Genomic DNA, 57671 nt, shown 5'->3' on the forward strand with positions numbered 1-57671 from the left:
CAACGCGGAAACCACCACATCCTGTGGAAGTACGTCCTGTGGCCAACGTTGACACTAGCCCGTCCTGGGCGTCGGGAGCAAAAGCCTAGGTGAGACCTCGCAGTGCGTAGCACGAGGAGGCTCACCAGCTGCCCGCGATATAGAAGACACTGCGATTTATCGCAGATGTCGCCTTATGCCCTGTGGGTAAAAGTGAAGTATATTTCCGAAGCGAGTATTTCCACCGTACTGAATTAGAATGGTTCGTATCTGTGTCAACTTTAAAGATTTTGTCTCAGTCTCTTTTTTCATTTTTAAAATCATTTAAAAAATCTTTCTGAAAACTCGTTGATAAATTTGGACGAGTTCTCTCTTTTGGCTGAATGAACACATCGTCGCCGTATTTTTCTTTCATATCTTCAACCGTTTGATAAAGTTTTTCTTTTTCGGCTTCTTCTTGATATGTAAACAAATTTAATTGTTTGGACAGTTCATGCTTTGGTACAAGGTCTTGTGCAGTTATTCCTAGTAGTCTAATCGGCTCCCCATTCCAATGTTCATCAAATAACATCTTTGCATTTATGAAAACTTCATCTTTTTTTTCTACGAAGTCACGTAATTGTCTACTACGTGTGACCGTTTTGCGATCGTGATAACGAATCATAATTTGAATGTTCTCAGAAACTACATCTTTATAACGTAATCTGGCTGAAACTTTATCGGCCAATTGGTCTAATAACGAATCTATTTCTAGTTGGTCTGTTGTATCGTGTGGCAATGTTCGTGAATTCCCGATGCTCTTAAATTCATAAATGGCATCTGGATCGACAGGACGATTATCATGTCCATTCGCACGGACGTGAAGTCGCTCTCCATTAATTCCTAAAAGCTGCTTCAATGCTACAACATCATGGTTTGCTAAATCTCCAATTGTTTTAATTCCAAGCTTTTGTAGCTTCTCCTCTGTTCGTTCACCAACACCATACATTTCACCTATTGGCAATACCCATAACTTCTGCTCAATCTCTCGCTTGCGAAGGACAGTAATACCCATTGGTTTCTTCATATCAGATGCCATCTTGGCCAAAAACTTATTCGGTGCAATGCCAATACTACATGGCAAATTTAATTCATCATAAATCTTCTTTTGAAGCCATTCAGCAAGCTCGATTCCATTCATTCCGAAGTCATGGTCTGTCACATCGAGATATCCCTCATCAATTGATACTGGTTGGACAATCGGTGAAACCTCATAAAGAATTGAAAATATCTTACTTGAAGCCTCTCGATATTTCTCGAAATTAGGTTGTAATGCAATTAAATTCGGACATAACTCATAAGCTTTCCATAAAGGCATTGTCGTCTTGACACCTTTAGCCCTAGCTTCATAACTACTTGTTACAATAATTCCCTTTCGCTTTTCAGGAGCTCCAGCAATGGCAACCGGTTTCCCTTTCAGCTCTGGGCGATCTGCGATTTCAACGGAAGCATAGAAACTATTCATATCAACATGGAAAATTACGCGACCTTTACTCATTTTTCTCACCTACATAATGGAAGCCCCATTCAATCATTGAATGAGGCTAGTTTACAACGGAAATAACTATTGTTCAATCGATTAAGCTGAACCTTCTTCTGCAGCTTCAACCACAATCCCTGCAAGTAATGCAGAAATCTTCATCATTTCACTAATTGAAATTTCTTCTTCTGGAGTATGAATGTTCTTATAACCAACACATAAGTTTACCATTGGGAAACCATAGCTACTGATGACATTCGCATCACTACCACCGCCAGTTGCTTTCAGTTGTGGTTCCAATCCAACACGTCTGGCTGCTTGACTTGCCACTTTTACTACTTGTGTGTTCTCATCATGTTTATACCCTTTATACATAATGGTAACATCGACATCAATAGAGCCGCCAACTTCTTCCTCTGCTTGTCGGCAGGCATCCTTGATTTGTTCGATTTGGCGATCTAATTTTTCTGGAACAAGTGAGCGAGCCTCTGCAATAACAACGGCTTCATCGCTAACGATATTCGTTGCCTTTCCACCTTCAAATCGACCGATATTCGCAGTCGTGTCTTCATCAATCCGACCTAACTTCATTTTTGAGATGGCTTTTGAAGCTAGCGTAATCGCAGAGATCCCTTCTTCAGGTGCAACACCTGCATGAGCCGTTTTTCCATGGCAAGTAATTTCAAATTTTGCTTGAGTCGGAGAAGCGACGATTAAACCGCCTACATCCCCGTGACTATCCACGGCATACCCATATTTGGCATCGATGAGTGTGGCGTTCAGTGCTTTTGCACCAATTAAACCAGACTCTTCACCAACAGTAAGAACAACTTGAATTTGGCCGTGGTCAATATCGTAATCTTTTAACAGACGAACCATTTCAATAATCGCAGCAATCCCCGCTTTATCATCAGCACCTAAAATAGTCGTACCATCAGATCGAATGATTTCATCGTCTATTTGTGGCTTGATATTTTTCCCAGGGACGACTGTGTCCATATGTGAGTTAAAGAAGATTGGGTCGACACCTTCTTTGGTACCTTCCAAAGTACAAATTAAGTTATTTGCTCCGTGGCCTGTTTTTTCCTTGGCGTCATCCTCGACAACTGTAAAACCTAATGCTTCGAACTTTGCTCTGAGAACTACCGAAATTTTTTCTTCATTGCCTGTCTCTGAATCAATTTTGACCAGTTCAATGAATTCACTGACCAATCGATCTCGATCTGCTTGAATCAAATGATGACCTCCTTACAATGGAATGTTTCCGTGTTTCTTTTTCGGTCGTTCTTCCTGTTTATTTTGTAAAATATCTAATGCTTGGACCAGTTTTTCTCTTGTCTCCCGTGGATCGATGACATCATCGACCATTCCAAGACCGGCAGCAACATAAGGGTTAGCGAATTTTTCTCTATACTCATCAATCTTTTCTTTACGTGTCGTTTCAGGGTCGTCACTCTCGTTAATCTCACGAGCGAAGATAATATTCGCGGCTCCCTCTGGTCCCATTACTGCAATTTCCGCATTTGGCCACGCGTAAACCAAATCAGCGCCAATTGATTTACTATTCAAGGCAACATAAGCACCACCGTAAGCTTTACGTGTAATGACGGTAATCTTCGGTACAGTAGCTTCAGAGTAAGCATATAAAATCTTTGCTCCATGGCGAATAATTCCACCGTGCTCCTGTTTAACACCTGGGAAGAAACCAGTCACATCTTCAAATGTAATCAACGGTATATTAAAGGAGTCACAAAAACGAATAAATCTGGAAGCTTTGTCGCTTGAATCAATATCCAATCCACCCGCCATAAATTTTGGTTGATTACAAACTAAACCGACCGTCTTTCCTTTTACTTTTGCAAAACCTACAACAATATTTTTCGCAAATTCTTTATGAATTTCAAAGAAAGAATTTTCATCAACGACTTCTTCGATAATGACACGTACATCATAAGGTCGAATGGAATCAAAAGGAATAATATCTGTCATATTCGGGCGGTAATCATCCACTTCCTCCACTTCGGCTTCAGGAGGCTTTTCGTTATTGTTTTGTGGTAGATAACTAATTAAATCTTTTACTTGATCTAATGCCTCTTCCTCGGTAGCAGCTTTCAGATGCGCATTTCCGCTGATTGCATTATGTACATCCGCTCCACCTAAGTCTTCGGCAGAAATTTTTTCACCGGTAACCGTTTCAATGACTTTTGGTCCTGTAATAAACATTTGAGATGTTTTTTCAACCATAACAACAAAATCGGTAATTGCTGGTGAATAGACAGCTCCACCTGCACTTGGTCCCATAATAACCGAAATTTGCGGAATGACACCGGAATAGATGGAATTTCGGTAAAACACATGGCCATAGCCATCAAGCGAAGCGACACCTTCTTGAATTCGAGCGCCTCCCGAATCATTCAGTCCGATAAAAGGCGTTCCATTTTCCGCTGCTAAGTCCATGACTGCAGCGATCTTTTTACCGTGCATTTCACCAAGTGCTCCACCATAAACCGTAAAATCTTGAGCGAATAAGTATACGGGTCTTCCATTAATCTTACCGAATCCCGTGACAACACCTTCACCTGGTGCTTTTTTGCCGGCCATCCCAAAATCGGTGACACGGTGTTCCATAAAAGCGTTCAGTTCCACAAAAGAGCCGTCATCTAGCAAATAATCGATTCGTTCTCGTGCGGTCATCTTTCCTTTTGCTTTTTGTTTTTCAATTTTGTCATCTCCGCCGCCTAATTCAACCTCACGGCGCTTGTCGTAGAGTTCATTAATTTTATCGTAAATATCCATGATTAATCCTCCTGTTTCGGCTGACAAAGTTCTAATAGGACACCATTCGCTGCTTTTGGGTGTAAAAAGGCTACTTGCGTATCATGAGCTCCTTGCTTCGGCTGGTCATGGATCATACGTATGCCTTCGGATTTGAATTGTTCCAGTCTCGCATGGATGTCATCTACTTCTAGAGCGATGTGATGAATACCTTCGCCCCGCTTCTCGATAAATTTAGCAATTGGTGATTCTTCATGAAGAGGTTCCAACAACTCAAAATTACTTTCCCCAATTGATAAAAATGCTACTTTGACCCCTTCACTATCGACTTCATCAACGCCTCTAAATGTTAAACCGAGCGTTTCGGTGTAGAAGGGCAACGTTTCATCTATGTTTTTTACAGCTATACCGATATGGTTGATTTTCTTCATACGGAATCACCTTGTACTTTCTCCTCAATGAAGTCAGCAACAGCAGTCATTGGCGTACCTGGAGTAAAGATTCTTTGTATTCCATGATCCAATAAAAATTGTATATCTTCTTCCGGAATCACCCCGCCACCAATCACAGGAATGTCTTCCGCTTCCCTCTTTCTTAGCTCTTCCATTACTTTAGGAAATAATGACTTGTGAGCACCGGACAATGAGGATAGACCGATTACATCTACGTCTTCCTGAATAGCCGTCTGAGCAATCTGTGCGGCCGATTGCCTCAATCCCGTATAGATTACTTCCATTCCACGATCTCTCAATGTCTGTGCAATGACTAAAGCACCACGGTCATGCCCATCAAGACCAGGCTTAGCGACTAATACACGTATCTTTCTATTCATCTCTTCTTCACCTCTCTTAAAAACGATAAACTGTATTCATTAAGCACCTGTATATTCACCGAAGACGTCACGCATTGTATGACAAATTTCTCCGACTGTTGCATACGCTTTCACACAAGCTAAAATATGAGGCATTAAATTTTCATTTGGGTTTTCTGCCGCTTCTTTCAAATCTTTTAATCTTTCATCGACTAGTTGTTGATCTCGATTAGCCCGAATCTCTCCCAGTCGTTCGATTTGCTCTTGTTCTAACTTTTCATCGACTTTTAATAAATCTGCATGCGTTTCTTCATCCGTTGTAAATTCGTTCATCCCTACTATAATATCTTCTTTCGATTCAATTCGTTTTTGTGCTTCATAAGCTGCTTGGTGTATTTCTCGTTGCATATAACCCTCTTCAACAGCTTGTACAGCTCCCCCCATATCTTCAATTTTGTCTAAATACTCACGGATTTGCTTTTCTACTTCGTCTGTCATCTGTTCTACATAATAGGAACCAGCTAATGGGTCGACCGTATCAGCTACACCACTCTCGTGTGCGATGATTTGTTGTGTACGTAAAGCAATTCTTGCAGACTCCTCTGTAGGTAATGCTAGCGCTTCATCACGGGAGTTTGTATGCAAGCTCTGTGTGCCTCCCATAACAGCCGATAAAGCTTGTAAGGCGACACGCACGATGTTATTATCCGGTTGCTGAGCAGTAAGTGTAGAACCGCCAGTTTGTGTATGGAAACGTAGGCGCCAGCTCTTTTCATTTTGCGCTTTATATTTATTTTTCATCAAATCTGCCCAAACTCTTCTCGCAGCTCTAAATTTTGCTACTTCTTCAAAGAAGTTATTATGCGCATTGAAGAAGAATGCCAAACGTGGAGCGAATTCATCAATTTCTAAACCGCTTTCAAGTGCTGCATCAACATAAGCGAGTCCATCCGCAATGGTGAATGCTGCTTCTTGTACAGCGGTAGAGCCTGCTTCTCTAATGTGATAACCCGAAATACTAATTGTATTAAATTTTGGAACGTTGTCACGGCAATATTCGAAAATATTTGTAATTAGCCGCATGGATGGTTTCGGCGGATAGATATATGTTCCTCTTGCGATATATTCTTTTAATATATCATTTTGAATCGTACCAGTAATTTTTTCTTTTGGCACGCCTTGTTTTTCAGCAACAGCGATATACATGCATAGCAATACGGATGCTGGCGCATTAATCGTCATAGACGTACTTACTTTGTCTAGTGGAATTTGATCAAGCAATATCTCCATATCTTCTAATGAGTCAATTGCCACACCAACTTTCCCGACTTCACCTTCAGCCATCGAGTCGTCTGAATCATAACCGATTTGAGTCGGTAAATCGAATGCGACGGATAAACCTGTCTGTCCTTGATCTAATAAGTAACGGAAACGCTCATTCGTTTCTCTTGCGGAACCAAAACCAGCATATTGACGCATTGTCCAAAAACGGTTTCGATACATTGTCGGCTGGATTCCCCGCGTAAATGGATATTGTCCAGGAAAACCTAGTTTTTCTGCATAGTCATCAAAATTCGATTCATTTTCAGGTAGATATAAAGGTTCGATAGGAATTCCAGATAGATTTGTAAATGGATCTTTTCTTTCTGGAAAGCGTTCTTTAACTTTTTCACTCTGTTGTTCCCATGTCTTTTTTTGTTCTGTAAAATGTTCACTCATTCATAGAACTCTCCCTTCTAATAACCATTCTACTATAAATATAAGGAATTTTTAATCTTCTTCATATTTTAATGGAAAAAATACACTTGTCCAATAGCGAATTTTTCTATAAAATAAGAAGTAATGGATCAGAATGCAGGGAGGAATACACTTGGCTAATCAAAAAAAGAAAGCGAGAGCACCGTTTTCGTCAAATAGAAGAAAAAAAGCTAAATGGACGACTATTGTCATTTACGCAATGATTATCGCAATGCTTTTAAGCTCATTACTTGCTGGAGCAGCTATGTTCGTCTAATAAAAGAAAGCAACCACCATGTTCACTAGTTGTTCTGGTGGTTGCTTTTTATTTAAATTTCATGATTGTACCAATTATTTAAAGCTCTTAATCGATCGTTTCAATGTTAAATATTGTTCGATTTCATTTAAAAGAATATATAAATTAGCTTGTCTTTCAAACTCTTCTCGGCTGACAGGCAATTCCTCTTTGTTAAATCGCTGTCGAATATTACGTAATCGCTCCAAATATTGAATGGATGTATCCCCTGGATGTACATTTTTTGATAAATCTTCAAACAGCTTAGCAATATATTTATACTGGTTATCCGTTGCATTAAGGTGAGTAATAAAAGGCAGCATTCGTTCCAATATTTCAAATTGCTTCTCACGCATATGAAAATAATCAATATATGCATGTCGCGTGCGCAGAAGATGATTTTCAACATCTTTATTTGCTAAATCTTGTGCTTTCTCCAATAATTGCGCAGTTTCAGCTAATTCTTCGCCTGACCATGAATGGTCTCCTGTTTCAATAAAACGTGCCACTTCGTGTAATATTCGCGAAAAATTATTTTCAATTTCTTTTCGAATTTTGACTAAATCATCAGTTAAGCTAGGCATATATAAATTCAGTACAATTCCAATGGTAATACCAATGGAAAGCAAAATCACTTCATTAATAAACAAACCTACCGTTAACGCACCCGCATTATATATATGAAGGATAATCACCGTACTTGTTATGATTCCTTCTGTCGCTTTCAGTTTTACTGCTAAAGGGATAAATAATAGTAACGTCAAACTAAACGTTAGTGGTGAATAGCCGATAAATTCAAATACCAATCCACCTATTGTGACACCAATTAAAAATGAATAAAACCTGGACCACGCTTTTAAATAAGAGGCTCTGCGCGTTGTTTGAATACATAACATGGTTATGACTGCCGCAGAGATTGCATAATCCAGTTGAAGTAACTGCGCTATAAATATGGCTATGGGAGCGCCGATGGCTGTTTTGATCGTTCGGTAGCCTATTTTAAACATAATTTTTCCTCTCTTACTCAATTTAGTCTTAAACGATTACTGCATTAATGATTATATTAAAATAGGAATGATTTTAGTCGTTTACAGAAAAAACTGACGGGATAGAATGTCACCGTCAGTTATCCCTTTCTATTCATAGAAAGAATTAATATTCTTCACAATACTCATCAAACAATGATTGAAGTCGCTGAACAACTTCCATTGGTGTGGAACTTTCGATTTCTTCACGCGGAACCATTGTAAGAATTTTTCCATCCTTCAATAGTGCAAACGATGGTGAAGATGGTGGAAAGCCTTCAAAATAATCTCTTGCTCTTTCGGTTGCTTCACGATCTTGACCTGCAAAAACAGTCACTAAATGATCTGGTCTTTTATCAAAATGAATCGAATTTGTCGCAGCTGGACGTGCAACACCACCAGCACAGCCACACATTGAGTTAATAGCTACAAGTGTAGTTCCTTTTCGAGTAAGTGCCTGATCGACTTCTTCAGGTGTTTTCAATTCTTCATAGCCAGAATTCGTAAGCTCTTCACGTGCTTGCTTAGACATATCTTCCATATATAGGCTAAAATCCATCTATGTGTACCCCCTAATTTTCTAAGTGTCAATTTCATCCTATCAGCTTCGAACAAGCTTTTCAATTTATTTGCTATAGCTATTTAACTATAAGATCAAATGATTATATGCTTGTTTTACAAAAGAACCAGCAAAAGACGATAAGCTTTGCTGGTTCCTTTGCTGCGTTTTAATTAATAAATAGATGTGTTTTTCTCAGACATATTTTCTAAAATTTCTTTCACACGAGCTAAGAACTGACCACAAATCAAGCCATCAAGTACACGGTGATCTAATGATAGACAGAGGTTTACCATGTCACGTGCTCCGAACATTCCATTTTCCATGAAAACAGGTTTCTTCACAATGGATTCTACTTGAAGGATCGCTGCTTGTGGGTGATTAATGATACCCATTGATTGAACTGAACCGAATGAGCCTGTGTTATTTACGGTAAATGTTCCACCAGACATATCTGCGCTCGTTAACTTGCCAGATTTAGCTTTATTCGCAAGCTCTACAATCTCTTTAGCAATTCCCTTAATGCTCTTGTCGTCAGCATTTTTGATCACTGGCACAAATAAACGGTCTTCATGTGCTACGGCAATCGATAAATTGATGTCCTTTTTCTGGATAATCTTATCTCCCGCCCAAGAGCTGTTCAATTGTGGGTATTCTTTCAATGCTTGAGCGACTGCTTTTACGAAAAATGCAAAATAAGTTAATGAGAAGCCTTCATTTTGTTTGAACTCTACTTTTTTCGCATCTCTAAATGCAACAAGGTCTGTTACATCCACTTCGACTGTCATCCAAGCGTGAGGAATTTCAGTTTTAGACGTAACCATATTTTGTGCAATTGCTTTTCTAACACCCGTGACAGGAATCTCGATATCTCCATCTTGCGTTGGCACAGAAGGTGATTGAGATTGCGACTGCGTTTTAGCAGACATCGATTTCGTTTCATCTGCTACTTGTTGTGCAGGTGTTTCCTCTTGTGCAGATGGCTTTGGTATGTCACCAGAAGCAATAATTTTCTCAATATCCTTCCGTGTAATTCGTCCACCTTTTCCTGAACCATCTACTTGGTTCAGATCAATATCATTTTCTTGAGCCATGCGCATCACTGCTGGTGAATAACGTTTTTTCATTGATTGATCTTTGTTTTCTTCTTCGGTTGTTTCACTTTTTTCTTGTGTTGAGGTTTCTTTATTTTCTTCTGTTGATGAATCTTCACCTGCTGATTCGGTTTCCATATAACAAATGAGCTCACCGACTTCGATTGTTTCTCCTTCTTTAGCAACAATCTCTTTGATGGTACCTGTAAAAGAAGAAGGTACTTCCGCATTTACTTTATCTGTTTCGACTTCTGCAATTGGATCATATTTATTAACGTGATCCCCAGCTTTCACAAGCCAAGAACTGATTGTGCCTTCTGTTACACTTTCCCCTAACTGAGGCATCGTAACTTTTTCTACCGCCATGATTTTTACCTCCTTCGTTTAAAATTCAGCTAATTCACGCATTGCTTTTTCAACTTTATCTGGATTGATCATAAAGAATTTTTCCATCGTTGGTGCATAAGGCATGGATGGTACATCTGGTCCTGCCAAACGCTGTATTGGTGCATCTAGATCAAATAGACAGTTTTCAGCGATAATCGCTGCGACTTCACCGATGATACTACCTTCTTTGTTATCTTCTGTTACGAGTAAAACTTTTCCTGTCTTCTTAGCCGCTTCAATAATCGCTTCTTGGTCAAGTGGATAAACTGTTCGAAGATCTAGAATATGTGCTGATATTCCTTCTTCCGCCAATTTTTCAGCGGCTTGTAAAGCAAAGTGTACACTTAAGCCATATGTGATCACGGTGATGTCTTCACCTTCGCGTTTTACATCAGCCTTTCCAATTGGCAATGTATAATCATCTTCAGGTACTTCCCCTTTGATTAATCGATAAGCACGTTTATGTTCAAAGAATAGTACTGGATCTTCATCACGAATAGCTGCTTTCAACAATCCTTTAACATCATAAGGAGTCGATGGCATAACAATCTTTAAACCCGGTTGGTTAGCAAAAACAGCCTCAACAGATTGAGAATGATATAGAGCCCCGTGGACACCGCCACCATAAGGTGCACGAATGGTGATCGGTGCATTCCAATCATTGTTCGAACGATAACGAATTCGAGAAGCTTCGGAAATAATTTGGTTAACAGCCGGCATAATAAAATCAGCAAACTGCATCTCAGCAACTGGGCGCATGCCGTACATGGCCGCACCAATCCCTACACCAGCGATTGCCGATTCGGCTAACGGTGTGTCAATGACACGAGCTTCGCCAAACTGATCATATAGACCTTCAGTCGCTTTAAAAACACCGCCCTTTTTACCAACATCTTCCCCTAAAACAAATACTTTCTCGTCACGTTCCATTTCTTCTTTCATTGCGAGCGTAACTGCTTGAATATAAGACATTACAGCCATCTTATTCCCCTCCTTCTTCAGCATATACATATTTCAATGCATGCTCAGGCTCTGCATATGGTGCATTTTCAGCTTCGTCTGTTGCTTTATTCACTTCATCATCTAATTCTTTCATTAGCTTTTCTTCTGCTTCTTCTGTAAGAACGCCTACTTCTTTCAAATATCTACCAAACGCTAGTATGTTATCATTTTTCTTCATTTCTTCAATCTCTTCCGCATCACGATAAGCTTTATCGTTATCATCGCTTGAGTGTGCGGTCATCCGGTCGGTCATCGCTTCGATCAAAGTCGGACCTTCTCCGTTCGTTGCGCGCTCATGTGCTTCTTTAACGACCTTATAAACTTCCAGAGGGTCGTTACCGTTCACTTGATGTCCCGGCATTCCATAAGAGCTTCCTCGAATGGCTACAGACTCACTGGCAACTTGTTTTTCCAACGGTACCGAAATGGCATATTTATTGTTCTCAACCATTGTAATGACTGGCAATTTATGCACTCCTGCAAAGTTTAGGCCTTCATGGAAATCACCTTGGTTGGAAGAACCCTCTCCTAATGTAACAAAAGATACTGCTGGGTTCTTATCCATCCGTGCAGCTAGGGCTACCCCTACAGCATGCGGCAACTGAGTTGTAACAGGTGAAGATCCCGTTAAAATACGATTCTTTTTCTGCCCAAAGTGTCCTGGCATTTGACGGCCGCCTGAGTTTGGATCATCCGCTTTTGCGAATGCATGTAAAAACAATTCTTTTGTTGTCATGCCGAACGCAAGCACAACTCCTACATCACGATAATATGGAGCGACATAATCTACATCTCTGTTCAGCGCGAATGATGCCCCAACTTGTGCCGCTTCTTGTCCTTGACAAGAAATAACAAATGGGATTTTCCCAGCACGATTGAGTAACCACATTCTCTCGTCAACTTTTCTTGCAAGCAACATGGTACGATACATTTCAATGACTTGTTCGTCACTCAACCCTAACTCTTTATGACGATTCTTCTTTTGAGCCATACTATTTGCCTCCTTTAATTATCCATGAATTTGTTTTCCATCTACAGCTAAAGCTGCTTCACCTATTACTTCTGATAGTGTCGGATGAGGATGAATAGTCTCCCCGATTTCCCATGGTGTAGCATCAAGAACCATTGCAAGGCCTGCTTCGGAAATCATATCTGTCACGTGCGGGCCAATCATATGAACACCGAGTAAATCTTGATTTTCTTTATTTGATATCATTTTGACAAAACCGTCTGATTCCCCGTGAACTAATGCTTTTCCGACTGCTTTAAACGGAAACTTACCTACTTGCACATCATAGCCTTTCTCTTTTGCCTGCTTTTCTGTTAAGCCGACACTGGCAATCTCTGGGTTGGAATATACACAAGAAGCGACATGTTCATAGCGAATTGCTTCAGGTTCTTCATTTGTGATATGTTCCACGGCTAAAATTCCTTCGTGAGATGCGACGTGAGCCAATTGCATTCCACCGATCACATCACCGATTGCGTAGATATGACTTTCTTTTGTTTGGTTGAACTGGTTGACTTTAATAGCTCCCCGGTCAATTTCAATATCTGTATTGTTCAAGCCGATATTGTCCACGTTCGGTTTTCTGCCAACAGATACTAAGAGGCGATCCGCTTCAAACGTTTTCGTTTCATCATTGATTTTCGCTTGAATAGTTACGCCATTATCTACTTCCGCTGAATCACCAAGAACTTCTGCATCTGTGAAAAATTCGATCCCTTTCTTTTTCAATTGCTTTAAAGCTTCTTTCGAGATCTCTTCGTCTTCTGTTGGTAAAATTGTAGAAGCATATTCAAGTACTGTTACTTTCACTCCAAAGTCCGCAAGCATTGATGCCCATTCAATACCGATGACACCTCCGCCAACAATAATGATTGATTCAGGTAATTCATCCATTTCCAAGGCTTCCTCTGAAGTCATGATTGTTTGTCCATCAATTTCAAGTCCTGGAAGTGTGTTTGGAGAAGAACCTGTTGCGATAATGACATTCTTCGGTACGAGCATTTCATTCTCATCGCCGTTATTCATTTCAACTGAGATTGTTCCAGCTGTCGGTGAGAAAATACTTGGACCAAGGATTCTGCCATGTCCTACATAAACATCGATTTTTCCTTTTTTCATCAGTCCTTGAACACCTTTATGTAGTTGTTCAATGATGGATTCCTTCCGTTCCTGAACACGCGCAAAATTTACTGTTGGAGAGCCTGCTTCAACGCCAAATTCAGCGGCATTCTTTGTTTGCTTAAATATTTCTGCACTTCGCAGTAACGCTTTTGAAGGAATACATCCTCGGTGAAGACAAGTGCCACCTAGTTCTGTTTTTTCGACAATTGCTGTTTTTAATCCTAGTTGGCTAGCACGGATAGCAGCTACGTAACCACCAGTACCCCCGCCTAATATAACCAAATCATACTCTGTAGCCATCAGTTTCTCCCCTTTCTTCATTAAACCAATTTCGGCCTGCCAAATACATGAGTGAAGAGGAAACCAAATAAGTTCCCTCTTTCATGTTTATTTTAATCTAGACAATGGATTCATTTCATTCGTTAAGAAAGTACTTCTAGAACGCTGAACACTAGCAATTCTTTCTTCAGCCATATGATCCGCTGCAGCTTGTGTCGGTATATTTTTCTCTTTGGATATTTCAAAGATCTTCTCCAAGCTTAAACCAATGTTTTCAACTTGTTTATAAGCACGTTCTTTATTGTATCCATTCAATTCATCCGCAACATTTATGACGCCACCGGAATTAATGACAAAATCAGGGGCGAAAATGATACCTTTTTCATGGAGGATTTCACCATGTCGCTCTTCCTTCAATTGATTGTTTGCAGATCCTGCGATGACTTTCGCTTTTAACTTACCAATTGTTTCATCATTAATTGTTGCACCAAGAGCACACGGAGCAAAAATATCACAATCCACATCGTAAATTTCCTCAGTACCTACAGCTTTGGCACCAAAGTCTTCTACTGCACGATTGACAGCTTCTTCATTAATATCTGTGACAATTAGATTTGCGCCTTCCTCATGCAAATATTTACACATCGTATACGCAACACTTCCAACACCTTGAACGGCAATGGTTTTTCCATTGAGTGAATCAGAACCAAACGCTGCTTTCGCAGATGCTTTAATACCCAAATAGACACCATAAGCTGTTGCTGGTGATGGATTTCCAGCCGATCCGTGCTCTGGAGATTTACCGGTTACATAGTCTGTTTCCATATAAATAATGTCCATATCATCAGTGTTTGTGCCTACATCAACTGAAGTAATGTAACGACCTGCTAGTCCTTGAATATAACGACCGAATGCACGGAATAATTCAGGGCTTTTATCTTTTTTCGGATCACCGATAATAACTGTTTTACCGCCACCTAAATTTAAGCCGGCAGCTGCGTTTTTATAGGTCATTCCTCTTGCTAAGCGTAATGCATCTACTAATGCTTCTTCTTCAGATTCATATGTCCACATACGAGTACCGCCTAATGCTGGTCCTAATGTAGTATCGTGAATCGCAATGATTCCTTTCAAGCCTGAGTTTTTATCCTGGCAAAATACCACCTGTTCGTAATCATATTCCTCTAAGTATTTAAAAAGTTCCATAGTAATTCCTCCAATAATGTTTTTTTTATATTGAAAAACTTTCCATGAACCTAAGGATTGGGTCAACCATCCTCGGCTGAATTTAGCTGCTTTCCGATATTATATTTATCCATTTTGTAATACAGATTCCGAATAGATATGTTTAACTGTTTTGCGGTTTTCGATTTGATGTAATCATTTGCTTCCAAGATTTCCAAAATGAATTGTTTCTCGAAATCATCCATCGCTTCTTGCAAAGTCGCATATTCTTCATCTCGTTGATCATGAAGTAAATCCAACTGATCAAACGTGTGTTTACGAAGTCTAGGGATGTGCTGCTCTTGGATTACACGTTCATGTGGGTGCATCTTAATGATTGCCTGCGCAATAATGTTTTCCAATTCCCTAACATTTCCCGGAAAGCTGTACTTCTGAAGTTTGTCTAAAGCTTCTTCAGAAATATCATTAATATGCCGACCATAACTTTCATTTAAATAATTCATTAAATGTTTCGTTAAAGGTTTTAAATCATCCATTCTCTCTCGTAATGGAGGTAAATGAATCGGCAGTCGATTTAAACGGTAAAACAGCGATTCTTTAAAAGATCCGTTAATGATCGCACGTTCCAAGTTCACACTTGTTGCAGCTATGATTCGAACATCGACGGGTATACGTTCGTGTCCTCCAAATCGAACAACTTCTTGATCTTCGAGAACTTTTAATAATTTACCTTGCATTGAAAGTGACATTTCACCTATATCATCGAGAAATACACTTCCGTTTCTGGCCTCTTCGAATAATCCCTTTTGTCTTTCTGGAGGACCTAATTCATCACCGAAAAGTTCTTTCTGCAGCGTTTCATCATCCACCGTGCCGCAATTTACACGAATGAATTTATCAAACTTACGACGACTTTCATTGTGAATTGCATGAGCTAGCAATTCTTTTCCTGTGCCTGGTTCCCCTCTAAGCAGGATGGAAGTAGGCATTTTCGCACCGATTTTCGCTTGTTCAAGCGTTAAACGCATATCCTCTGAGTTGGCAATGATGTCATCAAACGTGTACTTTGCTTCAAGGTTACGAATAATTCGTTTCGCTTTTTTTAATTCTGCACTAAGGGATTCAATTTCTGACAAATCATGAATGACTCCTATGCTACCTTTTAATGCTCCATCGACGATGATCGGTGCTACATTGACAAGTACATCCTTGTTGAAAGGACCAACTTTCATCTTTCGCCCTCTCACAGGCTTTCTCGTTCGTAACACCTCATAGTGAACACTATCACCTTCAGATATATCGATGGTGGCTGGCTTCCCGATGATCTCCTTCTCATCAAGACCGGTTATCTTAGTATAAGCAGGATTAATCATTAAACCAACACCATTCTCATCGACTACAGAGATTGCTTCCTCACTAGATTGGATAATTGCTTCAAGCATCGTTTGTACTTCTTTTAAATCAGTAACTTCCTCAGCAAGCCCCACGACTTCCGTTATGTCTTTAAAAACTGCGAAAGCACCAATCAATTCGCCTGAGTCATCGATCATTGGAATTCTTGTCGTAATCACTTTCTTACCATTCTCAAGAGTTAATTGTTTATTAATTTCTTTCGTTCTCGTTTGGAGAATGTTTGGTAATGCTGAATCAGGAATAATTTCCCGAATGTTCTTTCCAAGCATCTCTGTTTCCTGCAGACTTAAAATATTTGCCGCAGACTGATTAACAAATGTGATTTGCTCATCTGTATCGACAACAATCATCCCATCGTGAATAGAAGATAGTAGGATTTCCCGCATATTCACTTCATTTTCGATTTGATTCATTAATCCTTCTTTTTCATACAATAGATCCGCAATGACATGTGCCACTGTTCCAGGAATTAATACGCAATTTGGGGGTTTCATTTGCCTTAATTCTTGAAAAACAGTCGCTTCACCAGTCGTTTCCACGATAATATCGACAGTGTCGTCAATTGCTTCATTGTAAGATAAGTATGTTGCAATACCATGCTCTCTTGCTTTAATCATACCAGGCGCATCTGGATCAATGTCTGCAACTTTTTGCACAGATAACAAATCAATATCTGAAAACAGATGTAAAATTGCAGTTCCGCCTTTTCCTGCTCCTACGATTAACACATTTTGCATCTTATTCACCTTTAACACTGCAATTTTTTGCATAGTTCTATCATATATGAAAACGCTTTAATTTTTCAAGTGTTTTCTCTGTGTTTTCGATATTTATTTGATATAATCATGAGGGGATATAGAGAAAAGAGGGTATGCAATGATTCGTTTAATTGCTTTAATTATTTTATTGATTCCCGGTATTTTAGCGGCTTACGGCATTAAATTACTTCGCGATTCTTTTTTTGGAGAAGTCGCTCCTCTATTTATTAATGTCATGATTCAATTTACAGCAGGTATACTGTTCATTATTATTGGTATTGGTTTTATTGGAGGGTTTATCTACCGGAGAGATCAGAAGAAAAATAAAACGAAAGACTCTAGGAATGATTGTGTGTTAGTCGACAATAAAAATAATGATTAAAAAGTAATGAAGAAAAAAATTAAATTTATTGGTTCATAATTTTCAATCTCTAATGAATGCAAAAACTGAGCAGTCGTTGACTGCTCAGCTTTTTTATTTATTTTCTTTTTCGTGCAAAATATTTCCCGCTAATGCGTACAGGATAATTGTTGATGCCAAATGTGAAGAAAAATCATTCGGATCTTGGATTGGATAAATCTCGACCAAATCCATGCCAATGATTCCCTTTTTAGCGAAAGCATGTACTAATTCAACTAACTCAAAAGAAGTTAGACCATTTCCATCAACTGGCCCGCCCGGATTGAAAGCGAAATCTAACACATCACTACAAATGGATAAATAAACAGCTTCAGTACCTTCGCTTGCAATTTGATATGCCTTATCTGCCATTGCTTGAATATCATTTGCATAACGAATTTCCCTCGACGTAATGGTTGTAGCACCTGCTTCAGCAGCAAACTTCCCTGTTTCTGGTTTATTTCTTGGTCCATGAATGCCCATATGGACGATACTTTCACTACGAACATTCTCATCTTCATACAAACGTTTGAATGGTGTTGACCGAGCATACATTTCACCTTGATAATCATTCATATTGTCATAATGCGCATCTAAGTGAATGATTCCCACTTTACCATCGATTTTTTTACCCAATGCACTGACGATCGGAAAAGTGATTCCATGATCTCCGCCAAATGCTACCGGAAACTTACCGGTGTCCCATACTTTGCCGGCAAAATTTTCGATTCGATTCATTGTGTCAGGAACGTCATGCGGAACGATATCAACATCACCTAAATCGCCTAGTTGATAATGAGCTAGTACATCAATCCCATCCAATTCAGGTAAATAACCGCTGTAACGAGCGGAATTTAAACGAATGGATTTTGGACCGAGCTCTGCTCCTGTATAGTCTCCCCAAGTCACAGCGCCCTCCCATGGCACTCCATAGATCAATACGTCTCGATCATTTACTTGGTCGGTTCCAATCTGAACTTTTTTACCCCCTAAAAAACATGGGGTGTTACCGTAAATTTTATCTGTCATCGAAATCACATCCTCTTCTGTATTCAAGAAAAGGCTTGGAGTGTACTCCAAACCTTTTCTGTCGTTCTATGTCTATTTTATATTTATTATAAGTTACTTACAACCTTATCATATTCTTCTGTAATCTCTTCTGAAGGGCCTTTGCCGATTACACTAACTAAGATAATCGTTAAACTACCGAACAGGAATCCTGGTACCATTTCATAAATTTCGAATCCGGTTAAGGACCATGTCATGACCGTTAACCCCCCGACAATCATACCAGCTAGAACACCGTTCCTTGTCGTTTTTCTCCAGAATAAAGAGAATAAAATTGGCGGTCCAAAAGTAGCACCAAAGCCAGCCCACGCATAAGAAACAAGATCTAGTACTGAGCTGCTTTCATTCCATGCCAGAATAACTGCAATCACTGCAATGAGTAATACAGAAATCCGACCGACCCATACCAATTCTTTCTCTGATGCGGACCTTCTGAAAAACCTACGGTAAAAGTCTTCTGTTAACGCACTAGATGAAACTAACAGCTGTGAGTCGACGGTACTCATGATGGCAGCCAATACAGCAGCTAATAAGAAGCCAGCAACCCATGGATTATAAGTCATTTGTACCAACACAATAAATACTTGTTCCGGGTCAGCCAACGGCTCTGAAATTGAAACAATTCCAATCATCCCTACTAGTAAAGAGGAATATAGCGGAATGACAACACCCATGATCATTGCAATAAGTCTGGATTTTCGGATTTCCTTGTGACTTCGAATAGCCATAAAGCGGACTAAAATATGCGGCTGGCCGAAGTAACCAAGTCCCCATGCTAACGCCGAAATAATACCCACTATACCGATTGCGCCTGCTGACTCCCACAATATGCCATTACCTTGGTCATATGCTGTACCGGCAAATGCGTCCGTTAAGCTTTCTCGGACACTGCCCATACTCTCAAATAAAGCACCAAATCCGCCAATTTCGTACACACCTACAATGGCTGTGATCGCTAAAGCAACGAACATTAAAAAGGCTTGAATGAAGTCCGTAAAACTGACTGCTAAAAATCCTCCAAGGAATGTATAAGCAACGATAACGACAGCACCAATTAACAGTGCATTATGGTAATTAAAATCAAATGTTCCTTCAAATAACTTAGCTCCTGCAACAAGTCCTGATGCCGTATAGAAAAGGAAGAAAGCTAAAATAAATAAGGCCGAGATGAGACGCAATAAATTTGAACGATCTCTAAAACGGTTTTCGAAGAACTCAGGTAAGGTGATTGAATCATTCGAAAACTGTGTATAAACGCGTAATCTTTTAGCAACGAATCTCCAGTTGAACATTGCACCAATCGCAAGACCGACAGCAAGCCATAAACTCCATTGTCCAAATCCTGCAGCATAAGCGGCACCTGGAAGTCCTAATAAAAGCCATCCGCTAAAGTCACTGGCAGATGCAGAAAAAGCCGTTACCCAACTTCCTAGACGACGCCCTCCTAAGATATAATCGGACATCGTGTTTGTCATTCGATATGTCGTAATACCAATCGCAAGGAGGACAATTAAATACAGGAGAAAAGTAATATAAGTCGGGTTCACTCTGAATCATCCTCCTTTGGTGCATCGGTAAAATAGGATATGACTGCCCAAATTGCCAATAATGGCATAGGCACAAGAAACCAGAACCAAGTCCAGTTTGTTAAGGTAAGTATTTCCATAGCCAAGTCTCCTCCCAATTATTTAGTCTTCTCTATTTTAGATTTATCAGATAATTAAGTCAACTTGATGTTGAATATTCAAAAAATTCACGATAAAGAGACTGAACGGTTTGCTGAAGTTTATCAGATTCTATTCCGAACATCATGGAAACTTCTGAAGACCCTTGATTGATCATTTCAATATTCGTTGTCGCTTCAGCAATCGCTTTTGTCGCTTTTGCTGCAACATTAATCCGTTGGCTCATCCCCTCGCCAACTAACATAATCATTGCTAAATCATGTTGAATGGATATTGTATCGACATTTAATTCAGCTTGAATTCGATTCAATACTTTCTCTTCTTTTTCTTTTGTCAGTTGGTGGGTTCGCACGATGACTGACATGTCGTCAATTCCAGATGGAGCATGCTCAAAAGATATGTTTTCATCCACTAAAATTTGTAATAATCGAAGTCCGAATCCTAACTCTCTGTTCATTAAGTATTTACGTACGTAAATGCTCGAGAACCCTTCATCACTTGCTATTCCCACTACTGGTTTTGAGAAATCCTCTTTTTCAGCTTTAATCATTGTTCCTGGTAGTTCAGGTTGATTGGTATTTTTAACGACGACAGGAATTTTCTTTTTAAAAGCAGGAATTAAAGCTTCGTCATGAAATACAGAAAACCCGGAATAAGACAACTCCCGCATTTCTTTATACGTGAGCATTGTAATTTCCTTCGGATGAGGTACAAGCTTCGGATTGACACAATAGACAGAGCTTACGTCCGTGAAATTTTCGTATAAATCAGCCTCAACACCTGCTGCAATAATAGAGCCCGTAATGTCTGAACCGCCGCGAGGGAAAGTTCTTAATTCGCCGTCTTTTGTATAACCAAAGAATCCTGGAATAACAATGACACCACGTTCATTTCGAAGTTGATGTATTTGCTCATAAGCTTCATCCAATATAGCGGCATTGCCATAATCATTGCTAACAATAATTCCCGCTTCTTTTGGGTTTTTATATGTAGATTCTATTCCTAACTTAGACAAATAATCACTTAGAATTCTGGCTAATGTATCCTCGCCGAAGGATTTCAATTCATCTACCAATTGTTCATGACTTTTTTTCATCGTAAATAATTTTTCAATCTTTTTCTTCAGCTCGTTTGGAATATCATCTGATAAAGACAATTCTTCTGTAATCATTCGGTAACGATCTGTTACTTGATTTAATGTGTCTTGATAGTCGACCCCGTCTTTGTATTGATTTAGGATTTGAATAAATAAGTCGGTTACTTTTTGGTCGCCTTCAAATCTTTTCCCAGGCGCTGAAACAACAATAAATTTACGGGTTTCATCCGTTTGAATAATATTTGCTACTTTTTTCAACATCTCTGCATTTGCTACTGAACTTCCGCCAAACTTTGCAACTTTCATGTAGACACCTTCTTTTCCTCACCTGAATTAAAGATGTTCTATTTTAACATGAAAGCAACATGATTAACATATCAGGATTTTCCAAACCAGGGTAAGACGTCATATCTGTGCGCTCCCTTTGATTAGAACACGCCTATTCAAGGGTAGCGCACGTTATTTGATCGCTACCTTTGATTAGAGCACTTCTATTCGAAGATAGCACACCATTTTTGTTCGCTACCTTTGATTAGAACACGCCTATTCAAGGATGGCGCACGTTATTTGATCGCTATCTTTGATTAGAGCACTTCTATTCGAGGGTAGCACATCATTTTGGATCGCTATCTTTGATTAGAACACTTCTACCCGGATAATTAAAATCAAAAAAGCGACCCGGAAGGCCGCTTTTGAATATTTTAGCTGACTTTATGTTCTAAACGAAGCTTATCCGCAATCATTGCAATAAACTCACTATTTGTTGGTTTCGCTTTGGAAACGCTTACTGTATAACCAAAAATCGATGACAGCGAATCAATATTTCCACGGTTCCATGCAACTTCAATAGCGTGGCGGATTGCACGTTCTACACGTGATGCCGTTGTATTGAATTTTTTCGCGATATCCGGATAAAGTACTTTAGTAATCGAACCGAGTAATTCAATATCATGATAAACCATCGAAATTGCTTCCCGCAAATACATATACCCTTTGATATGTGCTGGAACGCCTACTTCATGAATGATTGAAGTAATATTGGAGTCTAAATCAATTTTCTTTGGCTGTGCTACGCCTCCACTGTATGATTTAGCCCGTGTCATTGTTTGACCACCAGCCGCTTGAACAATTTGATCTCTCAAATGTTCCATGTCAAATGGCTTCATCATGTAGTATGTAGCTCCAAGATCAACAGCTTTTTTTGTAACCGACTCGTGTCCAAATGCAGTCAACATGATAACATTAGGTAATGTTTCAACATCTAATTGTTGCATATTTTCCAATACAGCTAAGCCATCGATATGTGGCATGATAATATCCAATACTAAAACATCAGGAATGGTCTCCTCCAGCATGCTTAAACATTCTTTTCCATTATAAGCTGTTCCAACAACTTCCATTCCTTCTTCTGTTAAATACTTCTCTAACATATGCACTAAATCTTTGTTGTCATCTGCGATTGCTACATTAATCTTTTCCATAATTACCCTCCAAATTTGTAATTTCCATTTCCTTCTACAGTATAACTTCTATAAATAACCTAAATCCCCTCTTTTTTCTTTAAATTTTTTTAAATTATCTATAAAAAGCGAGTTTTTCTTATGAATGCTCAAGAATTCGTTTAGTTTCAACAAATTATGATGTATTTTGTCGAAAATATTATGTAAATTAACCAGTCGGTACATCCCGACTGGTTAATCGTTAACTTGCTAATGCTGTTTGTTTATCAGCTATTTGTAGACCTGCTTCATTTAACATCCACTCAACATGTACACCATATCCGCTTTTTGAATCATTTAGAAACACATGGGTAATTGCTCCTACCAATTTTCCATCCTGTATGATTGGGCTTCCGCTCATACCTTGCACAATTCCACCGGTTTTCTTAAGCAATCGTTCATCGGTAACTTTAATAATCATTCCCTTTGTTGCTGCTTTCTGAGAAGGCTTAGAACTAATTATTTCTACATCAAATGTTTCAACTTCATCGCCTTCAATTACCGTATAGATTTTTGCTTTACCTTTTTTGACTTCATCGGATGAAGCTACAGGAATAGGCTTTTTTTGTGAAAATAATTCGGATCCTTTTGTAATTTTACCAAATATACCGAAATCGCTGTTCTTTTGTATTGTGCCTAAGCTTGAATCTTTCATGGAAAATCGCGCTTTTTTCTCACCGGGAACACCGTTTTCGCCCTTGTTTATAGATGTAACCTGCGATCGAACAATTTTACCATTATAAATATCCATCGGTTTTTTTGAATGTTGATCGGTTATCCTATGACCAAGTGCACCATATTTCTGAAATTTGGGATCGTAAAAGGTCATCGTTCCAATACCTGCTGTTGCATCTTTGATGAATAAACCTAATTTTAGTTCATCATCGATCTCGTATGGTTTTAAATTAATTGGAAAGATGTTTTCTTTTCTCTTGACCATTAATTCAACTGTATCGGATTTCTCGGTCATCCGTTCTAATAAGGAAGTGAATTCGCTCATGTTTTCAATTTTTGCTTGATTTACTCGGATAATGATGTCACCAACTTGAAGACCTGATTGCTTTGCCGGAGAAATTTCGCCATCTGACGTTTTAATTTCACTAAATCCTGCAACGACTACGCCAGAGGTGTGTAATTGTACACCGACTGATTGGCCACCAGGTATGACATGAGTTACTGTTGGTTGGTTTTCCGCTAAAATAATGGTGCCGGATGCGAATGGAGTGATGAACGAAACAAGGAGGATCATAAAAAAGGTTACGCGGGAACGGATCATATATTCAACTCCTCATTTCATGGTGTTTTCATCTTCTGATGTTTCACCATTAATTTGAGCTAAATCGATGTTTTTTAAACGACTTAATACCATGCAATGAAGTTTAACTTTTCCTTTTATGAGTGAAATTATGACGTATAGATCGTATTTTTGATGTATTTATGCTAAATCGAGAAATGATTGGACAATAAAAAAGCTATCCGTTTATTGGATAGCTTTTGAATTATGATTATGCTTTTTTTAACTGAATCGATTGGTCAATCAATTCTTTGGCATGTTGTTTTGTTGATTCTGTCATTGTTTCCCCAGATATCATTCGACCAATCTCCTCAACTGCTTGATCGTCTGTCAATAAATTGACAGTTGTACGTGTCGAGTCATCACTTTTTTGATGTTTTTCAATACGATAATGGTGATCAGCCATTGCTGCCACTTGCGGTAAGTGGGAAATACAAAGGACTTGCGATCCCTTTGAAATGTCGACAATTTTTTGAGCTATCGCTTGTGCAACTCGCCCACTGACACCTGTATCGACTTCATCAAAAATGACACTTGTAATTCCTTGATGTTTAGAGAAAATTCGTTTTAGCGCAAGCATGATTCTCGAAATTTCTCCACCAGAAGCCACTTTGTGGAGTGGTTTTAATGGCTCTCCAGGATTTGTACTTATTTTGAATTGAATCTGATCGAAACCTTCTTTAGTCAGTCTGATCGATTTATCTTTCCAATTCACATCACCCGAAGGCTGGGAAAAATCAACTTCAAAAACTGCTTTTTCTAAGTATAAGTCTTTCAATTCCTGTTGAATTTCTTTTGTGAGGTCAACACTAATTTTTTTTCGAAGTGTATGCAGCTGTTCTGCTTCAATCAGTGCATCCTTCGTAAGTTCGTCAATTTGCTTTTCATAAGACTGAAGATGGACTTCCCGATGTTGAAGCTGTTCAAGCTCTTCTTCCATCATTGCCATATGAGACATGAGGCCTTCTAGATCTTTATTGTACTTTCTTTTCAGTCGGTTTAATTCAAATAATCTCGATTCAATTTCATTTAAGCGATCTGGATGAAATTCCATCTGATCCAATTCGTGACGAATATCAAAGCTTAATTCTTCTAAAGCGAAATAATGCGACTTCATTTGTTCTGAAATCTTTTGTAATTGATCATCTACATCTTCAATTTGTTCGAGTGCGTTCATTGCATTAGATAAGAAATCAAGTCCTCTGTTTTCACCATATAGAGAACCATAAGCTGTTTGAAGTCCATCAAAGATTCGTTCATAATTTGCTAATTGATTCCGTTCTTTTTCCAATTGCGTGTCCTCTTCAGGTTCCAATTGCGCCTCTTGTAGCTCAGTCAGTTGGAAAGTAAGCAAATCTAAACGTTCTGTCGTCTTATGTTCGCTTTCGGAAAGCTCTTTCATTCGTTCTTTAGCTTTTTTCAATTCATTAAATATCATTAAATAATCATTTTTAGAAGAAGCAATTTTCTTTGCATCAAATTGATCCATTAACTCAATATGCTGATCTGGATTCATTAATGATTGGGTCTCATGTTGACTATGTATATCGATCAGTTTGCTACCGACTTCTTTCAATATCGCTAAAGTCACTAATTTGTGATTAACACGACATATGCTTTTTCCTTTAGCTGTTATAAACCGCTCTAAAATAATGTTTCCTTCTTCATCAATCGGTAAATTAAAATGTGAAAGAACATCATATACTTCATGCTTTTCATCATCAATAAAGAAAAGTCCTTCAATCCTTGCTTGGTCTTGGTTGTGACGCACGTAATCGACTGATGCTCTCGCACCAGCCAACAATTGAATGGCATCAATAATAATGGATTTACCGGCCCCAGTTTCTCCAGTAAGAACGGTTAATCCTTCTCTAAAATCCAATGTTATTTCATCAATAATTGCGAAATCTTTGATTGAAAGTTGACCAAGCATTGTGTCACCTCAATTAATAAATCATTTCCATAAACCGTTCATATACAGCCTCGCGACTTTCTTCCGAACGGCAAATGATTAAACAAGTATCGTCTCCACAAATCGTTCCCATCATATTTTCCCAATCCAATTGATCAATTAAAGCGCCAACAGATTGTGCATTCCCAGGCAATGTTTTTAAAACAATAAAACAGTTAGCGTGATCGATTGTCACTAGGTTATCCACTAACGACCGAGAAAGTTTTTCACGTGGATTTCCGGTTGGTTTAATCGGTAAACTGTATTTATAAGTTCCTTTTTCCGTTGGTACTTTGACGAGTTGTAATTCCTTAATATCACGTGAGATTGTTGCTTGTGTCACATTGTACCCTTGTTCATTAAACTGGCGAACGAGTTCATCTTGTGTCTCGATTTCATGCTTTGTAATAATTTCTCGCATTTTAATTAACCGTTGTGTCTTTTTCACTTGTCATTCCTCACTATTCCTAAAGGTTACGACATTTTAAAAAATAAAAGCACTTAAAAAGATTCATGAGCAGATGATATGACCTCATTAATTTTTTCGCTGACATGATCAATATTTCCTGTTGAAGACCACCTTGCGTGAATTAAATATTCAATATTTCCATCACCACCGGTAATTGGTGAGTAACTTAAATCAACGGCTTGAAAGCCTTCAGACACGATAAACTCAGTAAGCTCACGAATTACTTTTTCATGTGTTTTAGGATTGCGTACGATCCCCTTTTTTCCGACTTCTTCTTTTCCCGCTTCAAACTGTGGTTTAATTAATGCAATAATATCGGTATCGTCTTGAACAAGCTTTTTAATCGTTGGAAAAATCAATCGTAGGGAAATAAACGAAACATCGGTCACAACAAAATTTGGTTCACCGTATTTCAAATCTTCAGGTGTGACGTAGCGGAAATTCATTCGTTCCATGACATGAACTCGTTCATCACTTCTCATTTTCCAATCGAGCTGATTATAGCCTACATCGATGGCATATACTTCTTTTGCTCCGAAAGATAACGCACAATCGGTAAAGCCACCCGTAGATGAACCGATATCCATCACTAACTTATCCGCTATATTTACGTCAAATTCCTTTAATGCTTTCTCTAACTTCAAACCACCTCTACTTACATAAGGAACAGCTTTTCCTTTCACAGTAAGTTTGGTGCTCGGATCAATCTTCACACCTGGCTTGTCCAATATCTCACTTTCAGAGTGAACAAGACCGGCCATAATAGATCGTTTCGCTTTTTCTCTCGTTTCAAAGTAACCTTTCTCGACTAAAAGGACGTCTAATCGAACTTTTTTCATTCGTTAAGCTCTTTTCTTTTGTAATGGTACGATTTGTTTAATTTTCTTTTTAACATTTTCTACGGTTAAGCCAGTTTCTTCGAGTAATTCGCCGACACTTCCATGCTCAACAAAATAATCTGGAAGACCCATTCGATAAACATATGGATACAAATAGTCTTGTTGCTCAATAAATTCTAGAACAGCACTTCCAAATCCACCTTGTAACGCATGTTCTTCGATCGTTAAAATCGGGATATTTTCTTTGACGATATGATGGATCATTTTCTCATCTAACGGTTTAATAAATCGTGCGTTGACTACTCGGACAGATAATCCATCTTCCCTCAATTGTTCTGCAGCTTCCATTGCCAAGTCAAGCATGGTTCCAAAAGTTAAGATGACGCTATCTTGTCCTTTTCTAAGAACTTCCCAAGAACCAATTGGAACTAGTTCAAATGCCACATCCTTAGGAGCTTCTTTTGCATTACCGCGAGGGTATCGAATAGCCATCGGACCATCTTTTTGACTTAATGCTGTATAAACCATGTTCTGAGCCTCTGTCGCATCTTTAGGCATCATAATTCTCATATTAGGCAAATGTCTTAAGAAGGAAATATCGAACACACCTTGGTGTGTTTCTCCGTCTGCTCCAACAAGGCCAGCACGGTCAATACCGAACGTTACAGGTAAATTTTGTCTAGCTATATCATGAACGACTTGATCAAATCCACGTTGTAAAAACGTTGAATAAATCGACAAGAAAGGTTTCATTCCAACAGCTGCCAATCCACCAGAAACAGTTGTCGCATGTTGTTCAGCAATCCCAACATCAAACAAGCGGTCAGGAAATTCTTTTTTAAAATCCTCTAATTTTGAACCAACCGTCATAGCAGGTGTAATCGCAACCACTTCTTCATCGTCTTTTGCGATTTTCATTAAGGAGTCACTGATTACCTTACTCCACGCAGGGCCAGAACCACTTTTTTTCAACGATTCACCGGAATCAATTTTATAAGGTCCAACACCATGCCACGTACCGATCTTATCGGATTCAGCCGGTCGATAACCCTTCCCTTTTTTCGTAATGACGTGAAGAATAATTGGTCCTTCAGTATTTTTCGCATAACGAATTGAACGGAATAAATCTTCATAGCTATGCCCATCAATCGGACCATAGTACGTAAATCCAAGCTCTTCAAAGAACATTCCAGGAACGACTAAATATTTCATGCTGTCCTTCAATCGCTCGGCTGTTGATGCTAGTCGACCACCGATTGCTGGAACTTTCTTCAATAAGTATTCCATTTCGTCTTTTACATAATTGTATCTTTGACCGCTACGAAGTCGTCCTAAAACATTGTGCAAAGCGCCAACATTCGGTGCAATGGACATTTCGTTATCGTTTAAAATTACAATCATATTTTTTTGTTCATGACCGATATGATTCAATGCTTCAAGTGCCATTCCACCGGTTAATGCACCATCACCAATAATTGGTACGACAGCGTGGTCTTCACCACGGATATCTCTAGCAATCGCCATTCCCATTGCTGCAGATAAAGAAGTGGAACTGTGTCCTGTTTCCCATACGTCATGTTCACTTTCTGAACGTTTTGGAAAACCACACAAGCCTCTATATTGTCTTAACGTATTGAAACCTTCCATACGTCCTGTCAGCATTTTATGCACATATGCCTGGTGTCCGACATCCCAAATAAACTTATCTTTTGGACTGTCAAATGCATGATGCAAAGCAATCGTCAATTCAACTACACCTAAATTGGGACCAAGATGGCCACCAGTCTTAGAAAGTTCCTGAATAAGGAATTGACGAACTTCTTCACTCAGTTTTTTTAAATCATCGATCGAGCATTGCTTGATATCGGATGGAGTCTTAATATCTTTAAGATCCATATGCGGATCCCTCACCTTATAATTATATTTCTTTTCGCTTCTTTTTCTTCAAATCGGGTAAAATTTTAATATGCAACTTTTTATCGAAAAAAGCAAACATTTTCCCCACAACCAAAATGATATTTGTTGATCGGTGAATGGCATATGTTTTGGCAATTGCCTTACCACCGACCGTCAATGCGGCGACAAAACTTGTTAATATGATATTCAATATGAATTGTAGGTTCGTTACATCAGACTGTAACACCACAGCCAATTGAATGACGACCAAAGTGGACGCTGCACCACTAATGATTCCCGAAATATCTCCGATTACATCATTACAAAACGTAGCAAATCTGTCTGCATTTCTGACGATGACAATCGCTTCTCGTGCACCATTCACTTTTTCAGAAGCCATTGAGTGAAACGGTTTTTCATTAGCAGCAGCTGCAGCTACTCCCATCATATCAAAGAATACACCAATCAATACAATAAATAAAACAATAAGTAAGCCTAGATACCAGCTTGTACCTTCTAATGAAGCGTTTGATATAACTGAAAAAATGGCCGCTAACACAGCTGTGATAACGGCAATTCCAATACTAAATTTAATTGATCGTTTCAACAAACTTTTTTTCATAAATAACCTCATCTAAGCTCATACTAACAAAATAATAACTATGTATAGAGGGAATGGACACTTAAATGGTAAAAATTGTGGCTTAGGTCCAGTAGGTTTTCCCAAGCTGCTACCATGTGTTGCCACATTGGCGGTTTCCCTTTAAAGCAACCTTAGCCGCGTCACCGCCAGCTAGACTGGATTACCACTTAGTCCACACCATAATCCCATTTAAGTGCATGTTACGACAGTCTAGGAGATTTCCTCAACAACCTTTGACCATTTCCTAGCCTCTTTTGCAGTACTTATTTCATGCAATTGTGCTCACACACTGGTAACGACGGCCGATCGTTGTAGTATGTTAAATTGCAATCCCCTAACTACCACTCAAGGCAGGCTACGCTGCCGATAGAGTTTCCCCTATCCAGCAGGTTCATACCCCACTTCATATCTCGGTAAGCGCAATCACCGAAACACAATAGTGGGCCTCCGCGGAAGCAGGGTCTACGCCCACATGCCTTTGTGGATCGCCCTACGACCTTAACTCCCAGCATTGACCCCAGGCTGGGCGCCTCAAGCCAACACAAGGAACTTCATCGATGTGCCCTTTGGCGGATTTTTAGGCCCGCCTTCAGAAATGGAGGGTCGACTAGAATACTGTTCCACTCCCTATTTAATTATATATTATCACAGAACGAACGTTCATACAATTTATTGAACCTAATTTGATCGGTTGCCAAACACATTAATAAGCTCTAAAAGACGCGGTTGATCAACATTAGAGGATAAATAGGCTTCCTTGGCCTTATCCATATATTGGTTTTTCTGATCTTTGGCACCTTGTAAACCGAGTAACTTTGGATAGGTACTTTTATTCCTAGCTAGATCACTTCCGGTTAGTTTCCCTAACTCATTTGAATCCCCTTCAACGTCCAATAAATCATCTTGAACTTGAAACGTTAACCCTAAATAGTAACCGAAAGTTTGTAATGATTCAATTTGTGGTGGAGTAGCTCCTCCTAAATAGGCACCGATCTTTATTGCCGCTTGTATAAGCGCACCTGTTTTCTTGATATGGATAGTTGATAATTCATGTTCTTCAATCTCTTCGTTTTCTGCTTTTAAGTCTAAGTATTGGCCACCGACCATGCCATTAACACCGCTCGCTTGACTTAATTGTTGGATGACATACACTTTTTCCTCTGCTTCAAGGAATGGTGAGGAAGAAATTAATTGAAAAGCATACGTTAATAATCCATCACCAACTAATATCGCCGTAGCTTCATCGAACTGACGATGCAACGTCGGTTGACCTCGGCGTAAATCATCATCGTCCATAGCCGGTAAATCGTCGTGAATTAACGAATACGTATGGATAAGTTCCAAAGCAACTGCTGGGTGAGTTGCTTTTTTAAGCTCTGTTGAGAATCCTTCATATGTCGACATCAATAATATAGGGCGAAGTCGCTTCCCTCCAGCTTTTATTGCATATTCAATGGCTTCTTTTAAAAGGCTCGGTGCTTCGAGTTCTTCAACCAACTCAATTAGCTTCTTATCAATCAATTTTTGTTTATTTAAAATAAAACGATTAATTGTCACCTGGTTCTTCCTCCATTGTGAAGTCTTCAGTAGCACCGTTTTCTTTCATAATCTGAGTCATCTCTTTTTCGACAGACGTCAATTTATGATTACATATTTTTGAAAGCTCCATACCTTTTTTATACAGTTCGATTGCTTTCTCCAAAGGTACATCACCCTCTTCTAGTGCTCGGACAATCTCTTCCAATTGTTCCATTGCTTGTTCAAAGTTCAGTTCCTCGTTCTCCATCTTGGTCTCTTCAGTCATCTAAATCATCCCCTTCTATTAATTGTTCAACTTTACAATCCATCATTCCATCCGATAAAGATACACGAACTTGATCGCCGACTTTAACTTTCTCAGTTGATTTTATGAGTTTTCCAGAAGGTTCATAAACGATTCCGTATCCTCTTTTCATGGTTTCAAGCGGGCTTAAAATTGTTAATTTCTCCAGCTGATTAAAGAAGCTAGTCGCTTTATGATCAAAAAGATTTGAAGCTGATTTCACAATTGATTGCGATAAATAATGCAACTCACTTTTTTTCTCCGCTACAAGGTGACGGGGTGAATAGCTAATCATTTGCTCTTTACGACGTTCAAAATGTTGCTCCTTTCGCTCTAAAAGGATTCGCATATTTCGATCCAAACTAGCGACAAGCCGATCAAAATCTTGTTCTTTCTGTTGGGTTAGCTGAACTGGATACTTGAATGCGTACGTATTTTCCAATGATCTGAGTTGTTCTTTTTTTCGTCTAATCTCTGCGTTCAAGTGGTAACTTAATCGATTTTCCAGATGATTTAATTGATTATGTAATTCAAGCATAGATGGAACAGCTAGTTCTGCTGCGGCTGTCGGAGTAGGTGCGCGCAGGTCTGCAACAAAATCGCTTATTGTAAAATCTGTCTCATGACCTACTGCCGAGATAATTGGTATCGACGATTTCGCAATGGCACGAGCAACCTGTTCTTCATTGAAGGCCCAAAGTTCTTCAATTGAACCCCCACCTCTACCAATGATCAGCACATCAAATGACTCTTCATTCGCTTTTTCAATTGCTTTTACAATCGACGGTGCAGCATCTCGACCTTGCACGTTGACAGGAAGTAATGTTCGTTTAATAAATGGAAAACGTCGTTCAATCGTTGTTAAAATATCTCGAATAGCGGCCCCAGTCGGTGAAGTAATGATACCAATATGATTCGGAAATGATGGTATTTGTTTTTTTCGTTCATCCTGAAACAAACCTTCTTGTGTAAGCTTTTTCTTTAATTCTTCATAAGCTAAATAAAGGGAGCCGATTCCATCAGGTTCCATCGCCTGTACATAAAGCTGGTACTGTCCTTGTGGTTCGTATAAATTTACTTCTCCTTTAACGAGAACTTTCATTCCATTTTCAGGTCGAAATTTCAAAAATTTATTTTGAAACGAGAACATTACCGCAGAAATCCTTGAATTTTGATCTTTTAACGTAAAATACATATGACCCCGTGAGTGATGATTGAAATTTGAGATTTCCGCTTGTAACCATACACTTCGTAAATGTTTGTCTGTTTCAAGTTTTCTCTTTAGATATTTTGTTAAGGCAGTAACTGTTAGATATCGTTTATCCATTCTTCTCCACCTTTTGAAGCAAAAATTTACTTATCTGCACTGTTCCGAACTTTTGCAGAAAGAACTGTATTGTACAAAAGCATTGTGATCGTCATTGGCCCTACACCTTTCGGGACAGGTGTAATAAAACTCGCTTTTTCTTTTACTTCATCAAAAGCAACATCCCCGACGACCTTTCCTGATTCAAGATAAGTATTTCCTACATCAACAATGACTGCTCCTTCTTTAATCATATCATCAGTAATTGTATTTGCCTGACCAACGGCAACAATCAATAGGTCTGCTTGCTTCGTCATCTCTTTTAAGTTTTTTGTCTTTGAATGGCAATAAGTAACTGTCGCATCGTTGTTTAATAAAATTTGTCCAATAGGCTTCCCGACTATGTTACTTCTTCCAACTATGACTGCATGTTTACCGGCAACTTCTACTCCATAATAACCAAGCATTTTTTCAATACCTAATGGTGTACAAGGAATAAATCCAGGTTGATTATTGGATAATCGGCCGACATTGATTGGATGAAATCCATCAACATCTTTCTCTGGTTTAATGGTTTCTAACACTTTACGTTCGTCAATTTGCGGTGGAAGTGGAAGTTGAACCAGTATTCCATGTATGTTTTCATCTTCATTGAATTCATTAATTTTATCTAAAAGTGTCTCTTCTTTTAGATCTTCTGGGAATTCTACTACCTTAGAATAAATCCCAATTTTTTCAGCTGCGTTTCGTTTAATTCGCACATAAGTTTTAGATGCATAATCATCCCCTACAATAATGACTGCCAACCCCGGTTGAATATTCTTTCTTGATAAAGCTTCTACTTCATCTTTTAAGTCGGAACGCATTTTATTGGCTAATTCTGTTCCGTACATAACTGTTGTCATCGTGCGTTCCCCCTTATTTTGTAGTAAATTTCGATAAAATACCGTTAATGAATTTTCCCGATTGTTCTTCATTAAATCGCTTCGCTAGATCAACAGCTTCATTAATCGAGACTTTGACTGGTACATTATCTATATATAATATTTCATACACAGCAATTCTTAGCACTGTTTTTTCAACAGTACCGATACGATTAAAAGACCATTTTTCTAATTTTTCACTGATTGCTGTGTCAATTTTCTGTTGATGTGTAAAGACACCTTCAATAAGTTCATGAGCATATAAATCCACTTCCTCCTCAATTGCTCGGAACAAATCCTTATAATTCACTGTTTCATTAATATCTAGTTGGTACAATGCCTGAAATGCTTTTTCTCTTGCGTGTTTTCTTGAAATCATATATAAACTCCTTAACTAACCACTATTTCACTTTATTATATACATAATATCCTTCGTTAGTTTACCATGAAACATGAGAAATAAAAAAGAATATATTGAACAAGTTGGTCTGATGGCAGACGACAATAAAAAAGCCTAACAATAGAAAGTATCCTTTCCATTGTTAGACTTTTTACATTTATGCTTTTTCTTCAGCTTTATCCTCGATTTGTACGCCTACCACATGAACATTGACCTCAAGAATCTCTAATGCTGTCATATTTCGTAGTGTTGTCCGGATGCTATCTTGAATTTTTTGAGCGACCGTTGGCACAGAAACTCCATAATCAAGAACGGTAAAGATATCAATCTTAATACCATCATTTTTCAATTCCACTTTAACGCCTTTTCCATGTCTTTTCTTACCTAGCTTTTCAGAGACATTGGATGCAATGTTACCGCGCATGTTTGCAACACCACTTACGTCATTGGCAGCAATTCCCGCAATGACTTCAATAACTTCTGGTGCAATTTCAACACGACCTAATGATTCGTCATCACTGACATTCAACAGTTGTTTATCGTCCATTATTGCTCACCTCTTTCTACTCTCCATCTTCTTCCATAACTTTATAATTTTCAAGGAATTTAGTATTGAAATCACCTGAAACGAATACAGAATGATTCATCATACGTTGATGAAAAGGAATTGTTGAGTGAATACCTTCAATCATAAATTCATCTAAGGCACGTTTCATTTTATCAATCGCTTCTTGTCTTGTCGCGCCATGTGTTATTAGTTTTGCAATCATGGAATCATAGTAAGGCGGAATCATCCAACCGGAATAAGCGGCAGAATCAACGCGGACTCCGAAACCACCAGGAGGCAAATACATCTCAATTCTACCTGCAGATGGCATAAAGTTCTTAAAAGGATCCTCTGCGTTAATCCGACATTCAATCGACCAACCCTCAAATTGAATATCCTCTTGTTTAACAGATAGCACTTCTCCACTTGAAACTCGGATCATCTCCTTGATTAAGTCAATCCCCGTAACCATCTCTGTAACAGGGTGTTCAACCTGGATCCTTGTATTCATTTCCATGAAATAGTACGTATTATCTTCCAAGTCATAAATAAATTCGACTGTGCCTGCGCCAATATAGCCAACAGCCTGTGCTGCTCGAACGGCCGCTTGTCCCATGTCAGCTCTTGTTTTCTCATCAATGGCAGGTGAAGGGGTTTCTTCGATTAATTTCTGCAAACGTCTTTGCACTGAACAATCTCTTTCACCTAAGTGAACGGCATTCCCATGACCATCAGCCATTATTTGAATTTCAACATGACGGAAATTTTCAATGTATTTTTCTAAATATACACCTGGATTACCGAAAGCTGTTTCAGCTTCATTTTGAGTAATTCGAATCCCTTTGACCAACTCTTCTTCGTCTTTAGCGACTCGAATCCCTTTCCCACCGCCACCAGCTGTAGCTTTGATAATTACTGGATAACCGATTTCTTCAGCTACTTTTTTACCTTCCTCTACGTCAGCGATAATTCCGTCTGACCCAGGAACGATCGGAACCCCTGCATCTTTCATCGTTTCTCGAGCAACATCTTTTGTACCCATTTTGGAAATCGCTTCAGCACTTGGCCCGATGAAAATGACATTACATTCTTCACACATCTCTGCAAAATCAGCGTTTTCAGCTAAGAAACCATATCCTGGATGAATCGCATCGCAATTGGTCAACTTCGCGACACTCATAATATTCGTCTTATTTAAATAACTATCTTTACTAGAGGCTGGTCCGATACAGTATGCTTCATCAGCCAATTGAACATGTAGTGATTCTTTATCGGCTTCTGAATATACAGCGACACTTTCAATGCCCATTTCTTTACAAGCTCGAATAATTCGCACCGCAATTTCGCCACGGTTGGCAACTAATATTCGTTCGATCACGGACAATCCCTCCTTACGCTTTTTTAATTCTAAACAACGGTTGTCCGTATTCAACCAACTCGCCGTCTTCAACTAATATTTCTACAATTTCTCCGTTTACTTCGGCTTCGATTTCATTGAATAACTTCATTGCTTCTACGATACATACGATAGAGCTGCTTTCGACTCGATCTCCAATATTTACATACGGGCCTTCTTCTGGTGAAGGAGCAGCATAAAATGTTCCGACCATTGGTGAGGTAATCTCATGATCATAATCTGTACGAGTGGCTGTCTCTTCTTGCTTTTCTGATGATTCGTCAGTTGCTTTTTCTGTTTGATTAGCAGATTCAGACTTTTCAACCGTAGGAACTGAAGCTTGCTGCTCAGTTCGCTGTGCAACAGATGGCTGAACGACTGGAGCAGCTTGTACTTCTCCTGTTGCTTTCTTTAAATGAACCTCTGCATTTTCAGTTTCATACTTAAATTCTGTAATGGATGACTCATCAATTAGTTTTATTAGCTCCCGAATCTCTTGTACCTTTAGCATATTGATTGGCACTCCTTTTCGATTTTAATCATGCGTTAATGATTTAATTGTACGATAAATGATGTTCCATGTTCAACTTAATTTTCACAACAATTTGCCAACAGTAAATATAATCGAATTCAGTTTGCCCGCTGATCTCTCTCATTCCAACAACTATCACACCACATTTTTTGGAATAACACATAAAAAACACCAACCAAGATTCAATAATCCCGATTGGTGATTAGTAGGTTGTATCAATTCTATTTTAAGCTTGGTCTTCTTGATTTTGTTCCTGGTCTTGTTCATCTTCCTCTTCTTGTTCTTGCTGCTGGGCATCATCCGATTGTTCATCATCATATTCTTGCTCTTGATTTTGAGCATCATCCGATTGTTCATCATCATCGGACTCCTCTTGCTGACTTACCTCTCCTTGGTACTTGACTGTAACGTCCAACATACCAAATTCATCACGTGCCATTTGCATAATGTGGTTGGCATCAGTTTTAGATAATTCATTAGCCATAACCGTGACATTTACTTTATCATCGGCTTTTCGAACAAGGACATCTTCATAATTTTTCTCTTGAATAATCATCTTCTCAAGCAGAGATTCTTTTTGAGACATTGTTTCAATCGAATAGATTTGATCCATCGCATCATTTTTTTCTTCACTAGTTGCTGTAGTGGAAGATATGACTTCTGATAGCTTTTCTTTCATTTCACTTCTAGAGTCTTCCGTCTCAAGACGAATCGTTTGAAAGTAATCTCCCGTAGGCAATTCAGATACGACAAAGTTCTCACTTTCAGCCCCGTCCCCTTCTTCTTCATCTGAACGTTCTTCCTCTGTTTGCTCATCCTCTAAATCGGTCATTGCCGCCTGATCATCGCCCGGAAGCATATAATAAACACTTAACACAATCAATAAACTCAACATCGTAATTAACCAGACTGTCTGTTTTTTTAAAACCATTTTATTCCTCCTGACTTTTTGGCATTACTGCTATTCGGTGTGTAGATACATCTAGTAAACGTGAAACTGAATCGATTACCATTTGCTTAACTTGAATTTGATCAACCCCCTCTGCAATGACTAACACCCCTCTGATTTCTGGGTTTCTTGTTTGTATCAACAATGGTTCTTCATTATTGTTTTTTCGGATAAGTACTGTTTGGTCTTCGACTGTCTCGTCATCAACGGTCCTTGTACCGCCATTTTGATCATTTTCATCTGTTTTTTGATAGCTAGTCGTTTGATTCTTTTCGTAGATTTTTAAATCCGACGCATTTAATTGAACGACAACTTGTACATTCGATACGCCGGCCAAAGAGTTCAACGCTTCTGTCAGCATATTTTCTGTTTCTTCTTGAATTTGTGTAATATTTCGTTCATTCGTTTCTTTTGTGGCTTCTTTCTTCAGAAAAACTTCTTGTTCGTCTGTCATTGGTTGCTCATCCTCTTTCGAAGAATCCGAGAAGATATTTGAAACGAGTATGAACAAAATTCCAACTAGCCCAATTAATAAAATATATGATTTTTTAGTAGGTTTTTGACCTTTTTCCGAGTCAGTTTGAAACCATTGTTTAAGACCCATCGGATCATCCTCCTTCCCATTCAATTTCAATTGCCTGAAGAGGAAGATCTAATAATGAAGAAATCGACTTTGCGATTTCTATATCACGATCTCTCCGGTCTGTATGGTTATTAGCAGGGATTGATATCGTTTTAACTGGTTCGACCATATCTTGTTGCTGTTCTTCAAGCTTAAATGTTATTTCATCCATTTGCGGTTCTTCTTCGGATGTACTTTCTTGCATTTGGATAGAAATGTCTTGAATATTCACACCATATGTAGCCATCAACTCCTCACCTACCGTATTTTCTACTTGCTTTTCTAGCTGTTCTAATATATATGCATCAGTAGAGGCTTGTATTTCTATTTTTTTATCAGAAATCTCTTCTTTTATTGCATCTTCTCCTTGCATGAATTGCTCCAACTGAATTTGAGAGATGATTTGATCAGGATTTACTTGAAATATCATCTTTAAAGGATGAAGAAATAATAGAAATACAATTAACCCAAATACGAGCTTTATCACTTTTTCATGCGAATTTTTTGGAATCAATAAGGAGACGATTGTCGCCAAGAATATGAATAAAACAATTTGTGAAACCCAGTTCATCAAAAATGACATCGCCATTCCCCCTTATCGGATCATCAGTGTCATGTTACTGACGATTATCAACATGACAATCGCAAAGAAAAACATAAGTGACATTAGTAATAGAGCTACTAGAATATAAAGAATATATCTCCCCATCACATCGATTAAATCGACGACTGGACCATCAGCAATTGGCTGAAGGACTGCAGAGGTCACTTTAAAAATCAATCCAATAACAAGCACTTTAATGACTGGGAATAAAGTAATTAATAGGATGATGATGACACCTGCTATGCCAATTGAATTTTTTAGTAATATGGAAGCGGATAACACGGTATCCGTAGCATCCGTGAACATCCGACCGATGACTGGAATAAAATTACTCGTTACATACTTGGCAGCTCTAATGGCAACACCATCAGTTACAGCCGCATTTACACCTTGCAAAGACATGAGTGAGACAAATAGCGTTAAAAATGCACCCATTATGACGAATGCAACATATTTAAATAAATCAGCCAGCCGTGAAACGTTAAACTCTTCATTAATGAAACTAGCAATATGTAAAATGGCTGAAATGAATAGTAATGGCAATACCAATTTACTGATCAACACGCCCGAAACTTGTGTAAACAAAAGAATTAATGGTTGGAAAAAAGCAACCGTCGCTATATTTCCGAATGAAGCCATTAAACTTAGCATGAGCGGCAATAAGGCAAACATGAAATGACTTAAGGACTCAATTGTTTCCGTCGTGTAATTAACGGCTTTATAAAAGCTGGAAATTGCTATTGTCAATAAAACTCCAAAGATTACTAAGTAACTAATTTTACTGACTGAACTATTTTCAAATGAACCGACAAGAATTTTCAAAAAAACACTCAATAAAGAGAGTAAAAAAAGCATGCCGATCAACTTGCCATTCGTTCGCCATTCTTCTAAAAAAAATAATAGAAAACCGTTAACCCAATCTTTAATTGAAAAAATTGAACCATCCTTTACAGCATCTAACCAATGTTCCTCTGCTGAAAATGGTATGAATTCACGGTATTGTCTGAGTGCATCCTGCCAATAGACTTGCATCTCACCAGTATCAATCCATTGCTCATTCAGTTCCAAGTCCGTTTGCTGTCCCTCCGCAGTTGTATATACAGGAATAAAAACGAAGAGCATAAAGACAACGACAGAGAAAGCGACGAAAAACCGCATCGATCTAAACTCCTTCTTATTGCGGGATAAATGACATCAATGTTTCAAGAACTGAGATGAAAATGGGTAAAGCAAGCAACAATATGAAAAGTTTGCCAACAATTTCAACCTTGACGGCGACTGAATTCAACTGAGCATCTTTTAAAAGTTGTGAGATAAATTCGGTTAAATATGCCACGCCGATTACTTTGATCATCGTATCTAAATGAAGCAGTGATACATCGAATTTAGAGACAATGGACTGAAATAAATTGAAGAGTTGTTCGACTTGTTTTAGCACAAACAGAAAGACAAAAATGCCAAGGAGCAAAACGAGCAAAAAACTAATAGACTCATTTTGTTCGCGTACGATGATGACCAACATTGCTGCAACCATGATGATAACGAAAAGCTGTAAAATTGACCCCATGTATACCGTTCCTTTACAAGATCATTTGTAAGATAAAGACGGATTTAATTTGATTGAACAAACGGGATAAGTAATCGATGACGATAACTAAGACGATAATAAACCCAATTAACGTTGCCCAGTGAGCAATATCTTCCTTACCCATTTGTTTCAGAACGGTATGAATGATCGCGACAATAATGCCAACACCTGCCACTTGAAACAAAATATAAATATCTTGCATCGATTCATCCCTCCTCTCCTATATCAAAACCAATACAATCAAAACGCCAGTCAGCAAGCCCAATGTTCGACTCATATTCGCAAAGCGTTTCTCCTCTTCAACAGACTCATTCAACTGTTTGTGTAAATGAATCGATGCTAACTCAATTTGTTTCTTTTGTTGTACTAGATCATGCAAACCTAACGTATTCCCAAATTGCTTCAATACATGAAGATCTTTTTTTGTAAGCGCCAATCGGTGGGAATGACTTTGGAGTGACTCCTCCCAGACTTCTTGAAGTGACTCATCAACGTGTAAAAGTCGTTTATTTAGATCATCGAAAAACTTGCTGACCGGCTGACTCAGTTGTTCAGAAAGTAACTGAAACACTGATTGTATTGGCAACTTTCCAAAAGTCATTTCTGCCTCCATTAGTTGCAACGCTTGAATGAACTCTCGTAGTTGATTCGTTCTACCTTTATATTTATTTGATTTATCTAGCCCTACCCACGTGCACGTGAACAGGATGAGCAGCATGCCGATCCATTTCATGCTGTACACTCCTTATCCTCTTGTCTCTTTTGATTTCTTCAAATCGATGGTCATATACACTTTTGACTGTACCTGGAGTCGACAGTCGATCTAGAAAAACAAAGCGTTCGATCGCTCTTTCACGAATCAATGTTTGAATAGAAGGGCGTTTCTGTACGTCCTCTATTGAATCTCCGTGAACAGTGCAAATTAACTTAACTCCTGCATAGATTGCTTCAAGCAGACCGCGTGTGTCTTTTTCATGGCCGATTTCATCGACAACAATCACTTCTGGTGACATCGATCGAATCATCATTAAGATTCCTTCTGCCTTAGGACAATCAGACATAACATCCGTTCGATTCCCAACAGGATGTTGCGGAATGCCGTTTAGCGTCGCTGCAATTTCATTTCGTTCATCGATTAATCCGACTCGATGATGACGAAAACCATTCTCAGCATCGCTTATTTGTCTGATGATATCCCGTAAGATAGTCGTTTTACCTGTTTTTGGCGGACCGACGATTAACGTATTCAACACGTTCGATTGGTTGTCCATAATCAAGGGGCTGATCATTTGAGCTGAACCGATGACTGCTTTCGCCACCCGGATATTAAAAGATGAAACATGACTAATGGCCTTAACTGAACCATCCTGAACATTCACTGAACCACTCAGTCCAATCCGGTGACCACCTTGCAACGTAATGAATCCTTTTTTCAACTCTTCTTCTAAGCGGTATACAGAATGTTGACTGATTCGAGCTAAAAATCTTTTCGACTCCTCTTGTGTAAGCTGAATGGAACGAATAACAATCGATTTGGACGTTAAAACGACTTCAGTCGGCCGATGTACGCGAAGTCGAATTTCTTCTAATTCTTTCAAATCTTTTTCTGAAACAGATTCTTTAATTTTACTTGCAATATATGGTGGCAATACGTTAAATATCTCTTCCAAAAGACTTCCCCCTTGCTTGTCTTATCTCATTCTATGAGTCCTCTGTTTCAGTTATGCGTTTGAAATCTATTAAGCGAAGTATAATATTTGAGTATTTGGTAAGATAGTTTAAAGAGGATTGGAAAAAACTTTTGTGAGGAATGATCTTATAAATAAAGGGATCCTAGAATTGCTAATTGAATTGATATCATCATTTTGAATATAAAAAAACCTGCTATGAAAGTTAACATTCAACTTTCATAACAGGCATATGTTGAAATCAAATTTTAGTGAGCTCTCGATACATATTTACCTTCGCTCGTACTGATGATCAATCGGTCTCCTTTGTTCACAAAGAAAGGTACTTGTACGGAATATCCTGTTTCCAATTTGGCAGGCTTTGTTCCGCCACTGGCTGTATCTCCTTTAATTCCTGGTTCAGTTTCAATAACTTCAAGCTCTACGTTTTTCGGTAATTCGATACCTAATGTTTTTCCGTCATAAATCATAACGGTAACTTGGCTATTTTCCTTCATGAAATTTAGTTCTTCTTCGATTATATCTCCTGGAATATCCAGTTGCTCATACGTTTCTGTATCCATAAATGTATGGTTGTTATCTGATGCATATAAATATTGCATTGGACGACGGTCCAGATGTGCTGTATTCACCTTTTCTCCTGCTCGAAATGTTTTTTCTTGTGTATTTCCGTTTTCAAGATTTTTTAATTTTGAGCGAACGAACGCTGCACCTTTACCTGGCTTTACGTGTTGAAATTCAAGAACTTGCCAAATGGAGCCATCTAATTCTATCGTTTGTCCTGTTTTAAAGTCGTTTACTGAGATCATTTATATTCCTCCTCTACTCTGATTTACAGAGTAATTAATTCTTTTGTTGAAAAGTTCAATGGTTCATTGCCATTTTCGGTAATAACAAGGTCATCCTCAATACGGCAACCGCCGACATTAGGAACGTAAATACCTGGCTCGATTGTTACTACCATGCCCGGCTTCAACTCGGTATCTGACTTCAATGATAAGCTTGGAGATTCGTGTACATCCATACCTAAACCGTGACCTGTTGAATGGCCGAAATAAGAACCATATCCTTTTTCTTCGATGTAATCACGAGTAAGTGCGTCTGCTTCTCTACCAGTAATACCCGCTTTAGTTCCTTCCATTCCTTTGAGTTGCGCTTGCAAAACCGTGTCATAAATCTCTTTTAATTGATCACTAACCTCACCAACAGCTACCGTACGTGTAATATCTGAGCAATAACCTTTATACAACGCACCAAAATCAAGCGTTACTAACTCTCCTGTTTGAATCTCTTTATCCGAAGCAACTCCATGCGGTAAAGCTCCTCGGTAACCCGAAGCAACAATGATGTCAAAAGATGAGGATGTCGCTCCTTGCTTTCTCATAAAGAATTCCAATTCATTCGACACATCAATTTCTTTGACGCCTGGTTTAATAAAACCTTGAATATGTTCAAAAGCAGCATCTGCAATTTTTCCAGCTTCTTTCATAATGGCAAGCTCTTCTTCAGATTTAATAATACGTAATCTCTCTACTAGACCATTAACCGGAACAAATTCACACGTTAATTCTTTTTGATACTGTTCAAAAATTGCGTAAGTCAGATTTTGTTTTTCAAATCCTAATTGTTTGATTCCAAGTTGATCAACTTGTGAAGCTACTTCAAGGTGAACTGGACCTTTATGTTCTACAATCGTAAAGCCCTTTACTTGATCCTTCGCTTGCACTGTATAACGAAAATCAGTAATGAAAACAGCATCATTTTCAGTTACTAGTACGACACCGGCAGTTCCTGTAAATCCGGTCATATAACGTCTGTTCTGTCCATTTGTAATCAACATACCATCAACATTTTCTTCTTTCATGATTTGTCTGAGCTTATGTAGTTTCTCCATGATTTTCTCCCCTTTATGATTGTTTGTTCAAGAATGAATAAGCAGCCATTAAGTATCCATCAATACCGAAACCAGTAATTTGTCCGGAGACGACAGGAGATAGATACGAATGTTGTCGAAAAGATTCTCTCGCATAAATATTCGAAATATGCACTTCCACGACAGGTGTCGCAATGGCCTCCACAGCATCTCTAATTGCAATGCTTGTGTGTGCATAAGCACCAGGATTAAAGATGATCCCTCCATATTGACCATTCGCCTCATGAAGCGCGTCAATGAGTTCACCTTCATGATTTGATTGAAAACTCACCAACGAAACATTGTGCTCAGCTAACAACTCACGCACATGTTTTTCAATCGAATCCAAATCAACCGTGCCATACACTTGAGGATTTCTTTTTCCAAGCATATTTAAGTTCGGTCCATTGAGAAGTAGAATCTTTTCCATGCCTATTCCCCTTTTTTTCTACAATAAATTTAGTTTATCATAAAATGTGCAGGCATGTTATTCATCCGATTATTGGCACCTTATTCTTGAAAAGTAATTCGTTCACCATTGGCGTCAAAGGCAATTGTATAGGCGACAAAAACACCGTACATAACAAATTGGCAAACTGTTGCCGTTATCGTATCCATCTCTAATTCATTAAAATTTGGAACATAAGAAAAATAAGGATTAAGAACAATGAAAAAGATTGCCCATAATATCAATCCATAGATTACACCATGAATGACTCGTGCAAACTTTTTAAAGAAATAATAATAAATAATTGCCGGTATTGTACCTAATAAGCCAAGAATAAAGAGGCTGATCAGTTCGCCGGTCATCCCTTCTGTCCAACTACCTGAGAAAAATGAACGTAGAATAAAACTCGCATGTGATACGGTTGAAAATGACATAAAATAACCAACCGAACTCATTGCTCCCCATAGTAATGCGCCCACAAAACCCGTTACCAAGCTTTTAACCAGTAAATTTTGGTTTTTTCTTGGATAATTCTCCTCAGTCATCAAATCACCTCGGTTTTAATTTGGACAAATTAGGGAAAATCATACTATGGAAATAAGTATATAGATATCTAAAAGTGGTATAATGATGATAAATAAAGTTCGGACCGAAAGGAGTGCCTAGTCATGAAGTGGGGTAAATGGATAGCTTATGGGATTGCCATTCTAGCTGTAATTGGATTAGTAGGTCAATTGATTATGAATCCTGGTGGCTTTATGCGCAACATGTTGATGATGGTCGGCGCTGCAGTTGTGATTGGATTTCTACTCTATTTCTTCTTAATTCGCAGAAGAAGCAATGTGAGTAGTGGTTATAAAAAGGCACTGAAACAATCAAAGCAAATGTACGGAAAGTCAGGCTCTAAAGTTAAGCCAAATATGAATGCGAAGACGAGTGGCCAACCGAAACTACAACGCATGCCACGAATAAGAAAGAAATCGGGTAATCAACCAAATTTACGTGTAATCGAAGGCAATAAAAAATAAAATTCGTTTCACGACAAACATCTATGATTAAATATAACCCCCCAGATTTGGATTATTGAAATCAAAATCTGGGGGTTTATTTGGATATCTAGCTACCTAAATAAGATGAAAAACTTAAAAAAGATGATCCCGCCTGAATAACGAGATCATCTTTTTGTTATTTCTTACAATCCACACTTCAACTGTGCACCACAGTTTGTACAAGTATTACATCCGCCGACGTCTTCTATACTTCCTTTACGACAAACCGGACAAGTATCACCGATTTCAGAACCGATGTTCATATTCGTCTTTTCCAATTCCTTAACAGTGTCGACAAGAACAACTTTCTTTTCTTCTTCCTCGAACAATTCTGTCTGCTCAGAGAAATCATTTTCTTCGGCTTTCAAGGTTAATACTTGGCTATCTCGACTACCGTCTACATAAACCGTACCACCTTTTGCACCGCCCTTATAAAGTCGTCTGTATACTTGTTCTACTTGATCAACACGGTATCCTTTAGGCGCATTGACCGTTTTTGAAATAGAGCTGTCTACCCACCGTTGAATAACACATTGTGTATCAGCATGTGCTTCTGGCGATAGACTCATTGCTGTAACAAACCATCTCGGAAGGTTATCTGGATCTTGCTCTGGGTGAAGTTCTAAATATTCATTCACGATATCCGCTTTAACTTCGATAAATTTACCGAGTCGTCCACTTCGATAGTAAGTGAAGGAGAAATATGGCTCCAATCCTGTTGACACACCGACCATCGTTCCTGTGGATCCGGTTGGCGCAACTGTTAATAAGTGCGAATTTCTAATTCCATATTGTAAGACACCTTCGCGAATATCTTTAGGCATCTTCTGCATATATCCTGTATTAATAAATCGCTGTCTAAGTTCTTTCGTTTCTTCTTCAGTTTCTCCGACTAAGAATGGGAAGCTTCCTTTTTCTTTAGCCAGTTCAATTGATTCACGGTAGGCAGTCGTAGCAATCGTTTCAAAAATCTCATCGACTAATTGATTGCCTTCCTCGGAACCATATTCAGTTTCACAGTAAATCAAGAGATCGTGTAGCCCCATGACGCCTAAGCCAATTCTTCTTTCCCCTAAAGCTTGTACTCTATTGTCTTCAAGAAAATACGGCGTTGAGTCAATGACATTATCTTGCATACGGACACCGACTTTTACAGTTTCTTTCAACTTTTCAAAGTCAGGTTTCGCTTGTTGCTTGTCAGCAATTGCTGCAAGATTGACTGCTGCCAAGTTACAGACGGAATAAGGTGCTAGTGGTTGCTCTCCACAATTGTGAACAACAACCCCATTCGCAATTAATGAATGAGTCTCTGGTTCTGTAATATCGTAGACAGTAACTAACTCGCCATCCTCAATTCGATTAACTGTTGTAATGAATTTTTCGTTTTTACGAGAGGATTTAGGGACAACTGCTAACAAATCTTCTTTTCGTTGAATGTGTTTGAAACCAATTTCTTTTTTAAACAATGACAAGTTGTTTCCTGAAATTATTAGTTCATAGAATGGTTTGCTCTCATAAACTTTTTCTTCATTATTTTTTGTTACATAACGGAATTGTGTTTGATTATTCTTTTTACGGAAATAGATTTTACTATGGATTCCATAATTTAATAAAAGTAATTGCGCGTCTTGTAATAATTCCTTAGACGAAGAAGTCAAACGAACCGTGCGATGGTTTTTATCCTTTGTATAAACTGTACCATCCGCACAGAATAGTCCGCGTAAGTAATTCGTTACCGTTGATTTGGAAGCGGTGAAAATCGCTTCTGGAACTCTTTTTTCGTGAGCCCGGCATGCTTTCATTCCTAGCGCTTTCATTTTCTCTGTGAAAGCCTTTCGGTTATAGCTTACTTGGAAAGTACCGTTTTGCCTCTCCATCACTTTTGGTGTGAAACCACTTAATTCACGTCCGATATCAAGTATTTCAGGAATGATTTCTTGATCGTCTTTACCAAAAACAAGTCCAACACGGTTATCCTTTGAAAGCCATCCATCGCCAGTTAACCACCCAAGGAATAATCCAGTTCTTTCACCAATCTCATCTGTTTCAGCGAATCCCCCTTCGCCGGATTGAATATAGACAAGATCTTCTTTCGTTAATTCCTGTGCTTCTTTCCATCCTTGGTCGGTATATATTCGATGGTCAGGCGTGACGTTCAACTCCATGCCATTTTTTAAGAGAACTTTTAATGTTTGTTTTTCTCCGGTTGGAAACACAATAGCTTTACGGTGTGCAATGCCTGATGCTTCGTATTCCCGTCCATTGACAACCTTTGCCTGTTCTATCAAACGATTGTCTGTCGCTGTCAGAAATGATTGCCCGCCTACTTTTTTATATAAATCTTCAATCGTTATTAATCCGAATTCTGTAGAGATTCGTGTAGATGGATGGAAACACGGATTCGTGGCGACTACTTTTTGACCATAAGCAGTAGCATTTGTTTCCTTATTCGCATTATCGATAAAGAAGATTCCTGGTTCTGCAGAATAAGTCGCACAAATATTAATTAGATTCCATAAATCGTTAGCTTTTATCGTTTTGTACGTACGTACCCCGAAACCTTGCTTTTCCCATTCACGAACATCTCCAACTTCATGCCAATTGTCATTGTAATAATCCATTTCTGAGTCTGTATAATTTTCAACATCTGGAAATCTTAATTCATACACATCATCCTGCTCGACAGCTTCCATAAATTCATCCGTTATACAAACTGAAATATTGGCTCCGGTCAAAAATTCCGGGTGGTGTACACTGTAAGTTCCTCCGTCACGAAGCTTTTCTTCGGCATCTTTTATGTTTTGGTCAGAAAAACCTCCCTGACCGGGAATGTGCTTATAATTGACAACACCTTGATACATTTGTGCTTCTGTTTCATTCAGCGGTGTGAATTTAAGCTTGTCTTTGGCCATTTGCTGGATGGTTTCATCTTCAATATTCTCAATAAGATATCTTAGAATTCTCGGATTTTGCATTTTAGAGATAATGAATTCAATAATGTCTGGATGCCAATCATTTAACATAATCATTTGCGCACCGCGTCTAGAACCACCTTGCTCGACCAAATGTGTTAGTTTAGCAATATCATCCAGCCAAGATACGGAACCTGAAGATTTTCCATTTACACCTCTTGCTAGTGCGTTACGAGGTCGAAGAGTCGATCCATTTGTTCCGACACCACCTCCACGTGACATAATTTCCATCACTTGTTTACGGTGGTCGCTAATCCCTTCACGTGAGTCTTTTACGAATGGCATGACGTAGCAATTGAAGTACGTTACATCTGTATTTGAACCTGCACCGTATAAAACACGACCAGCAGGAATAAAGTTCAAATTAGAAAGCTCATGATAAAATTTCTTAAACCATTCTTGCTTTTTATTAGGGTTGGTCTCTACTTCAGCAAGTCCCGTCGCGTTTCTCAAAGCAATTTGTTCATAAAAAACTTCAAGTGGTTTATCAATCGTACTTAATGGACGAACAATTTTGCCGCTTTCTCGCTCTTCTTCTTTTTCGAGAACGTGTAAAAATTCTTTCTCAACCTGTACAGTAGCCTGATTGTTATTTTTATTAATCTCTGTAATGAATCCAGTTCCTCTGGCAGGGAATTTCGGATCTTCTTTAATGGTTAGGACGACAAAATCGCCCACTTTCAATGTTTTTTTCTCCGTGTCTTTAAAAGCATATCGATCTAACATGACTAGACGGGATACACCTTGATGTGTCGTTTTCATATCCGATGTAATTGGATGTACCTGTGTGAATTGTTTAATATCTTCATTTAATTGTTCAATATCCAATGTAGCGGTTTTTTCTTTTAAACTTTGCATCCGTTACACTCCTTCATCCAAGAATTCGACAAAGATCATCGATTTCTGCTATTATTATATTGTTTTCACCATACCAAACCAGTTACAAAAAAGCAATACATTTTTCCATATATAGTTCTTTAATATCAATATTACCACTATATATGGTGTTCGAAACATTTTGATTCGATATAATAAAAAAATGTTTACCCATTGGGTTTAAGCCATTTAAAAAAATTCATGATATACCTTTGAATCTTATATAAAATCTATTTATAATATACAGTAGAGAAAAGAAAAGAGGGGAATTCAATTGGATATTTTATTTACAATCTTAGTCATCGCAGCGATATTGATTGTATTCGTTGTCATTCAAAATATACGACGTCAACGTTATTTGAAAACATTAACGGAAGATCAATTTATCGAGGGATATCGTAAAGCACAATTAATTGATGTCCGAGAACCACAAGAATTTGAAAGAGGACATATTCTTGGCGCTCGCAATATTCCTATGACACAAATGAAACAACGGTTGAATGAGATTCGTAAAGATAAACCCGTCTATTTATATTGCCAAAGAAGTTCACGTTCAAATCGTGCAGCAAGCCTTTTGCACAAAAGAGGTTATGAAGATCTGAATCAACTAAAAGGCGGATTCAGTAAGTGGACAGGTAAAGTAAAAACGAAGAAAAAAGGATATTAAATAAAAAGATGTCAGCCGAGGACAAAAACCCTGGCTGACACTTTTTTGTTTAGAGTTCAGCTTCCCATCTCTCTTGTTGCATTTCTTTCATTTTGTCTTCGGTTTCTTGTGGGAAAGCAGTTCGATATTTATGATGATCTTGGGGAATCACTTCAATCATTTTATCAATCATTTCTTTCGGATCGAATTGGTTATTTAAACCTTCTTCTTTCTCCTTCATATCTTCTGCATCACTAAAGTTAGTTTCTGGATCGAACCATTTCCATTGTTCTTCTGCAGCCCGATCATTAAAGCCGGTATTAAATGGACCTGGATTAATCGTGCCTACTTGCACGTTAAAAGGCTTTAACTCTTTTGATAAGCTAGACGCCATTGCTTCAATCGCATGCTTTGTTGCAGCATAAGGTCCGCCATACGGAGCTCCAAGAATCCCGGCAATCGAACTCATAAATAAAATTTTTCCTCTTTTCTTACCAACAAATTGTTTTGCTGCGAATTGGACTGATTTTAAAGTTGCGAATACGTTGATTTCAAAAATTTGACGGAAACGTTCCATAGGGACTTCAGCCAATGGACCACGTTCATTAATCGCTGCATTAGCAACAAATACATCAAAATCATATCGATTAATCTGATTTAAATCGATTTCATTCGTAATATCTAATTTAAAAACTTCGATTGATAATTTGTTATCATTTGCCTCACGGAGTAGGTCCGTTTTTTGTGAAGTTGTTTCTGTCGTTGCAATCACTTGGTGACCTTTTTTTGCTAAGCCAATTGCGGTTCCTCTACCTAAGCCGCTTCCTGCACCTGTAATGAATATCGTCTTGCTCATAAACGAAACCTCCTTCTTTTATTGCTCTACAATCATTTTCTTCCCTTTTCACATAGACATAAACGATTACTTGTTCGACACAATTCGGATTGCCATCAAAGATAAAAGAAAACCCGAACGTGCAATGATTATTGCTTCGTTCGGGTTACGTTCATTCATTATTCTTTTTCGTACTTCAAAACAGGTTTTCTTGCTGCCAATGTCTCATCCATTCGACTAACTACCGTCGTATGAGGTGCATCTTGGACGATTTCAGGTTCTTCTTTTGCTTCGTTGGAAATTGAGATCAATGCATCGATAAACTCATCCAAGGTTTCTTTTGATTCCGTTTCTGTCGGTTCAATCATCATAGCTTCCTCCACATTAAGTGGGAAGTAAATGGTTGGTGGGTGAAACCCAAAATCAAGTAGACGTTTCGCTATGTCCAGTGTACGAACACCCATTTTTTTCTGTTTCTTACCAGATATAACGAATTCGTGCTTACAATGTTGTTCGAATGGTAATTCAAATTCTCCCTGTAAGCGGCGCATCATATAGTTTGCGTTCAATACGGCATTTTCACTAACTTGCTTCAAACCATCAGGTCCCATCGAACGGATATACGTATATGCACGTACGTTAATACCAAAGTTTCCATAATAAGGTTTAATGCGTCCAATGGAGTCTGGACGGTTGTAATCAAAAGTGTATTGATTGTCTTTCTTCGTCAATACAGGTTTTGGCAAAAATTTTGCCATCTCTTCGGTAACACCTACTGGCCCTGAACCAGGACCCCCACCGCCGTGAGGACCAGTGAACGTTTTGTGTAAGTTTAAATGCACAACGTCAAAGCCCATATCACCTGGTCTTGCATATCCCATAATGGCATTTAAATTCGCTCCATCATAATATAAGCGTCCGCCAGCTCCGTGTACGACTTCAGCCATTTCAATAATTTCTTCTTCAAATAAGCCGAGCGTATTTGGATTCGTCAACATTAGTGCTGCTGTTTTCTCGCTGACGACCCGCTTTAAATCGTCTAAATCAACAAGACCGCGCTCATTTGTTTTTACAGTGACCGCTTTAAAACCAGCTACCGCTGCGGATGCTGGGTTTGTACCGTGTGCAGAGTCAGGAACGATGACTTCCGTACGCTCTGTGTCCCCGTTGGACTCATGATAAGCACGAATCATCATCAATCCAGCCCATTCCCCTTGAGCACCTGCTGCTGATTGTAGGGTAAATTGGTGCATACCTGTAATGTTTTCCAATGAAGTTTGCAAGTCGTACATCAATTCCATTGCTCCTTGAGCAGTCTCTTCGGCTTGATACGGATGTACAAAACTGAAACCAGGCAAGCGAACGATCTCTTCGTTGACTTTCGGGTTATATTTCATCGTACAAGAGCCCAATGGATAAAACCCTGAATCAATTCCGTGGTTTCTTTTTGATAGTGCTGTATAGTGACGAACGATTTGTAGTTCACTCACTTCAGGTAATTCTGGAGCTTCTTTACGGATATACTCATCCTCAAAATCTGCATCCAAATCTACATCCGGAACATCTAGTTCAGGTAATTGATATCCTTTTCGTCCTTCTTTACTCATTTCAAAAATCAACGGAAAGTCTTTTTCTTTAGCCATGGATATCACCCAATTCTTTAACAAATTGATCGATCTCTTCTTTCGTTCGTATTTCTGTGACAGCAATTAACATATGGTTCTTTAACGATTCATCTACTTTACCTAGGTCAAAGCCTCCGATGAAGCCTTTATCAATTAATTGATTATTCACATGGTTTACGTCTTGGTCCAGTTTTACGACAAACTCATTGAAGAAACGGTTACTGTATAACACTTCAAACCCTGCATCTTCCAATGCTTTTTTAGCATAACGGGCTTTTTTCATATTTTTTGTCGCCATTTCCTGAATTCCACGCTTACCAATCACACTGAGAAATACGGATGTTGCCAGTGCGTTTAACGCTTGGTTCGAACAAATATTGGATGTGGCTTTATCACGGCGAATATGTTGCTCACGTGCTTGTAACGTTAAAACAAAGCCCCGGCGTCCATCATCATCAACAGTTTGACCAACTAGACGACCTGGTACTTTACGCATTAGTTTTTTGTTCGTCGCAAAGTATCCACAGTGCGGTCCGCCAAACTGTGCTGGAATACCAAACACTTGTGTATCACCAACAACAATATCAACTCCAAATTCTCCTGGTGGAGTTAGATAGCCTAGAGCAAGTGGGTTGCTCGATACAATCGTCATCGTCTTTTTCTGTTCGCCAACCAATTCCTGGACCTCTTTTAACGGCTCCATTTGTCCATAAAAGTTTGGATATTGAACGACAACACTTGCCGTGTTATCATCCAACTCAGCTTTTAAATGATCTAAATCAGTCAACCCATCTTTGACGTCAATTTCTACAACTTCTACATTCGGTCCGGCTGTGTATGTTTTAATGACATCCATGGACTCAGGATGAATCGCTTTAGAGACTAATACTTTGCTTCTTTTCGTTTGACCTGCACTCAAATTCACCGCCTCAGCAAGCGCAGTTCCTCCGTCATACATGGATGAATTTGCAACGTCCATGCCAGTCAATTCACAAATCATCGTTTGAAATTCAAAAATAGCTTGAAGCTCACCTTGTGAGATTTCTGGTTGATAAGGCGTATAAGCTGTATAAAACTCAGAACGGGATATCATGTGATCGACAACGGACGGCATGTAGTGATCATACACACCCGCTCCCAAGAACGATACATGCGATTTTGTATTTACGTTTTTAGCTGCAAGTTGTGTCAGTTCTTTCGTTAACTCATGTTCGTCTTTGGCTGGTTTCACATTCAATTCGCCACGAAAGCGAACTTTTTCAGGTATGTCAGCGAATAGCTCATCGGTTGATGTAACGCCAACTGTATCTAGCATTTCCTTTTTATCTGTTTCTGTCATAGGAATATAACGATGTTGCATAGATCAATCACCTCTTACTTTCGTTTATAAAATGGAGTAGGTATAATTTTTGCTTTTAACGTTTTTTTGCGGACTTGAATGTCGATTTCTTCTCCTTCATTCGCAAGATCACTTGGAATGAGCGCCGTACCTAAATTTTTGCCGAGTGTCGGTGACTGTGTACCTGAAGTCACATGACCAATGACATTCTCGTTTTTTAAAACTTCATACCCATGTCTAGGAATCCCTTTATCAAGCATCTCAAATCCGACAAGTTTTCGAGAAGAGCCGTTCGTTTTTTGCTCGGTTAAGGCTTCTTTTCCGATAAAATCGGCTTCTTTGTCAATCTTTACTGCAAAACCTAAACCTGCTTCAATAGGCGTAATTTCTTCAGAGAGATCCTGACCGTATAGTGCAAGTCCTGCTTCAAAGCGAAGTGTATCACGAGCTCCCAAACCAACAGGTTGAATTCCTTCTTCCTCACCAGCTTCGAGAATCGCTTTCCAAAGAGCGGCAACAGAAGATGATTGCAAATAAATTTCGAAACCATCTTCACCTGTGTAGCCCGTTCTAGAAACAATCGCTTTACCTTCAATTCCGTGAAATTCCACGGAAGCATCAAATCGGAAAAACTTAATTTCTTTCAAATTAGAATCTGTTAGCTTTTGTAAGATTTGTTCAGCTTTCGGGCCTTGAAGTGCAAGTTGTGCATATTGTGGAGATACATCTTCAACGTCGACCCCATTCGTTTGGTGTCGCTTTAACCAATTAAAATCTTTTTCGGTATTTGCAGCATTCACTACGAGTAAGTAATCATTTTCATCCAGTTTGTATATAAGGAAATCATCAATGACACCACCATGCTCATTGCACATAAACGTATACTGTGCTTGACCGATTTTGATCTTAGACACATTGTTGGTGACCATCTTTTGTAAAAAGCTTTCGCTGTTTTCTCCTTTTACAGCGATTTCACCCATGTGAGAAACATCAAATAAACCAGCTTTCTCTCGAGTTGTGTGATGTTCTTCTTTAATTCCCGCAAATTGGACAGGTAATGCCCATCCCCCAAAATCAATTGTTTTTCCTCCATATTCCTTATAGACCGAATATAAAGGTGTTTGCTTTAACTCACTCATAAGTCCCCTCCTCCATTAAACATAAAAAAAGAGAATACCAAATAAAAGCATTCGGAATTCTCTCTGTCCTGTCACCTGAAAGTTTCACAGAAATCAATCACTGCTTACATCTTTGGTGGTCTATCGATTTAGACTCTCTCCAGAGGTGCGTCATACAAGGGTCTTTTTGCCTGAGAGATTCGTATTCCTACTTGCTCCGTCGGCGCTGGCTATCCCAGTCTCTCCCCTTATAATCATTCGCGTGTTGATATTCTATTTTTTGCACATACTACTCTTAGGATTCTTTATTTATATTATACCATAATAATCATTTGACTGTAAGCGATTTTAAGAACTCGTCAGAAAAGGAGGAATTGTTTGGCATGAAAGTTCAAATCAATCAACATCTCGTGTCAGAGTGTCAAGAACTAAAGGAACAGACAAGTTGTGATTGGCGGACATTCAAGCAAGCCTGTCAAATTACAAAGATGAAAAGCACCCAGGGTGAACGACTTGCATCCCTTTCTTTCTTGCCTGAACTACAACCGATGCCACACCAAAAAGAAGCTGCTGAGAAAGTCCTTCATGAAATGCACGGGCGTGCTATATTAGCTGATGAAGTTGGACTTGGTAAAACAATAGAAGCTGGCTTGATCCTAAAAGAATTAATGATTAAAGGTCTTGTAAAGAAAGTATTGATCCTGACGCCTTCTTCGTTAATTCGTCAATGGGAACAAGAAATGAATCAAAAGTTTTATATTCCCGCAAGGGCCAAGCACCGTTCCTACGATTGGACGTTATATGAAGTTGTAGTGACTTCTATTGATTTGGCGAAAAAATCACCTCATCAGGAAGAGATTCTCCAACAAGATTATGACATGTTAATTGTTGACGAGGCCCATCGTTTAAAAAATAGTCAAACGAAAAATTATCAATTCGTCAAAAAGATTAAAGCAACTTATTGTTTATTACTGACAGCGACACCTATACAAAATAAGTTGGACGAAATCTATAACTTAGTTCAAATTGTAAGACCCGGTCTATTGGGTGAGAAAAAGGCGTTTAAACAGCAATTAAAAAAAGATCCCGAAACACAAGAAGCAATGAAGCAATTAATACAAACATCAATGGTGAGAAACTTACGTAAAGAAACCCAAAACCAGTGGACTGAACGAAACATTGAAACAATATACGCTCAATTTTCTGATGAAGAACAAGCATTTTACAACTCGATTGATAATGAACAATCCAATCATGCATTGACACAATTAACGATGAAGAGAGGATTTTGTTCGAGTAGGGAAGCTTGCTTTCAAATGTTAGCAAAAAATCAAACGCAGCATGCGATTGATCGTATTAATGAATTAAAAGAGCTTCCTCAACATGCAAAAGCGATTCAAATGATGAACTTTGTAAAAGAGCTCGGTGAGAAATGCATTATTTTCACTGAATATAAAGCTACGCAAATATATTTACAATGGTTACTTCATCAACACGGTTTATTAGCTGTTACTTATAACGGTGATTTTCGGAAAAGCAAAAAACAATGGATGCTGCATTTGTTTGAGACGAAAGCCGATGTATTAATTACAACAGATGCAGGAGCAGAAGGTCTTAATCTACAACATTGTCGAAACATGATTCACTATGACCTTCCTTGGAATCCGATGAAATTAGAACAACGGATCGGAAGAATTCATCGATACGGTCAAACGAGAAACGTCCAAATATTTTATATGATTCTTAAAAACACAGTGGATGAAAAAATACTCAATCTTCTTTATGATAAGCTCGATTTATTCGAAGGTGTCGTTGGAGAGCTCGATCAAATTTTAAGCGATATCGGGGTAGGTAATTTTGAAGATGAAATGAAAGAAATTCTATCTGAGTCTGCAAGTGATCAAGAAGCATCCATCAAACTAGATAATTTAATTGAAGTGGCTAAATCGCATCAATCTGAAAGGAAGGCTATTAATGAAACAAGCTGATATTCAACCATTTTTAATAGAGTTCTTTACATCAAGACAAGCATCCATTGTAGAAAAATCGGACGGTATTTTAACGGTTAAATTAACGGAACAACTAGATGAGCAATTGATGAATCGACCTTTTTATTGGCAGTATGTAAAGAAACTCGGTAAAGTCGGCGAAACAATGAGTGTCACTTTCATTACAGATGAAGAAAAAAGAGATCAACAAAAAGGTGAATGGATTCATTTTGGTTCTCCTCGGCTGGACCAAATCTTCCACATTATTCAAAGAGAAGGTGCATATACCGTTCTTTATGAAGGTTGCCAGTCCAACAGTACAACGAAAACGCCACTGCACCCATGGTTAATATGCAATATACGTGTAAAATACCGTGGTTTTCTTTCCAAAGATGAGCTGGTGAGTGTGGGCATTCGGTTAATCGATGGAACAATGCGCTTTCAAATGATGGATGAGATTGAACACAAAAACTTTGTTTCATCTGTTCCAAATTTTTGTTTCACTTTACCGACGATTATTTCTACCGAACGAGCTGTTGAGCGAGTGACCGAAGAGCTTCAACAACGCATCAAACAAAAATCAACGCACTTTGTGAATAAATCCCATCGACTTTATGAACGTGAAATGGATATGCTGAAAAAATTGATCATAGATGACGAAAAAGACGATGCGGAACATCAACACGCAAAGGATCAA

General features: G+C 38.6%; 54 protein-coding genes, 1 pseudogene and 1 riboswitch (1 of these 56 running past the window's edge). Of the genes and pseudogenes, 6 read left to right on the top strand and 49 right to left on the bottom strand.

From position 1 onward, the window contains the following. Window positions 1-274: 274 nt before the first annotated feature. The 5 genes and pseudogenes from KC820_RS08320 to KC820_RS08345 all read right to left on the bottom strand — a co-directional run bounded on the left by KC820_RS08320 (window position 275) and on the right by KC820_RS08345 (window position 6803). Entirely contained in the window at window positions 275-1516 is a 1242-nt protein-coding gene (locus KC820_RS08320; RefSeq protein ID WP_212370189.1) for a DNA polymerase IV, read from the bottom strand. A gap of 81 nt (window positions 1517-1597) precedes the next feature. After that, on the bottom strand, window positions 1598-2734 hold the full coding sequence (locus KC820_RS08325) for a M20/M25/M40 family metallo-hydrolase (RefSeq protein WP_212370190.1): 1137 nt from the start codon (window positions 2732-2734) through the stop codon (window positions 1598-1600). A gap of 12 nt (window positions 2735-2746) precedes the next feature. Then, window positions 2747-4294 (bottom strand): acyl-CoA carboxylase subunit beta, encoded by a 1548-nt coding sequence (locus KC820_RS08330; RefSeq protein ID WP_212370191.1) that lies wholly within the window; start codon window positions 4292-4294, stop codon window positions 2747-2749. 2 nt (window positions 4295-4296) lie between these two features. Further along, a pseudogene (gene mce / locus KC820_RS13675) lies at window positions 4297-5105 on the bottom strand (methylmalonyl-CoA epimerase). A 39-nt stretch (window positions 5106-5144) separates the two neighbouring features. Further along, on the bottom strand, window positions 5145-6803 hold the full coding sequence (locus tag KC820_RS08345; RefSeq protein ID WP_212370193.1) for an acyl-CoA mutase large subunit family protein: 1659 nt from the start codon (window positions 6801-6803) through the stop codon (window positions 5145-5147). Window positions 6804-6954: 151 nt separating this feature from the next. On the opposite strand from KC820_RS08345, the gene prli42 reads away from it, so the two are divergent. Further along, entirely contained in the window at window positions 6955-7098 is a 144-nt protein-coding gene (gene prli42 / locus KC820_RS08350; RefSeq protein ID WP_236782586.1) for a stressosome-associated protein Prli42, read from the top strand. A 74-nt stretch (window positions 7099-7172) separates the two neighbouring features. Here the strand turns inward: prli42 and KC820_RS08355 are convergent, their stop codons facing one another. The 8 genes from KC820_RS08355 to KC820_RS08390 form a co-directional block, all read right to left on the bottom strand. Next, window positions 7173-8123: an aromatic acid exporter family protein gene (locus KC820_RS08355; protein WP_212370196.1), complete on the bottom strand. Its 951-nt coding sequence runs from the start codon at window positions 8121-8123 to the stop codon at window positions 7173-7175. Window positions 8124-8268: 145 nt separating this feature from the next. Further along, window positions 8269-8700, bottom strand: coding sequence for a BrxA/BrxB family bacilliredoxin (locus KC820_RS08360; protein ID WP_212370198.1), 432 nt, complete (start codon window positions 8698-8700; stop codon window positions 8269-8271). A 173-nt stretch (window positions 8701-8873) separates the two neighbouring features. After that, window positions 8874-10160, bottom strand: coding sequence for a dihydrolipoamide acetyltransferase family protein (locus tag KC820_RS08365; protein WP_212370199.1), 1287 nt, complete (start codon window positions 10158-10160; stop codon window positions 8874-8876). Window positions 10161-10178: 18 nt separating this feature from the next. Next, entirely contained in the window at window positions 10179-11162 is a 984-nt protein-coding gene (locus tag KC820_RS08370) for an alpha-ketoacid dehydrogenase subunit beta (RefSeq protein ID WP_212370201.1), read from the bottom strand. A 1-nt stretch (window position 11163) separates the two neighbouring features. Next, a complete protein-coding gene (locus KC820_RS08375; protein ID WP_212370203.1) occupies window positions 11164-12174 on the bottom strand; it encodes a thiamine pyrophosphate-dependent dehydrogenase E1 component subunit alpha in 1011 nt (336 codons plus the stop codon). Window positions 12175-12192: 18 nt separating this feature from the next. After that, the gene (gene lpdA / locus KC820_RS08380; protein WP_212370204.1) at window positions 12193-13614 is read right to left on the bottom strand and encodes a dihydrolipoyl dehydrogenase; all 1422 of its coding nucleotides are present in this window, start codon (window positions 13612-13614) and stop codon (window positions 12193-12195) included. A gap of 87 nt (window positions 13615-13701) precedes the next feature. Then, a complete protein-coding gene (locus KC820_RS08385; RefSeq protein WP_212370206.1) occupies window positions 13702-14799 on the bottom strand; it encodes a Glu/Leu/Phe/Val family dehydrogenase in 1098 nt (365 codons plus the stop codon). A gap of 62 nt (window positions 14800-14861) precedes the next feature. After that, window positions 14862-16928, bottom strand: a complete 2067-nt coding sequence (locus tag KC820_RS08390) for a sigma 54-interacting transcriptional regulator (RefSeq protein ID WP_212370267.1) — start codon at window positions 16926-16928, stop codon at window positions 14862-14864. Between the two features lie 139 nt (window positions 16929-17067). On the opposite strand from KC820_RS08390, the gene KC820_RS08395 reads away from it, so the two are divergent. Next, the gene (locus KC820_RS08395) at window positions 17068-17331 is read left to right on the top strand and encodes a DUF2627 family protein (protein WP_212370208.1); all 264 of its coding nucleotides are present in this window, start codon (window positions 17068-17070) and stop codon (window positions 17329-17331) included. 93 nt (window positions 17332-17424) lie between these two features. On the opposite strand, the gene KC820_RS08400 is transcribed toward KC820_RS08395, so the two are convergent. The 31 genes from KC820_RS08400 to KC820_RS08545 form a co-directional block, all read right to left on the bottom strand. After that, window positions 17425-18378: an agmatinase family protein gene (locus KC820_RS08400; RefSeq protein WP_212370210.1), complete on the bottom strand. Its 954-nt coding sequence runs from the start codon at window positions 18376-18378 to the stop codon at window positions 17425-17427. A gap of 86 nt (window positions 18379-18464) precedes the next feature. Further along, window positions 18465-19964, bottom strand: coding sequence for a sodium/proline symporter PutP (gene putP / locus KC820_RS08405; protein ID WP_212370211.1), 1500 nt, complete (start codon window positions 19962-19964; stop codon window positions 18465-18467). Next, window positions 19961-20083, bottom strand: a complete 123-nt coding sequence (locus KC820_RS13385) for a hypothetical protein (protein WP_272874474.1) — start codon at window positions 20081-20083, stop codon at window positions 19961-19963. Before KC820_RS13385 ends, putP begins: the two co-directional genes overlap by 4 nt. Before the next feature lie 59 nt (window positions 20084-20142). Further along, window positions 20143-21504, bottom strand: coding sequence for an aspartate kinase (locus KC820_RS08410; RefSeq protein WP_212370213.1), 1362 nt, complete (start codon window positions 21502-21504; stop codon window positions 20143-20145). A gap of 395 nt (window positions 21505-21899) precedes the next feature. Beyond that, a complete protein-coding gene (gene spo0A, locus KC820_RS08415) occupies window positions 21900-22679 on the bottom strand; it encodes a sporulation transcription factor Spo0A (protein ID WP_212370215.1) in 780 nt (259 codons plus the stop codon). A gap of 220 nt (window positions 22680-22899) precedes the next feature. Further along, complete coding sequence (gene spoIVB / locus KC820_RS08420) at window positions 22900-23973, bottom strand: SpoIVB peptidase (RefSeq protein ID WP_212370217.1); 1074 nt, start codon at window positions 23971-23973, stop codon at window positions 22900-22902. A 229-nt stretch (window positions 23974-24202) separates the two neighbouring features. Further along, complete coding sequence (recN, locus tag KC820_RS08425) at window positions 24203-25924, bottom strand: DNA repair protein RecN (protein WP_212370219.1); 1722 nt, start codon at window positions 25922-25924, stop codon at window positions 24203-24205. A 13-nt stretch (window positions 25925-25937) separates the two neighbouring features. Continuing rightward, window positions 25938-26390, bottom strand: a complete 453-nt coding sequence (gene ahrC / locus KC820_RS08430; RefSeq protein WP_144087413.1) for a transcriptional regulator AhrC/ArgR — start codon at window positions 26388-26390, stop codon at window positions 25938-25940. A gap of 53 nt (window positions 26391-26443) precedes the next feature. Continuing rightward, complete coding sequence (locus KC820_RS08435; RefSeq protein ID WP_212370221.1) at window positions 26444-27250, bottom strand: TlyA family RNA methyltransferase; 807 nt, start codon at window positions 27248-27250, stop codon at window positions 26444-26446. 3 nt (window positions 27251-27253) lie between these two features. Continuing rightward, on the bottom strand, window positions 27254-29146 hold the full coding sequence (gene dxs, locus KC820_RS08440; RefSeq protein WP_212370223.1) for a 1-deoxy-D-xylulose-5-phosphate synthase: 1893 nt from the start codon (window positions 29144-29146) through the stop codon (window positions 27254-27256). A 22-nt stretch (window positions 29147-29168) separates the two neighbouring features. Continuing rightward, the gene (locus tag KC820_RS08445) at window positions 29169-29768 is read right to left on the bottom strand and encodes a CNNM metal transporter family protein (RefSeq protein WP_144087416.1); all 600 of its coding nucleotides are present in this window, start codon (window positions 29766-29768) and stop codon (window positions 29169-29171) included. A gap of 699 nt (window positions 29769-30467) precedes the next feature. Then, window positions 30468-31346: a polyprenyl synthetase family protein gene (locus KC820_RS08450; RefSeq protein WP_212370225.1), complete on the bottom strand. Its 879-nt coding sequence runs from the start codon at window positions 31344-31346 to the stop codon at window positions 30468-30470. Continuing rightward, complete coding sequence (gene xseB, locus KC820_RS08455) at window positions 31336-31593, bottom strand: exodeoxyribonuclease VII small subunit (protein ID WP_272874475.1); 258 nt, start codon at window positions 31591-31593, stop codon at window positions 31336-31338. The genes KC820_RS08450 and xseB overlap by 11 nt, the downstream gene beginning before the upstream one ends. Beyond that, window positions 31586-32938 carry an exodeoxyribonuclease VII large subunit gene (gene xseA, locus KC820_RS08460; protein WP_212370227.1) on the bottom strand — a complete coding sequence of 451 codons (1353 nt, stop codon included), beginning with the start codon at window positions 32936-32938 and terminating at the stop codon, window positions 31586-31588. Before xseA ends, xseB begins: the two co-directional genes overlap by 8 nt. 26 nt (window positions 32939-32964) lie before the next feature. After that, window positions 32965-33822: a bifunctional methylenetetrahydrofolate dehydrogenase/methenyltetrahydrofolate cyclohydrolase FolD gene (gene folD, locus KC820_RS08465; RefSeq protein WP_212370228.1), complete on the bottom strand. Its 858-nt coding sequence runs from the start codon at window positions 33820-33822 to the stop codon at window positions 32965-32967. Window positions 33823-33835: 13 nt separating this feature from the next. Further along, window positions 33836-34216 (bottom strand): transcription antitermination factor NusB, encoded by a 381-nt coding sequence (gene nusB / locus KC820_RS08470; protein WP_212370271.1) that lies wholly within the window; start codon window positions 34214-34216, stop codon window positions 33836-33838. 181 nt (window positions 34217-34397) lie between these two features. After that, complete coding sequence (locus tag KC820_RS08475; RefSeq protein ID WP_212370229.1) at window positions 34398-34787, bottom strand: Asp23/Gls24 family envelope stress response protein; 390 nt, start codon at window positions 34785-34787, stop codon at window positions 34398-34400. Window positions 34788-34803: 16 nt separating this feature from the next. Then, window positions 34804-36165, bottom strand: coding sequence for an acetyl-CoA carboxylase biotin carboxylase subunit (gene accC, locus KC820_RS08480; RefSeq protein ID WP_212370230.1), 1362 nt, complete (start codon window positions 36163-36165; stop codon window positions 34804-34806). A 13-nt stretch (window positions 36166-36178) separates the two neighbouring features. Then, window positions 36179-36694, bottom strand: a complete 516-nt coding sequence (gene accB, locus KC820_RS08485) for an acetyl-CoA carboxylase biotin carboxyl carrier protein (protein WP_212370231.1) — start codon at window positions 36692-36694, stop codon at window positions 36179-36181. A 247-nt stretch (window positions 36695-36941) separates the two neighbouring features. Continuing rightward, window positions 36942-37646 carry a SpoIIIAH-like family protein gene (locus tag KC820_RS08490; protein ID WP_212370232.1) on the bottom strand — a complete coding sequence of 235 codons (705 nt, stop codon included), beginning with the start codon at window positions 37644-37646 and terminating at the stop codon, window positions 36942-36944. Window position 37647: 1 nt separating this feature from the next. After that, window positions 37648-38268 carry a stage III sporulation protein AG gene (gene spoIIIAG, locus KC820_RS08495; RefSeq protein ID WP_212370233.1) on the bottom strand — a complete coding sequence of 207 codons (621 nt, stop codon included), beginning with the start codon at window positions 38266-38268 and terminating at the stop codon, window positions 37648-37650. Window positions 38269-38272: 4 nt separating this feature from the next. Next, complete coding sequence (spoIIIAF, locus tag KC820_RS08500) at window positions 38273-38869, bottom strand: stage III sporulation protein AF (protein ID WP_186279499.1); 597 nt, start codon at window positions 38867-38869, stop codon at window positions 38273-38275. 12 nt (window positions 38870-38881) lie between these two features. After that, window positions 38882-40048 carry a stage III sporulation protein AE gene (gene spoIIIAE / locus KC820_RS08505; RefSeq protein ID WP_212370234.1) on the bottom strand — a complete coding sequence of 389 codons (1167 nt, stop codon included), beginning with the start codon at window positions 40046-40048 and terminating at the stop codon, window positions 38882-38884. A 16-nt stretch (window positions 40049-40064) separates the two neighbouring features. Further along, entirely contained in the window at window positions 40065-40457 is a 393-nt protein-coding gene (gene spoIIIAD / locus KC820_RS08510) for a stage III sporulation protein AD (protein WP_212370235.1), read from the bottom strand. A 13-nt stretch (window positions 40458-40470) separates the two neighbouring features. Continuing rightward, entirely contained in the window at window positions 40471-40680 is a 210-nt protein-coding gene (gene spoIIIAC, locus KC820_RS08515) for a stage III sporulation protein AC (RefSeq protein WP_144087428.1), read from the bottom strand. Window positions 40681-40698: 18 nt separating this feature from the next. Further along, window positions 40699-41211: a stage III sporulation protein SpoIIIAB gene (gene spoIIIAB / locus KC820_RS08520; RefSeq protein ID WP_212370236.1), complete on the bottom strand. Its 513-nt coding sequence runs from the start codon at window positions 41209-41211 to the stop codon at window positions 40699-40701. Next, window positions 41153-42148 carry a stage III sporulation protein AA gene (gene spoIIIAA / locus KC820_RS08525; protein ID WP_212370237.1) on the bottom strand — a complete coding sequence of 332 codons (996 nt, stop codon included), beginning with the start codon at window positions 42146-42148 and terminating at the stop codon, window positions 41153-41155. Before spoIIIAA ends, spoIIIAB begins: the two co-directional genes overlap by 59 nt. Window positions 42149-42414: 266 nt before the next feature. Continuing rightward, window positions 42415-42975 carry an elongation factor P gene (gene efp, locus KC820_RS08530; RefSeq protein ID WP_144087431.1) on the bottom strand — a complete coding sequence of 187 codons (561 nt, stop codon included), beginning with the start codon at window positions 42973-42975 and terminating at the stop codon, window positions 42415-42417. A 23-nt stretch (window positions 42976-42998) separates the two neighbouring features. Next, entirely contained in the window at window positions 42999-44060 is a 1062-nt protein-coding gene (locus tag KC820_RS08535) for a M24 family metallopeptidase (RefSeq protein ID WP_144087432.1), read from the bottom strand. 13 nt (window positions 44061-44073) lie between these two features. Next, window positions 44074-44508 (bottom strand): type II 3-dehydroquinate dehydratase, encoded by a 435-nt coding sequence (gene aroQ, locus KC820_RS08540; RefSeq protein ID WP_212370238.1) that lies wholly within the window; start codon window positions 44506-44508, stop codon window positions 44074-44076. Between the two features lie 80 nt (window positions 44509-44588). Next, entirely contained in the window at window positions 44589-45071 is a 483-nt protein-coding gene (locus KC820_RS08545) for a YqhR family membrane protein (protein ID WP_212370239.1), read from the bottom strand. Window positions 45072-45194: 123 nt separating this feature from the next. Here KC820_RS08545 and KC820_RS08550 point away from each other — a divergent pair, with 123 nt between their 5' ends. Further along, window positions 45195-45554 (top strand): SA1362 family protein, encoded by a 360-nt coding sequence (locus KC820_RS08550; protein ID WP_212370240.1) that lies wholly within the window; start codon window positions 45195-45197, stop codon window positions 45552-45554. A 164-nt stretch (window positions 45555-45718) separates the two neighbouring features. Here the strand turns inward: KC820_RS08550 and KC820_RS08555 are convergent, their stop codons facing one another. Further along, window positions 45719-49405, bottom strand: coding sequence for a vitamin B12-dependent ribonucleotide reductase (locus KC820_RS08555; protein ID WP_212370242.1), 3687 nt, complete (start codon window positions 49403-49405; stop codon window positions 45719-45721). 319 nt (window positions 49406-49724) lie between these two features. Between KC820_RS08555 and KC820_RS08560 the strand changes: the two genes are divergently transcribed. Next, window positions 49725-50090, top strand: coding sequence for a rhodanese-like domain-containing protein (locus tag KC820_RS08560; protein WP_377862721.1), 366 nt, complete (start codon window positions 49725-49727; stop codon window positions 50088-50090). Window positions 50091-50139: 49 nt separating this feature from the next. Here the strand turns inward: KC820_RS08560 and KC820_RS08565 are convergent, their stop codons facing one another. The 4 genes from KC820_RS08565 to gcvT all read right to left on the bottom strand — a co-directional run bounded on the left by KC820_RS08565 (window position 50140) and on the right by gcvT (window position 55007). After that, window positions 50140-50925, bottom strand: a complete 786-nt coding sequence (locus tag KC820_RS08565) for an SDR family oxidoreductase (RefSeq protein WP_212370246.1) — start codon at window positions 50923-50925, stop codon at window positions 50140-50142. Window positions 50926-51083: 158 nt separating this feature from the next. Next, window positions 51084-52547: an aminomethyl-transferring glycine dehydrogenase subunit GcvPB gene (gcvPB, locus tag KC820_RS08570; RefSeq protein WP_212370247.1), complete on the bottom strand. Its 1464-nt coding sequence runs from the start codon at window positions 52545-52547 to the stop codon at window positions 51084-51086. Beyond that, window positions 52540-53889, bottom strand: coding sequence for an aminomethyl-transferring glycine dehydrogenase subunit GcvPA (gene gcvPA, locus KC820_RS08575; protein WP_212370249.1), 1350 nt, complete (start codon window positions 53887-53889; stop codon window positions 52540-52542). The genes gcvPB and gcvPA overlap by 8 nt, the downstream gene beginning before the upstream one ends. 14 nt (window positions 53890-53903) lie before the next feature. Continuing rightward, complete coding sequence (gcvT, locus tag KC820_RS08580) at window positions 53904-55007, bottom strand: glycine cleavage system aminomethyltransferase GcvT (protein WP_212370251.1); 1104 nt, start codon at window positions 55005-55007, stop codon at window positions 53904-53906. Window positions 55008-55155: 148 nt separating this feature from the next. Then, a riboswitch (glycine riboswitch) is annotated at window positions 55156-55244 on the bottom strand. 125 nt (window positions 55245-55369) lie between these two features. Between gcvT and KC820_RS08585 the strand changes: the two genes are divergently transcribed. Both KC820_RS08585 and KC820_RS08590 read left to right on the top strand, forming a co-directional pair. Continuing rightward, a complete protein-coding gene (locus tag KC820_RS08585) occupies window positions 55370-56974 on the top strand; it encodes a DEAD/DEAH box helicase (RefSeq protein WP_212370253.1) in 1605 nt (534 codons plus the stop codon). Then, window positions 56961-57671, top strand: partial view of a YqhG family protein gene (locus tag KC820_RS08590; protein ID WP_212370255.1) — the 5' portion only. It continues 96 nt past the right edge of the window; 711 of the gene's 807 nt are visible here — the first part of the coding sequence; its start codon is at window positions 56961-56963; the stop codon falls past the right edge of the window. The genes KC820_RS08585 and KC820_RS08590 overlap by 14 nt, the downstream gene beginning before the upstream one ends.

Origin of the sequence: Allobacillus saliphilus, from assembly GCF_018138385.1 — a bacterium.
Taxonomy (GTDB): Bacteria; Bacillota; Bacilli; order Bacillales; family Alkalibacillaceae; genus Allobacillus; species Allobacillus saliphilus.

Coding starts and splice junctions, on each gene's coding strand:
- xseA (WP_212370227.1), bottom strand. CDS start 32,938: ATGGATAAACGATATCTAACAGTTACTGCCTTAACAAAATATCTAAAG.
- KC820_RS08365 (WP_212370199.1), bottom strand. CDS start 10,160: ATGGCGGTAGAAAAAGTTACGATGCCTCAGTTAGGGGAAAGTGTAACA.
- xseB (WP_272874475.1), bottom strand. CDS start 31,593: ATGACTGAAGAGACCAAGATGGAGAACGAGGAACTGAACTTTGAACAA.
- dxs (WP_212370223.1), bottom strand. CDS start 29,146: ATGGATCTTAAAGATATTAAGACTCCATCCGATATCAAGCAATGCTCG.
- KC820_RS08475 (WP_212370229.1), bottom strand. CDS start 34,787: ATGGACGATAAACAACTGTTGAATGTCAGTGATGACGAATCATTAGGT.
- lpdA (WP_212370204.1), bottom strand. CDS start 13,614: ATGGCTACAGAGTATGATTTGGTTATATTAGGCGGGGGTACTGGTGGT.
- KC820_RS08490 (WP_212370232.1), bottom strand. CDS start 37,646: ATGGTTTTAAAAAAACAGACAGTCTGGTTAATTACGATGTTGAGTTTA.
- spoIIIAB (WP_212370236.1), bottom strand. CDS start 41,211: ATGAAATGGATCGGCATGCTGCTCATCCTGTTCACGTGCACGTGGGTA.
- KC820_RS08370 (WP_212370201.1), bottom strand. CDS start 11,162: ATGGCTGTAATGTCTTATATTCAAGCAGTTACGCTCGCAATGAAAGAA.
- KC820_RS08345 (WP_212370193.1), bottom strand. CDS start 6,803: ATGAGTGAACATTTTACAGAACAAAAAAAGACATGGGAACAACAGAGT.
- KC820_RS08445 (WP_144087416.1), bottom strand. CDS start 29,768: ATGAAAAAAAGTTTGTTGAAACGATCAATTAAATTTAGTATTGGAATT.
- folD (WP_212370228.1), bottom strand. CDS start 33,822: ATGACAACAGTTATGTACGGAACAGAATTAGCCAATAAAATGCGTTCC.
- spoIIIAE (WP_212370234.1), bottom strand. CDS start 40,048: ATGCGGTTTTTCGTCGCTTTCTCTGTCGTTGTCTTTATGCTCTTCGTT.
- spo0A (WP_212370215.1), bottom strand. CDS start 22,679: ATGGAAAAGATTAATGTAGCAATCGCAGATGACAACAAAGATTTAGTG.
- spoIIIAG (WP_212370233.1), bottom strand. CDS start 38,268: ATGGGTCTTAAACAATGGTTTCAAACTGACTCGGAAAAAGGTCAAAAA.
- KC820_RS08400 (WP_212370210.1), bottom strand. CDS start 18,378: ATGACAGATAAAATTTACGGTAACACCCCATGTTTTTTAGGGGGTAAA.
- KC820_RS08330 (WP_212370191.1), bottom strand. CDS start 4,294: ATGGATATTTACGATAAAATTAATGAACTCTACGACAAGCGCCGTGAG.
- KC820_RS08395 (WP_212370208.1), top strand. CDS start 17,068: ATGATTCGTTTAATTGCTTTAATTATTTTATTGATTCCCGGTATTTTA.
- KC820_RS08355 (WP_212370196.1), bottom strand. CDS start 8,123: ATGTTTAAAATAGGCTACCGAACGATCAAAACAGCCATCGGCGCTCCC.
- spoIIIAD (WP_212370235.1), bottom strand. CDS start 40,457: ATGGGGTCAATTTTACAGCTTTTCGTTATCATCATGGTTGCAGCAATG.
- KC820_RS08390 (WP_212370267.1), bottom strand. CDS start 16,928: ATGCAAAATGTGTTAATCGTAGGAGCAGGAAAAGGCGGAACTGCAATT.
- gcvT (WP_212370251.1), bottom strand. CDS start 55,007: ATGAGTGAGTTAAAGCAAACACCTTTATATTCGGTCTATAAGGAATAT.
- efp (WP_144087431.1), bottom strand. CDS start 42,975: ATGATCTCAGTAAACGACTTTAAAACAGGACAAACGATAGAATTAGAT.
- KC820_RS08410 (WP_212370213.1), bottom strand. CDS start 21,504: ATGAAAGTTGCAAAGTTTGGCGGAAGTTCAGTAGCAAATGCAGAGATG.
- KC820_RS08545 (WP_212370239.1), bottom strand. CDS start 45,071: ATGACTGAGGAGAATTATCCAAGAAAAAACCAAAATTTACTGGTTAAA.
- KC820_RS08550 (WP_212370240.1), top strand. CDS start 45,195: ATGAAGTGGGGTAAATGGATAGCTTATGGGATTGCCATTCTAGCTGTA.
- spoIVB (WP_212370217.1), bottom strand. CDS start 23,973: ATGATCCGTTCCCGCGTAACCTTTTTTATGATCCTCCTTGTTTCGTTC.
- spoIIIAC (WP_144087428.1), bottom strand. CDS start 40,680: ATGCAAGATATTTATATTTTGTTTCAAGTGGCAGGTGTTGGCATTATT.
- KC820_RS13385 (WP_272874474.1), bottom strand. CDS start 20,083: ATGGAAATACTTACCTTAACAAACTGGACTTGGTTCTGGTTTCTTGTG.
- accB (WP_212370231.1), bottom strand. CDS start 36,694: ATGCTAAAGGTACAAGAGATTCGGGAGCTAATAAAACTAATTGATGAG.
- KC820_RS08385 (WP_212370206.1), bottom strand. CDS start 14,799: ATGGAACTTTTTAAATACTTAGAGGAATATGATTACGAACAGGTGGTA.
- gcvPB (WP_212370247.1), bottom strand. CDS start 52,547: ATGGCTAAAGAAAAAGACTTTCCGTTGATTTTTGAAATGAGTAAAGAA.
- KC820_RS08565 (WP_212370246.1), bottom strand. CDS start 50,925: ATGAGCAAGACGATATTCATTACAGGTGCAGGAAGCGGCTTAGGTAGA.
- KC820_RS08435 (WP_212370221.1), bottom strand. CDS start 27,250: ATGAAAAAAGTTCGATTAGACGTCCTTTTAGTCGAGAAAGGTTACTTT.
- spoIIIAF (WP_186279499.1), bottom strand. CDS start 38,869: ATGTCATTTTTGATGAACTGGGTTTCACAAATTGTTTTATTCATATTC.
- KC820_RS08375 (WP_212370203.1), bottom strand. CDS start 12,174: ATGGCTCAAAAGAAGAATCGTCATAAAGAGTTAGGGTTGAGTGACGAA.
- KC820_RS08535 (WP_144087432.1), bottom strand. CDS start 44,060: ATGGAGAAACTACATAAGCTCAGACAAATCATGAAAGAAGAAAATGTT.
- KC820_RS08585 (WP_212370253.1), top strand. CDS start 55,370: ATGAAAGTTCAAATCAATCAACATCTCGTGTCAGAGTGTCAAGAACTA.
- recN (WP_212370219.1), bottom strand. CDS start 25,924: ATGCTTGGTCAACTTTCAATCAAAGATTTCGCAATTATTGATGAAATA.
- gcvPA (WP_212370249.1), bottom strand. CDS start 53,889: ATGCAACATCGTTATATTCCTATGACAGAAACAGATAAAAAGGAAATG.
- KC820_RS08555 (WP_212370242.1), bottom strand. CDS start 49,405: ATGCAAAGTTTAAAAGAAAAAACCGCTACATTGGATATTGAACAATTA.
- aroQ (WP_212370238.1), bottom strand. CDS start 44,508: ATGGAAAAGATTCTACTTCTCAATGGACCGAACTTAAATATGCTTGGA.
- KC820_RS08320 (WP_212370189.1), bottom strand. CDS start 1,516: ATGAGTAAAGGTCGCGTAATTTTCCATGTTGATATGAATAGTTTCTAT.
- KC820_RS08360 (WP_212370198.1), bottom strand. CDS start 8,700: ATGGATTTTAGCCTATATATGGAAGATATGTCTAAGCAAGCACGTGAA.